Here is a 57671-nt window from a genome sequence, read left to right on the forward strand (position 1 = left end):
TTTAAGAATCTACTGAAACAAGCTTGACTATGAACCTATTTCTATACGGCGTTACCCATCCAATAGAGCGAAGAGCCAAATAAAATAAGCGCCATTCCGGTTATTTCGGGAATAGCGCCTCACTATAATTAAAATAGCTGTATATGATTATAAATGGAGTAAATATACGAATCAAGATGAGGGAAAAACCGGGCGAAACAATTCTCAGAAGAATTCATGTTCACCTGTGCCCCGAATGCCACCAAGTAACTGCTACAAATCCGAGGGAACGGCGCCCATACGAATGCTCCGCACATGGAGTGTGGGTATTCATTATATCAATGCGACTAACATCATCCCAACTTAAAATCTATCTGGAAATAAGTGTAGACGCACCATTGAAAATTTGCAGTCCAAAAAAACAAGCTATTCCACAAATAATTATTCAAAAAAGCATTGTTTTAATAGAGGCCTTCCCGTATACTGTAGTCAAACACTTGGTTTAATAAAAACATTTTATTATGAATTTATAATGAATTATTTATTAGTGTTTGCTTGCGGAACTTGCAGTTCTTGGCCTACTTTAATCAGGTTGTTAATTTTAAGCAGTTCTTCAACAGTTACACCGTATTTTTCAGCAATGGAAGTCAGCGTATCGCCATCTTGAACACTTACTGTGATTGTATTTACAGTAGCTGGGGTTCCTGTTGTATTAGTTGGCGCTGTAGTTGCTTGATTGTTGTTCTCAGTAGCTGGTTGAGCCGGTGTTGTAGTCGTAGCATTTTCAGTTGTTTCAATTCCAAAAACTTTAGCTTCAAATGCTTTTTGTGCTGCTTCTTGTTGTTCTCTTATCAATTGGTCTTCTGCTTGTTGTTTTTCATACTCAGAACCAGACTGTGCGGCGGATACTTGACCTGTAGCAAGTGGACTCAACAGAGATACTGCACCTAAACTTACTGCCAACATACTAGATACTGCTACTTTTTTCATTACGTTTTTCATGATTTTTTCTCTCCTCTTTTTTAAGTCAAATTTTAATTAACTGCTTTACTACTGAGCGAGACACTCCCAATGTCCGCTCTGTTGTCGTTAGCTAATCATTTATTACCAAACCATGTTAGCTATCAACAGATAGAAATTGTACTCCTATTTTCCAAATAAATCAACCTCTAAATTAAAATATTCTGTTTTCATCCCTCACTTCCTTACTTTTTGTTTGTGTCTATATTTTTATTATATACCTCTCTCTATCTCGTTGTCAAATCTTGCTTATCGTGCGGTTTAAAAGGCTTCTCTGCTCTAGCATTCGAGTTTTTCTCGGAACGTTATGAACTTTTTTTTCCTAGTTTCAAACCAAAACTCTCGTAAAGGGACATAAAATTCGGGCTTATGACCTTGCCAAAGTCAGGCAAAAAATGGTCATATGTATTCCCTCTTCGGATGCCTTTTTCCTTAAAACACGCGCACACGCTTGTAAAGTGCTGCCTGTCGTATAAATATCGTCCACCAGCCAAACAGTAACGCATTTCTGATTCTCCATTTTAGTTTGAGACTCAGCGTTTAAAATAAAATGCTTAATTAACTCCGTCATACCTGACACAACAGAGAACGCATTGTACATCGTGTCTGTGCGTTCTTTTTTTGTTTTGAAGCTTTGTTTGCCAGTATCTTGTGGACGAGCAAGTAAAGGTAAAAAGGGCAGTTTATTCCGCCTGGCAAGCTCCTCTGCCAAAATTTGAGCCTGATTGAAACCTCGCTCTGTCAATCGTGTTTCGCTTACTGGAACACATGTCACCAAATTCACGCTCCGCAGAGCCTGATTGAAACGAAAATATTCCCGACCAGCAAACTCATGCCTCATAGCCTGATAAGCCCGATGCATCATCTCGCCGAGCGGAGGACCGTACTTTTCATTTCCGCGATATTTAAACTGCCCAATCCATTCTCTCATAATAGGCGTATAGCTAGTCGCACTCCGATTACACACATAGTAGCGTGCTTCCCGGTCAGTCCTTACACAATCAGGACAAAATGTCGGGCGTCCACAATGAACACATCGAATGTTGTGAATCCAAGGAATTTGAGCCGAACAAGAAATACAAATCCCGGGGAACTTGGAAAAACCCCCAGTGTGAATTCCACAAGCGATACATGTTTCTGACTGACGCTGAAGTAGCCAATTCAAAAAAAGTTGGGCTCTGCGCATCATTATCATACAGAATACACCTTTCCTGGTAGTTTACGTGTCAATATTGCATCAGGTTTCACATTTCCAAAAAAACTTTTTTTTATTTTGTGCATTTAATGTTTCACCTTCTGTAGATAGCCCTTTTTTCGCGCTAGTGTATTCATGCGCTTAATTTGTCTAATCGCCCTCTTTTGGCCGCGTGTCCATTCGGGTGATGTGAAAACGACGCTTCCACATGGATCATCCTTCGACCTCCCTGCTCGACCAGCCATTTGTACCAGAGAGGCTTCATCAAAAAGGCTGCTATCCGCGTCCAGTACATACACATCACTCCGCGGAACCGTCACACCGCGCTCCAAAATAGTGGTTGTGACCAGTACACGTATTTCAGTTGCTCGAAAGGAACGTACCTTAGCGCTTCGTTCTTCATCCTGGGATGAAGTGCCCGCAATTGGGATATCAGGCAAGCGTCTGATCAACAATTCTACTAGAGATTGAATATGTGAGATTCGTGTCACAAACAGGAAGACCTGAGCGCCGCGATGTATGGATGCCAACAAGCGTTGAATTAGGCATGCGGGAAGTCGTCCCTTTTGCAGCCAATGCTTCACCGGAGCAGTCTCCAGACGGAATGGGACAGGCAGTGGATGGCGATGAAAACGAACGGGAACCTTGGCATGCGGCAACAGGCCGCGTGCAGCCTCTTTTTGCAACAGTAGTGGTGGAGTAGCAGACAAATAAATGAATTTCCCCTCCTGCTTACATACAGCCTGTGCGGCAAAGGCGAGCATTGGATCATTGTGATAAGGAAACGCGTCAATTTCGTCAATGACAACCAGATCAAAGGCCTGACGATAACGCAGAAGCTGATGAGTCGTTGCGAGTGTCAGCTGCCCCCTTTGCCAGCGTTCATCGCTGCCTCCATAAAGCGTCACCATGCTTACACGAGGAAAGGCGATTGCCAAACGGGGCGCCAACTCCAGTACCACATCCCGGCGCGGTGTCGCTACAAGCGCCGTTCCTCCATGCTCCAGCACATGTTGCAGGAGTGGAAACATCATTTCCGTCTTGCCTGCGCCAGTCACGGCCCAAAGCAAAAACCGCTCTGCCACGCCTTCGCCAGTTGTTGGTGAAGGATGCCCGCTGTTGCTGTCGCGGGCAAGGACACTCCCCTGCAACGCAGCAGCAGGGCTTGTCCCCCGGCGTATTGCCATGCCACGCCGCAATAGCTCGCCCGCCCGGAGCCAGAGGCTTTCCGGGCGAGAGCGCCCCCGCACCCCACTGGGCGGTGCGGCCAAAAAGCGCAGCGCCGTTTCGGCGGCGGCGCGTTGCGCAGGGCTCAGCCCCCAGCGGTCGAGCTCCGCGGCCGGGGCTGTGTCCGCCGTGCACGGCACGGCGGGTTTCGCTGCACCGCGCAGCAGCAGCGAGCACTCACGGCTGCGCCCCAGCGCGAGACACGTCTCGCAGTAGGCGCACGCCTCGCGCCCGCACGATGCACAGCTTGTGCGGTACATCGCCCCGCTGCCGCAACGATTGCAGCGGAGATCACTCGCAGCGGGCCGACGCGCATGTGGTGCAAGGCCAGCAGCAAAGCTGAGTCGACCTTGCAAGTACGCGAGCTGCGCAGCCAAGCGCCAAACGCGCTCCAATCCTGGTGCCACCTCAGCCAGGAGCGCTTCAGCTTCCAGAACGAGCAACTGGCGTCCTGACAGCAAATCAGCCAGCACATCCGCTTGTCGTGCCACACGCTCCATATCCAGTTTTTCAATTTCACTGTTGGAATGCCTTGTTTGCCCGAGGTACGATACTCCTGCTATTCCCCGTTCCTCACTCCCTCCCCCATACATCATGCTGCTGCTTGGATGAAACAGTTGCCCCTCCCACCTGCATTCACTTTCTAAGTCAGGAATCCAGCCCTCCGCTCCATCCCAAATGCATATAGCATTGATCCCTCCGGTTAAATGTTGCGCTACGTCACCAGACTCTGAATTCAGTTCATCCTTTAGCTGTGCGAGAACGTATTGCCACCATTGCCTCCTTGTCCATCGCTTCATGTCCGTTGATCCCTTGAACACTTCACACAGCTTTACGCCCCAAGGCAACGGAAGCTCTCGCCCCAGTACCACCCATTTTTCGACAGCATTCTCCTGTCCCTTGTTCCCTTTCAACCACCATGTCATATCTACTCGAATATCCACGGATAAGCGGATATCCCATTTCCCTCTATACCTGACCACATATACCGCAATTTTCATTTGGCACCCTTTCACTTCTCAAGTGTTTATTTTCCTCTTTCTAACAACAAAAAAGCAAAAAAGCACACTTCCATGGCCCATAGCCTGAAGTGTGCTCCACATCATTCGGATTTCAGCGAAATCCCTTTTATCTTGCATATGCAATTCCTTGTAAACATTTATATCCGGTTTCGACCGTAATGTCCACCATACTTTGTCATTAACGAACAAGTGGAGCATCCACCAACGGGTTGGCTGTTCTGAGGTCAATAACAACCCGCTTTTCACCGCCTAACTTCGGTAAAACCAGGTTTCCCGGTGAAAAACGATATGAAATGACCGAAACATCCATATGGCTGTAACGCACCATCCGTGTAAGGATCGGCAGTGTATCATCCACGGATTCATCATCCAGTACCGTCACATGCAGCGGCCCCCGACGTAACCAGGCAAGTATGCTCAATGAACGCATCACCCACTCCACACGTTCTCCGTCATTAGAAGTAATGACAATATAACGGGTCGGCCGTTGATCCGAAGATAACGCGCGCACATCGTCGCCATTGCGATAGGCTTGAACCGCCTGCCGTATATACATAAGATGCACAACTGCGGCTCCCAGACCATATATAAGCAATATCCAAACCAAATGAGCCATCACGAAGGTTCCACCTCCTCCTATAGCGACAATATATGCCGTATAACAGGAAGAGGTGTCACGGTTATGTACTGGGTTTCAAAGACTACACTTTACAGCGTAACCCATCCGTATTTGATGGAATTAATAACCGCTTGTGTCCGGTCATCAACCTCCATTTTTTGCAAAATACTGCTGACATGGTTTTTGACCGTTTTTTCACTAATGAATAAATATTCACCGATCATCTTGTTGCTCTTGCCTTCTGCCATTAAGCGCAACACTTCAGCCTCACGACGGGTCAGCGGGTTATTTTCGCCTGCGACGAACTTCACGCCAGCTTCCTTCGTATGACCTTCAGCCATAGCCCCGGTTTCATTCAGATACGTCATCCGGCGGAGCTGCTGAATGAGTTTACCCGTTACCTTCGGATGAATAAACGCATATCCTTCATGCACAGAGCGAATCGCATTAATGAGGGACTCGGCCTCCATATCTTTTAGCAGGTAGCCATTAGCCCCCTTGCGCAACGTCTCGAATACATAGCTTTCATCATCATGAATGGACAAAATGATAACTTTGACATCCGGGAACATCTCACGCAGCTTCTCCGTTGCCTCCACACCGTTTTCAATAGGCATATTAATGTCCATCAGAACGATATCCGGCTTCTCTACATTACAGAATTCCAACACCTGAATACCATCGCCACATTCTCCGATGACCTCAATGTCGTCCTCCATATTCAAAATACGTTTAAGCCCTTCACGGAACAACTGATGATCGTCCGCCAAGAGAACTTTAATGGGTGCGTTACTAATTTCCTGATTTTCCATGTTGTTACTCCTTTCCCTTTTCCACGTTGGTTGGGATATGAATCACTATCTTGGTGCCTTGATTCTCAGCTGATTCGATCTCCATTCTCCCCTCGAGCAGTTCAACCCTTTCCCGCATACCAATCAGACCAAAATGCCCATGATCTTTACTTTTCTGCTGAAAAAGCTCTGGCTTAAAGCCCAGACCATTATCCTGCACCACAATTTTTACAAGCTGCGCCTGATAGGTAATCTCAACAAGCACATAGGTAGGATAAGCATGCTTGGCAACGTTGGTCAAAGCTTCTTGGATCAGACGGTAAATGGCTGCTTCCATCGCGGAAGAGAGACGATGCTCCTTGCCCCTTGTTTCAAAAAGCGCTCTAATCTTCGTTTTCTCCTCAAAATCCTGCACATATTTCCGGAGCGTCGGAATAAGTCCCAAGTCATCCAGGGCCATAGGACGCAAATTAAAAATAACCTTTCGCATTTCCTCAAGACTGGAGCGAACCTGTTTCTTCAAGTCTACTATTTCGTCCTGAACCATCTTGAATTCCTGCTTGGCGATCATTCTTTCCACAATTTCCGTCCTAAGCACTAGATGCGCAAGAAGCTGTGCAGGTCCGTCATGAATTTCACGGGATATCCGCTTGCGCTCCTCTTCCTGGGCTAAAATAATTTTCAGACCAATAAACTGCCGGTTTTTGGCCGATTCAATGATCCGCGTCACTTGTCCCAACTCACCCGACAAGTATTCCAGTACGACGCCCATCTGCGAACCGATGGTTTCAGCCCGCTCGACAGAGGCCTCAACACTTTTAGCCCGCTTTTGAAGATCATCTCTTCTGGCCTTGAGGTACATTTCCTTCTCGCGAAAGATCATCACATCGAGCTGAAGCTGTGTTGCTTTCTCGTAAGCCTGCTTGATATCCTCTTCCGAATAGCGGACAAAGTCACGGCTGACCTCAGTCAGCCGAATACGGGACCGCCGATAGTTCATTTCCAGCTGGTCCACCTTTTCAATCGTTTCCGCCGTTTCCTTCAGGACGCTCTGGAGTTCCTGATTTAACGTGACCAGCTCGGTCCGGGCCGTGTCCAAAATTTCGAACATCTGATATTTGCTGTTCTCCATCACCTGGATGGCATTCTTAATGACTCGGTCTATGATATCGGCTTGAAAGTCCACAAATGTTCTACTCCAATCCTAGCATTTCAAGTATATATCATACCATATCATGACTGGAGGGTGATGGTCTTCGTTTCTTGTTCCCATTTTACAGTCATTCCTAACTGCTCAGACACGAGTCTTAATGGGACTAAAGTCCTACCACCTAACACAATGGGTGCTACATCCGTGCTCTGACGCTTGCCGTTCAGGACGACTTCTTTCTTGCCTACTGTTAAATCCATCAGCACACCGCCACGCATAATCGTAATCCGCTGATCGCCTGCGTTCCACTTGGCTTGCCCACCAAAAGCATCCAGCACGTACTTGATCGGCACATACGTTGAGCCGTCACGAGTCATCGGAGCAGCATCAATGGTCGTTGGCGTTCCGTTCACGGTCATTGACTTTTGTCCGATTGTCATTTGAGCCGTTCCTTTTTTGAGTCCTTCGGTTCCGACCGTTCCCGGTGTATTAAAAGAAATATTATCAAAAGCGACATTGCCCGTTTTAGCACGCTCATCCTGACCTTCGGCCACATTGACTACATACAGGCGCTTGAGCTTCGCCGGATATGAAATATTCAAACCGCTCATGTCTGCGTTAATGGTTTTCCAACCGTTCCAGTCGATCACTTTGGCAAGGTCAATATATGCCGTTTTGCCCTGGGCATCTTCCAGCTCGGCACGCAACCAGTTCAGACTCTTATCTCCTCTAACATCAATCGAGATGGATGTAGCCGCTTGTTCAAGCGTTTTGCCGGTTGTACCGTTCAGCTGGGCGTAGGCATACATTTTACCACTACCGTTCGTCATGTCGTAGTTCAGCTCAAGCACTTTGGAATTGGCATGGTCGCCATCTCCTTGTACAACAGCCGCTGTGCCGGTAACGCCTTCCACATTCGAAGTAAAATCAACCGGATACGAAACATTTTCGAAGTTCTCCCAGTTGTTTGTGCTAGCCCCGCCAGCAGACAGGAAGACGACCGCGCTGAAACCATCGTAGCGACCGATGGCATAGCCCGTTTTCACACCCGCATCCACCGTATTTATCGTAAGCTGATTGTCCTTAACACTTCCCTTAAAGCCGATGAACTCCCATTTGAGCGCATCTGACGAAATGCTGACGCTCTGGCCGTCTTTCGTCTTTGCAGTTACCGGTACCGCGTTTTTAGCTCCTGCCGTAAGCGATCCTGTCCCACTGCCTGCGGTAAGTGATGAAATTTCATCTGCTCCCAGCACAGTAACCTTGGTCGTAGCACTAGCTGAGCCACTGGACGCCGTCAACGTAGCTGTTCCTGGTTTCGACCCCTTCACAACCCCGCCACTCACCGACACCACGGACGGGTTGCTCGATTTCCATGTCACTTGTACATTTGAGGTATCGAACGGATTGTAGTAGGTGTCATAGCCTTTAAAAGAATAGCTTCCGGTCTGACCAATAAGCAGCGTTTTATTGCCTTTAATCGTAAAGCCTTTGAGCGTCCCTTTAGGTGCACTGGTGTACACACCCACACCGTTTACGACGCTACGTTGCTCCGTACCGTATTCCGTATTGAACGTAAGCCCCGCTGTCGTATCTCCTAAATCACGGGTCACCATTGTGGTGGAGCCACCGCCATCCAGGTTCATACCCTTCCAGACACCAATATCTTTCATCAGCGTTTGCAGCTCACTCAGGGATACGCCAACGCTGTTCCCGTTCTTCTCAACGGCAATGACATAAGCGTAACGCTTGTCACGGGAATATCCCAAAGCCGTGCGCGCCCGCGTCCCGCCTATGCTCGTTGTACTGCGGGAAAAGGAAGTTTTCTGACCGTCATTCACCAATATGGTGTGTCCGCCAATCATCATCTGGAGATTGGAAGGGTCCACCTCACTCCCTGTCGATTTGACACGAAGATGATAGCTGGTTTCTATCGTTTGTCCTACTGTCAGGTGGGCTTTGGCATAATCGGCCGCTTTGCCGTGAGTACGTAAAATATAACCGTCCTGCGGCACAGTCATATTCAACGTAGCATTGTTGGAAATTTGCGTAACCACACCATCTTGCACCAATACCTCGGTAGGCGTTGTTGAGCTGTTTTTCGGCCGCTCAATTGCTTTCCAGGCAGATGTATAAATATACATAGCGTTGGAGTGGCTGTAGCTGCTTCCACTCGTTTCAGGCGAATACGAAGCCTTATTCATCCCCGCTAAAGGGAAAGTTGATCCATCCCCGGCTTTTACTGTGCCTTCAAAAGTGAACTGCTCCACCATTGGGGAACCGTCCTTGGTTACAGCAAAGGCATACATACCTGTTAAATCAGACGGAGTAGACATTAATACACCCTTCGATACTTGTCCACCAATCGGAGCACCCTCGCTGGAGGTATTAAAATAATCTCCGTTCACACCAGCGACTGCTCCCGTTTCTTTTGCCATACCGCCTGTGCTTTGGCGGGTTGTGAACTGTCCATTTTTCCCGGTCATAACATCCAGCTTAACGTATGGATTTTGCAAGTCTACCCGGACGATATCCGCCAGCGCTGTCCCTTTGGAGCCTTTAAAACGATATTTCATCAATGTTGCACCGGAAGTAATAATTTCTTCCCCCAGCTTTACAGTCGAACCGGAAGCTGCACTCGCAATCGGTGCAGATATCCAGCCGTTTAACGGAATTAGAGCGCCTGTTCCGGCAACGGGTCCAACCCACAGTACTCCTGCCAGTGTCAAAACAGCCCATCTTTTAACGATCCCTCTGCCATCTACTTTCTCATTGCCTTGTTTCCTATTACCTAAAAACATATGGATGATAGCTCTCCCATCTTCATTGTATTCAAACGGACTTTTCCGATCATGTACTCTAAACTCTATCAAATAAACAAAAAAAGCCTCTTATGTTAATAGACTTATTATAAAGGCAAAAGTTACGAAAATCCCGTCAACTATTTCATAAAACACAAACTATAAATTGACGAATGCATAATCAGCACACTATAATACACATGAACTTATAAGTTCAAATAATACTAACTAGTTCAAACCTAATGTTATGCACCCATCAGGAGGATTGATAATCATGAATAAACAACGAACAATCATCATACTTACCCTATCCCTGAGCATCGCGATCGCTGGATGCTCTGCCGGGAAGGAGGATGCCGCTCTAAGCTCTGCTGCACAGCCAGTCGCTGTGCGTACCGCAATCGTCAAATCCTCTCCGCTCCATACTGCCTATAACTTGTCAGGCACGCTTCAGGCTTATGAGGAAAACACACTGGCTTTTCAAAATGGAGGCACCGTAGCCAGTGCCTCTCTCTCTGTCGGCACTGCTGTACAGAAGGGCGCCGTTATTGCTCGTTTGGATGACGCTGACTACAAGCTTCAGGTTGAGCAGGCAGCAGCCTCGATTCAAGAGGCTCAGGCAGGTATAGATAACGCCCAGGCTAACCTTCAAGCCGCTGCTTCCGCAATCCAATCCGCCGATGCAGGCATTGCGGGCGCGGGCGCGAATGTCAGCAAGGTCAATAAGGGGGCGCGTGCCCAAGAGAAACAGCAAGCCCAAGCCACTGTGGATAAGGCCCAAAGCGCTTATACTAAGGCCAAGACAGATAGCGAGCGCACACAAAAGCTATTTGAAGCAGGTGCAGCCACCGCGTCGGACAACGAAAGTGCCCGTCTGAACGCTACAGCAGCCCTGAAAGATCTGGAACAGGCCAAAGACTCCCTTTCCCTCCTGCTGGAAGGAGCAACGACAGAAGACCACCAATCCGCTCAGGCTTCCTTTCAGGATGCGCTTGCTGGAAGATCCAAAGCCATTGCAGCCAGTGAACAGGCTGCGGCTTCCAAAAAACAAGCCAGTGCCAATTACGAAAAGGCACTCGTCGCCAAGAGTCAGGCAGAACTTGCACTTTCACGCACCCGTCTAATCTCTCCTGTGAACGGCGTCATTTTAGATAAGATCGTGAATACAGGTGATTTAGTCTCTTCAGGCCAAGCAGTCTATCGCATAGGCTCCATTGATCGACTCAAGGTTCTGCTTCCGGTACCGGACAGTGAAATCAGAGATTGGAAGAAGGGACAACAGGTCAGTGTCATGTTGTACGAGGAAACCCGTCAAGGCACAGTATCCAACGTTTATCCGTCAACGAGTACCAATACAGGTAGGGTTAATGTAGAGATTGTCATTTCCAATCCGCAAAGAAACTGGTTACCCGGTCAGGTCATTAAAGCTGCTCATCAGGTGACAGACAAGAACGGCATTCTCATTCCGGCCGAAGCGGTCATTAACACGGGAAGCAAGCCTTTTATTTTCAAAGATGTCCAAGGAAAAGCTGTTAAAACTCCAGTGGAGCTTGGCAATCAGGTCGTAGAAAATCAGCTTCAAATTGTATCCGGCCTTCGTGAAGGCGAACGTATTGTCATTAAAGGGGCAGAAACCCTGTTTGATGGAAATGCGATTCAGTCGGAGGAAGGCGGACGCCCATGATTGAGTATATCGTAAAAAAACGAAAAATTACGTTGCTGTTTTTTGTCATGCTGATTTTAGTCGGAATCTTCGGTTTTTTCCAGTTACCGCAGCAGGAGATGCCGGATGTCACAATACAGAATGCTATGGTAACAACAGTCTATCCTGGTGCTTCACCACAAAAAGTAGAACAAACCGTAACCAAAGAGTTGGAGAAACGCATCAAGGAAGTGGAAGGCGTTAAAACGATTGATTCGACTTCTGGTAACGGATTCTCCTCTATTTTAATCGAATCCAAAGATGGAGTTGATCCCCAAACGGTTTGGGACAATATGCGTAAAAAGGTGCAGGATGCACAGGCTGATCTCCCTGATGGCGCTGAAACACCCATTGTGAATGATAAGCTAACAAGCTCGTTTATCGGCTCCTATGCCTTGATCGCTGACTCTGTCGCACCGCTGTATCAACTCAATGATATGACTACAAGCTGGAAAGATCAGCTCAATACCATATCTGGCGTATCCAGTGTCAAATTCAGAGGTCTTCCTGATCAAGAGGTACGAGTCCATATCGACAATCAGAAGCTTCAGCAATACCAACTGTCCTGGGGGCAAGTTGCGCAGGCGATCCAGTCTCAGATTGACCGGGTTCCTACCGGTGATATTGAATACAACGGGCGCACCTATCAGCTCATTGTCCGGGAAACAGAAAAAGCCAACGAGTTAGAGCAAGTCATTCTGACACGCACCAAGGAAGGGAACCCTGTTTACCTACGAGATGTGGGTACGACTGAGCTGGCACATTCCAAAGCAGGCTACTTTGCTTACATAGATGGTAAACCAGCCCTTACACTAAGCATTGGAGCAGAAACAGGCACCGATATCCCGTCGATGAGCGAGAAGGTTAATACCAAGCTGAAAGAGCTGGAAAAGACACTCCCCGCAGGCGTTCACTTTGAAACTCTTTTTGCACAAAAAGATCAGGTAACTCATATCTTCGACGATTTAAAACGTGAAACGATTCTCGCGATTGCGGCCGTTATTCTCGTTTGTATGCTGGGCTTGAATTTGCTAACCTCTGCTTTTGTCGCGCTGGCGATTCCTATTTCGGTTTCGATCGCCATTATCTTTTTGCCCATGTTCGGCATTACACTCAATCAAATTTCCGTTGTCGGCCTGATTATCGTACTTGGTATACTCGTCGATGACGCGGTAGTCGTAAATGACAATATCGAGCGCAGACTTACGGAATTAGGCGAATCTCCCTCCGTTGCGGCAGTAAAAGGCACCAAAGAGGTGATGCTTTCCATTTTAGTTGCCACACTGGCTACCATCTCAGCCTTCGCTCCACTATTATTTCTTCCAGGGAATGTAGGTGCATTTATTAAACCGATTCCAGCCATTGTTTCCCTGACTATGCTTGCCTCTATGATCATGTCGCTCACCATCATTCCTATTTTTCGAGAATGGTATGAGAAACGCAGACAGGCTCGTCACCCTCAGGGAAAACCTAAACCACCTGGCTTGTTAGGTCATCAGATTCAATCTTTAAATAAGCTCTATTCACAAAAGTTAATGCCCAAAGTAATTCAGCGTCCTTTGCTGACCGCAATGGTTGGACTCATGCTCGGGACGGCTGCATATGGACTGGTCGCTTTCACAAGGGTTGAATTGTTTCCAGAATCGGAAGATCCTCACGTCGCATTAAATGTAAAAATGCCTGTGGGCACTTCGATCGCAGAAACAGACCAGATAGTCAAAGACATTGCAGCTTGGGTAAGAAAACAACCCGAAACCTCTAACGTAACCTATAGCGCTGGAGGAACAGCTCCGCAATTGTTTAGTGACATTAACAGCGGCGGCGGTGATAGTAGCGACAACGAGATTGTCGGTCAGATCGCTGTTATCGGCAAAGAGGATGTATTTGATCTCAATACGACAGTCGATGCCTGGGAACAGCACATTAAAAAGTCCTACCCTGGAGTTACGGTTACGATGTATGTTCCCCGTCTGGGAATTCCTGTGGGTAAGCCCGTCTCTATCCGTATTTCAGGCCAGGACCTGAATGAGCTGCAAACCCTTGCCCAAAAAGCAAAGGAACAGATCGCCACAGTAAATGGAACAACGGGGATCGTGGATGATATAGGGATTGAGCGATATGCGCTGGAACTTGAGGTCAACAAGCAGGCCATGGATCAGTACCTCGTAAGCTACACTGATTTGACCCGTACACTTCTTCTATTAAAAGAAGGAGCCCAAGTTAGCCAATTTGATACAGGAAACGGTCTGGTAGATATCAAACTGTATTTGAATCATACTGACGAGGAGCCAAGCACGCTTTTCCAACAATTAAGTGTAATAAATACTGCTGGTGAGCAGATTCCATTAAACCAGCTCGTACAGATCAAGCCTACATTTGCTATTCAGCAAATCAAGCATTACAATATGGAACGGACGATTACGGTAGAAGCCGATCTGAATGGAAAAACGGCTAGCGAAGCGATGGTAGATGTTGAAAGTAAACTGGCACAAATGAAGTTCCCTGAGGGCTACAAATGGGAGGTGGGCGGAGAAACCTCCGATCAGTCTACCATATTCGGGGATTTAGGAAAGCTGGCAATTGTTGTGGTCTTGCTCATTTTACTCTTGATCACCATGCAATTTTATTCTCTTTCCATTCCTATTATTATTATGACGACAGTGTACCTGGCAGCAGCAGGTGGAATTATCGGTATTTTTCTGACAGGTATGCCTATCGGGTTTATGAGCATCATGGGAATTATCGCACTGGCGGGAATTGTAGTGCGAAACGGAATTGTGTTAATCGAGTTCATCGAGGATGCCCGGCATGAGGGAATGGAACTGAAGGAAGCTGTGATACAAGCAGCCACTGCCCGTTTCAGACCCATCTTATTGACTTCTCTGGCTGCAATTGTAGGTATGATTCCGTTAGCCCTACTGGGTAGCCTGCTCTTTAAGCCACTGGCGTTTACCGTCATTTTCGGATTGTTATTCTCGACGTTGTTAACCCTGTTTGTAGTGCCATCATTGTATATGATCATGGCCAAGTACAAAATGCGCCGTCAACTCCAAAAACAGCAGCACACGGTTATCACACACGATCAACCTTTGTAGTTGCATGCTGAGAAGTACACACTGTCGGATTGAACCCTAGGGGGAAGTATGCATGGAAAGCAAAAAAAATGATATTTTACAGGCAGCCATTCGGCTGTTCTCCAGAAAAGGCTACTATTCAACATCTGTTGAAGAGATCGCCAAAGAAGGCGGGATGGCGAAGGCATCCTTTTATAAATATTTTCAAGGAAAAGAAGAGCTTCCTTTGGAAATGTGTATCATTCTGGAGAATAACATTGAACAAGACATCCGGACACTTTACAGCAAGCCTGACCTTACTAAAGAAGCTAAGCTGCACGGTTTTGCCGTTCTTTATTTGAAAAACCTCGTTGAAAACAAAGTGTATCTCATGATGGATCTTCCTGAGCCGTCCATGCTTATTTTTCAAAATGAGCAACTCAATGGCGCCTTCGAGCAACATGAATACAAGCTGTACAAATGGGTACGTGACTGCATGATTGACGTTTTTGGACCGGAGATTGAAGATCACGCTTGGGATATAACCTTTGTGCTCAAGAGTGTTGTATTTGAATACATTCGCTTCTTTGCGGATCGGATGAATGATGAAACGGTTGAGCAGCTTGCGCAATTCATCATCTTCTTATCTCATTCCTTGGTAGCCAACCTGAATAGAGGTGAATCCGCCCCTCATTTGTTCTGGAGCAGGCAGGGCTGGTTACCTGAAAGTACTCTAAGCAATCCCTTTGATCAAGGCCGCCAGATTAACGGCCTTCTCCACTCTCTGGAAGACAGTATACTGCTGTCTTCATGGAGTTCAAAGGAAGAAAAGCAGGAGTATCTGCAAATTGCCGCCTTATTAAAAGAAGAAGCTTTGAAGGCGAATCCCCAAACGGGTCTTTTAAAAGCTCTGTTTTCATATTTGGAACAGCGTAAGGATCTGCAAAAGGTCTGTCATTTGCTCAAAAAGCTGTTGAATCTTGCACCCCCGACGGAGTAGTAGGCGCTTAGAAATTCATCACAGCTATTCACAACTTAGCTTGTAGAATACATCAAAAAAGACTGCTCATGTAAATCATGAGACAGTCTTTTTTTGGTTATTGCTTATATTTGATAGCATATGAGAAATTACAGACCGGCTTGCACTCTCAGAGCGTCAGCTTTCTCTACGCTCTCCCATGGCACATCCAGATCTGTACGGCCAAAGTGACCGTAAGCAGCCGTTTGCTTGTAGATTGGACGACGCAGGTTCAGCATTCGAATGATACCTGTTGGGCGAAGATCAAAATTGTTACGAATCAGTTCAACGATTTTCTCATCGCTTACTTTACCCGTACCGTATGTATCGACGCTAATCGAAACCGGCGTAGCTACACCAATAGCATAGGCAAGCTGAATTTCTACTTTATCTGCCAATCCGGCTGCAACAAGGTTTTTCGCTACATAACGGGCAGCGTAAGCAGCGGAACGGTCTACTTTGGTCGGATCCTTACCCGAGAATGCTCCCCCGCCATGACGTGCATAACCGCCATACGTATCAACAATAATTTTGCGGCCTGTCAGACCTGCATCCCCTTGAGGTCCGCCAATAACAAAGCGCCCTGTAGGATTAATGTAATACTTGGTTTGCTCGTCCAGCAATTCCGCAGGAACAACTGGCAAAATAACCTTTTCCTTGATGTCTGCCTGAATTTGCTCTAATGTAATATCTTCTGCATGCTGTGTAGAAACTACAATGGCATCAATACGAACTGGTTTGCCATTTTCATACTCTACCGTTACTTGCGTTTTACCATCCGGGCGAAGGTATTTTAGTGTTCCATCCTTGCGCACTTCAGCTAAACGACGTGCAATACGGTGAGACATCGCGATTGGCAGCGGCATCAGCTCAGGTGTCTCATTTGTGGCAAAACCAAACATCAGCCCTTGATCGCCTGCACCAATGTTTTCCGTTTCTTTATCTACTTCAGAAGGATCACGGCTTTCCAGGGCAGCGTTAACCCCTTGAGCGATGTCCGGCGATTGTTCATTCAAAGAAGTCAATACAGCGCAAGTATTATAATCAAAGCCGTATTTCGCACGTGTATAGCCAATTTCCTTAATCGTATTGCGTACAATGGATGGAATATCCACGTATTCCGATTTGGAGCTGATTTCACCAATGACGAGAACAAGACCAGTAGCTACCGATACTTCACACGCTACCCGTGCATTAGGGTCATTAGCCAAAAAGGCGTCCAATACGGCGTCAGAAATCTGATCACAGATTTTATCCGGATGACCTTCTGTTACGGACTCAGACGTAAACAAATGACGGCCTTTTACAGACATGAATTTCAACCTCCCACAATTAAAAATACATGAGGATTTATATATAAAATCCTGACATGGCAATGGCATTATTCAGACACTCTCACGTCAACATGTGACGGAAAATGACTTCTATACCTGATTAACAAAAAATGAACCTTTTCCGGTAGGAAAAGGTTGCGTACAAGCCTCAAATGCCATGATATCCTATTTAAAACGAGGTGTCAATTCATATCGCCCAATTACAAAAGGCGAAGCAAAGGCAAATGGATAAGAACTAATTTCTGTTCCAAATGAAAATAGCCTTTTTTTATAACAACTGCACCTCAAAATCAGTAAAATTATTGCAGTTTACAAGGTACCAAATTCAGACAAGCTGCGTTCGGCAGATTGTACCAATCGCTTGGTAATTTCGCCGCCCACAGAGCCATTCTGTCTTGAAGTCAAATCGCGCCACTCCACATTTGCGCTTCCTTTAAATTCGCCCAACTCAGCAGCAAACTCACTGTCTGCACCAGGAATTACATGTGCATATTGGGGATTATAAACAGGAAGCCCAAACTCAGCAGCAATTTCATACTTCAAATCATGTAATCTGGCACGGCTTTCGGGAATCAATCGTCTCTGACCTCTTGACGCCATCGTACACACCTCCATCAATTGTATTTTCTTACATGAAGTTAGTGTGCAGCGTTTGGAGCCAGATTAGCCAAGAACAATTTGCTATCCCAAGCAGTATTTACGAAAAAGAACATTCCACCATACAACCTATTGAAGAGTGTAACCGCCACGTACCATGACGACCAGGCCAAACTTCTGGCCTTCTTTTACCTGAATACCTCTTCCTTCTCTAGGAAAGGATAGTAAATGATTTTTCTCAACGGCTTGATTATGAACAATTTCCGTTCCGGAAGTGATATCAATAGCTCCACTGGCATCCATGCTATAAACAACAGCATACCCGTTACGTAAAATAAATTCCGATCCAGCTTTGGCAATCAGCTTTTGACCAGGCTTTACATCAACCACCTTCAATTCCTCGGTATGTTCTACAGCTGAGGAAGCTTTGCCTGAGCTAGAAGCTCCAGATGTCGTGGCGTTAGAAGTAGCGTTTGTGGTAGAAGAAGCTGCTGAACTAGTTGTCTTACTACTACTGGTATTGGTTGTCGTTCCACCTTTGAGAGCCTGAGCAATTTTTTGATCAACATAGCTTTTGGTTACAACTGGATCGTCAGCTGTTCCCGGTTGCCCAGAGCTGGAGGCTCCATTAACCGAGTTATTCATTAAGGAGCCTGCAACTATCCCTCCTCCAAGCAAAACTGCTGCCAGCGATACTTTGTAGCGTGATTTCATGTAAATCCTCCCTACAACAGGTTACTGCATTGTGAAAATAATTTTGTATTCGTAGTATTATTGGCTTGCTCCAGAAGAAGCGCCTTGCATAGCCCAAGGCTTATCATAAGCCAGCTTCAACGTATCAATACTTGTAACTAAATCTTCCGCTTGTTGTTCTGCGGTAGTCACTTTCAGATTGGCTTCATAAACCTGAAGCTCTGTAGCCAAACCTACATCAAATTGCTTTTTAGCTATATCAGCCGCACTTCTAGCGCTCACCAAACCAGCTTGAATTTGAGAATACTGACTTTCCAATCCTTTAATGTTGTTATAAATCGATCTTACAAGTCCTTCGAGCTGTTTCTTTGTCCCCTCTGTAGCATACTGAGCTTTTTCAACATTAAGCTGTTCAGCTTCGTAAGGCGTATTTCCTGAAGTATTAAAATTATAAAGCTTTAGGCTCAACTCAGCTAAATCCACTTGTTGCTCACTTAACCAAATGGCAGTGCTGCTGGTAAGTACCTGACTTACCTTAGTTTCCACATTATCTTTAAATTCAGAATAGACAGGCTTATCCTTTAACTCATAACGCTGCTCCGGTTTATAGCCAATCGCTTGATTCAAAGATATATACGCACTGTCCAGATCTTTTTTAGCCTTTTCTAAAGCAGCTTGATTTTGAGTCACCTGATTCGTTGCTTGTGTAACCTCATAGTCACTTGACATTTGATTATCTCTTTTAATTTGTGCGACTTTCAGCTTGCGATCGGCATCTTCAATATTCAAAGCAGCCAGTTTAACTGCATTTTGTTTTTGAAGAAGCTTGTTATAAAGATCCTTCACGTTGTATTGAATACCTTCCTTAGTCATGTCCAAATTCTTCTTTGCAGCCTCATAGTTAAGGTTGGTTTGAGCATAACCCTTAAAAGCTTTATCTTGTCCTTCATCACCGGCTTCTGCAGGAACAAAATCAATATTCTTTCCCGTCTCTTTCATAATTTTACCAGATTGATCAATATTAGTTTCCGCTGTTTTAACTGAAGTACTATCAGCTACAGCTAGTTTAACTGCATCATCATAGGTCAAAGAATCATTATAGTAGGTATCATAAGTAACTTTAGTCACAGGAGCTGTGAAAGGCTTACTGGACAAACTATTGGTTTCACCAGTAGTACTTCCATCTACTTGATTTGAAATGGTCACTGTTCGTGTAGTCTTATCCCAATTTACTTTGGCGCCTAATGATTGGCTCACAAAGCGTAAAGGAACGAGTACTTGACCCTTCTGGATTTGAGTAGCTGCATCCAGTTGTACAGGAGCACTATTTTTATATGCAAGCTTAGAACCCACATTCAAAGTCAATGTATCCTCATTTTTAGATGCCGTTACTTTTTTAGCTTTGCTATCCCAATCCACTTGCGCTCCCAAACTTTCGAAAACTCCACGAAGAGGTACCAAGGTTGTATTTTGACTAACAACAGGAGCTTGCGTATATTGCTGGGTTACACCGTTAATAATAACTTTTATATCACCTGCTTCAGCTCCCGCAAGATTGGCAAATGCAGAAGAAAGAACCAATGTAGAAAGTACCGCTACTCCAAAACGTTTCATAATTTCTCTCCTTTGTCAATATGACTAATAAAAGAAAAGGGCTCCAAAAGGAACCCTCTTCTCATCTAATTCAGTTAACTCAAAAGAGTTGCTCTTAAATTAGTTGTTGTTTTCAACAGTTACTGTTTTCGCAGTTGCATCATAGTTGATGGATGCATCCAGCGCTCTGCTCACCCAGAAGATAGGCAGTACAGTACGGTTTTTGTTAGTTACAGCTTTAACGTCCATACGAACCACAGAACCGTTAATAGTCAACAGGTTAGTGTTCAGTTTGATTTGAGCAACGCGGTCACCTTTAATCAAGGTAACTGTGGAAGTTGCTTTGTCAAACAGGATGTTTTGTGGGGATACACCCAGAGCTTCAGCTGCATAACGTACTGGCAAGTAAGTGCGTCCGTTTTCAGCATAAGCAGCTACATCAGCTGTTTTAGATTCGCCGTTCACTGTGTAAGCAGTGCTTCCCAGTGTGAATACAGCTTTGGATTTAGTAGCACCTGGAGCTGGAGTTCCAACAGTTGCGATTGCTACTTCAGCAGCTGCAGTGTTATTGTCTTTCCAGTTTTGAGTGTTGTCAGTTGCGCCTTTGTATGCAGTGTAAGAAACAGCGCTACCTTTCAGCTTAGCAACGATGTCGCCTTGAGCTACAGTACGGTCAACAGTCAGCTTAGGAGCCGAGATTGTGATTGTACTTGGTGTAGCACTTTCGCTATCGATGTAGAAGCTCAGACGGCCTTTGTTGCTTTCGCCGTAAGTATCAGTGGACACGCTCTTCACTTTAACGTCACCAGCTGTTACTTTAACTTCTGGAGTAGCAGCAAAACGTACGCCTGTTGGCAATTCCAAGATCACTTCACGGCTGCCATCTTTCTTAACGAAAGCTTCTTTAGCTGCTTCAGTAATTGTGATGTCGCCAACTTGTTGGTCGCCCAGACCGATTGTCAGGGTTGGTTTGGAAGCAGCAGCCAGAGTAACTGCTTGTTTCACAGTTGCAACCTTAACAGTACCGCTCAAACCTTGGCTACCAGCAACATCAACGTTCAGATCGCCGGAGAAACCTGGTTGCGTTGCAACTTCAACGTTTTTCAGTTTCAAAGTACCTGGATCTTTAGAGCTGTTAACGTTTTTGAAAGTCAATCTCAAAGTACGTTTGTCGGAGTCTGTGTAAGACACATCTGCTCCACCCAAGCCGTTAGTGTTTTCGAAAGATCCAGCAAAGTTGCTTCCTGGAGTGTTACTTTCGAAAGTAGACTGCCAACGAGCACCTTCAGGCAAACGCAATGTTACAGTACGGTTGTTAACGAAAGAACCAGCAACTTTTTCTTTAATTACAATGTCACCGATTTTTTGCTCGTCATGACCAGCAAGGATTGTCGTTGGAGTAGCTACAGAAACGCCCCCGCCGATTTGACCATAGTTACCAACTACGAGAGAGCTAACGTCAGTAGTTGTGTTACCGGAGATGTTAGCAGTAACATCGCCTTCTTTAGCGTTAGTTTCATCGTCAACGTAGAAGCTCAAAGGCAGGTTAAATGTTGTTTCTTTACTACTTTTTGTTTTCAAAGACAAAGTCAGAGTGTCACCATCGACTTTAGAAACTACATCACCAGATGCGATATCCCCAAAGAGGATGCTAGCACTTCCTGGAGCATTCCATTTAAAACCGCTAGGCAATTTCAATTTGATGTTATTATTGTTAGCCAAAGCACCTGCTGTTTGTTCTTTCACTTTCAACGTCGCAGTGAAGTTGTCTGTGTTAGAAACAGTATCCGCAGCAGACAAAGATACTTGACCGGAAGATACTACGTTTGCAATTGTAACTTCACCGCTAGTCAAACCACTTAGGGAAGAAGCATCAATTGTAGCTTTTACAGGCCCATTGCTAGGTCCACTTACATTGATGTTAGCAAAGTTCAGATATACATCAGCGGAATCTTTGGAGTTATCAAAGTTCAGTGTTACTTTTGCAGAGTTATCAGTCAATTTCTCAACTTTAATTGCAGTAGCATCATTATAGCCAGTAGCTGCAATGTTGTCCGCGTCATCGTTATCTTGTGCATCAAGATATACACCCAAGCCATAAGTAGCGTCAGTAGCAGAAGAAGCACGGCCAACCTGATAATCCTCAGATTTACCAGCAGGTATACCAAAATCAAAGCCTTTAGGCAAAGTAATAGTGAAAGAAGCACCGCTAGCAATAGAAGCTTGGCTAATACTTACTTTCGCTCTACCCAAAACAGCATTATTTTGTTGGTCTGAGTTGATACTTGGAGTACTCAGTGCAATATAGCTAGAAGATGCATGAACTGCAGTTGGTGCAGTCAGTGCTGCGATTGGAGCTGCAACACCAGCAACCAATGTTGCTGTTGCCAGCACGTTGATCATTTTTTTATTAAACTTTGTCATAACCTTTTTTTCTCCTCCTTGAATATAACCAGAAATATTATTTTTGTCTTTTTGTCGGATCTTGTCACTCATCAGTCGTTACACCTCCTTTCCGAGCTTTATGAGAACCCTTATAAAATGATATCTGTGACAATATCACAGAAGCTTGGAATCTAGTTGAAAGAAAGCGTCCATTTATGACGTACTCCAGTATTATACAATGTGATAACAATGCAGTAAAGAATTTTTTTAGCGAATTATGTCTTTACGCTTTTGTACCCCTTTGTTTCATACTCACCCAATTAGACGTAGCATGGGTTCAAAAAGTTGCGTCCGTTTCAAAAAAAATTTTATTTTTTTTGAATATGTATTCCGCTTTCCTACAGTCATAATTATACTATTGAACCTGTTCCTCCGTCATCCTACAACTTTTACCTTCTCAGCCTTAAATGTACAAGGATTATTTCCGTACATTTAAGCCAGTCTTTAATGGAGTATATTCGTTAAGAATTACCCATAGAATATATAAAGTACATAAAGACTATAGATTCCCTTGAAATCTAATACTCTAATACACTTTAAGTAGTAGGAATGACGGAGTAACAAGTGATTTACTGTAAATATAGCCGAGACAAATTACTTCACTACATTAATCTTCGCGCCATCCGTAAGCAGACTAACTCCCTTAACGACAACATTTTGTCCTTCAGCAAGCCCCTTGGTTACCTCAACCTGTTTGGCACTTTCCTGGCCTGTCTGCACTTCTACCCGCTTAGCCACAGTTCCTTCCACTACATAAGCATACTTTTTCCCTGCCTGCTCCGTAATGGCATCCTGCGATACCAAAATGTTTTTAGGAGCTTCTGATTTCATGTATACAGTCACAACCATCCCTGATTTTAATTCACCTGAACCATTAGGAACCGAAATCTCGACAGGATAGGCCTTGAGATCATTATCCATTACTGGATTGACGGCCGATACTCTGGCCTCAATTCGCTTATCTAAGGAGTCCACACCTACAGTCACAGATGAACCCACCTGCAACTTAAGAAGCTCAGATTCAGAAACGTTGACTTTAGTAATAATAGGATTGGTATTCGCTATTGTAGCAACCGCGGATTGTGCACTAACCATTTGCCCCTGGGTTCCTGTTACTACCGATATCGTGCCGGAAATTGGAGCTTTGACTACAGCATCCACCAGTTGACTACGTGCCGTGTCTAAACTGGACTTAGCTTGATTGACAGAAGCACGAGCTACGTCAATGCCCGTTTTCTGTTGTGCAAGACGTAATGATTTTTGAGCATTACTATATGTTGTTTGGGCACTTTCCTTGGACGTTTGTGCATTGTGAAGTGTGATCTGTGCATTCTCCACCGCAGTTAAAGCCCTTCTATGCGCTATTTGAGACTGCTCTAACTCGGATTGAGATAGAGCGCCCGCACTAAACAACTGTTGGTTGCGATTGAGCGTATTTTGAGCATCACGCACGGAACTCTGAGCATCGACCAGACTGGTCTGAGCTTGGGTGATGGTGTTGTCTTGCTGGACAAGCGCACTTTTGGCTTGATCCACGCTGGATTCTGCCTGCTGCACTGATTGCGCTGCGCCAGACTCAGCCTGCTTTAAATTGGCCAAGGCAACCTGGTACGATTCCTGAGATTGCTTAATCGCGTCCTGTAAATCCTTTTGATCTATAGTAAATAGTGTGTCGCCTTTGCTTACTTTTTGCCCCACTGTAAGATTAATACTTTGAATCTTACCACTAATTTTCGGAGACACCTGAGCCGTCTCCTTGGGAGCAAAGCTTCCAATAATACCTGTTGAATCGTTAATACTACCTTTGGTCACTTTTGCCACCTGGACCGGAGTGGCTTGCTGCGCCGTAGTTGGTGCGGCAGGGGCCTCCCCCCCACCGCAACCCGCTAATGCAACTGATAAAAGCAAAGTTGTAGCAATCAGAGCACTTTTTTTATTCATTATGTTTCTCCACCTCACCTTATATATGAACGCTTTTTTGTAGTTTCGCTTCTTTTTTCAATTCTCTCTTCGCTTGTCTTTTCACTTTCCGATTCTTACGTTTTTGTATCATATTATCCATCATGACGTAGACTACCGGAATAAGAATCAATGTAATAACAGCAGCGAAGGACAATCCGAACACAACGACAACTGCCATAGGTGCTTGTGTTTCATTGCCACTTCCTGTTGCGAATGCCATTGGAAGCAAAGCAAGTACAGTAGCCAGCGTGGTCATTAAAATTGGACGCAACCGCTCAGCCGCTCCATGAATAATAGCTTCATCCCGATCTTGGCCTTCTTTTCGGAGCTGAATTATAAAGTCAATCATAACAATGGCATTGTTGACGACCAAACCGACGAGCATGATATAACCCGTCAAAGCTGAAACGCTGAGACTCGCCCCGGTTACAGCTAAACCGATAAGCACACCAATTACCGTAGGTGGAACCGAAAACATAATAACAAACGGTGTAAGCAACGATTCGAACTGTCCTGCCATAACCATATAAATCAGCACGACAGATAGCAGAATAGCTACCGCCAAGTTCATAAAAGACTCCATCATTTGTTCATTTTGTCCGCCACCCGTATCTGCACTATAGCCTTCTGGGAAGTGAGTACTCTTCAAAAGAGCATCTATTTTTTGATTAATGGTAAGAATGTCCCCCGTCCCATCAATATCAGCAGTAATCTGCACTTGACGCGTTTGGTCTTCACGAGTAACAGTATCTGGTACAGTCCGTTTATCAATACTTACTACTGAAGACAAAGGTACATCAATACCTTGTGAAGTGGTAATCCGTAAGGCTTGTAGATATGACAAATCGTGGCGATTCTGCTCTGGCAACGATATCTTCACATCAATCTGATCTTCACCTGTACGATAGCTTGTGGCGACTGATCCATTAAAAGAAGTATTCACTGCAGACAAGATTTGGGTTGCTGATAAGCCATATCGACTAGCAAGCTCCCGATTAACTGTAATCTCATATTCTTCGCGAACCGCACTCAAGCTACTTTTGACATTAACGGTACCCGGTATCCTTTTCACGTCAGCAACGAGATTGTCTGAAAGTTCTCTCAGTACGTCAATATCGTCACCTTTTAAATTAATGTTAACAGCCGCACCGCTTGAAAGGCCTGTTGTAGACGCCATTGTAATCTCTGCATCCGGAATACTATCAAATTTCTTACGAAGGCCATCAACTACAACATCTGTTGCCTGATGCCCATCCTTCAGCGTTACGCTTAGATCTGCCGAGTTGGTTGGAGCTGCACCAGAAAAGGCAGAATTGCCACCAGAACCAACAGTCACTGTCATTTTATCCAGATCAGGAATTTTCAAAATTTCTTTTTCTATATCTTGAACAACCTTTTCCGTTTCTTCCAAGACCGTACCATTAGGAAGTTTCACATTAACTGTGAATTCCCCAGTATCGGATGCTGGGATAAATTCAGCCTTAACGAAAGGAACTAGAGCCCCAGCTGCCACGAACATTAATAAAGTAATAATTAACACAGATTTTCTATGATTAATTCCCCACTTCAGTATACGTCGATAGCCACCCTTAAACTTCTCGAAGCCAATATTAAACCACACAATAGGGTTTATACCTTTATAAGTACCTGAAGAGTATATTGATTCATCCGGTATGGTAGGTAACCAACGTGAGCCGAGCATTGGAACAATCAGAAGAGAAACCACCAAAGCTGCAATGTGAGAAAAAATAACAGTTAACGCCAACGGTTTAAATAGAACTCCCGCAATTCCGTCAACAAAAACAACTGGTAAAAATACTACGATCTGCGCAAGTGCAGATGCCATAACGGCATTACCCACCTGCTTGGAGCCATCAATAGCCCCTTGTAGCATGCTTTTCCCTTCATGTCGCTGCCTAAATATATTCTCAATAATAACAACGGCAAAGTCGACAAAGGATCCTAACCCCAGAAGCAAACCGCTCAGTGAAATAACATTAATAGTTTGTCCGGTGAAATACATCATCATAAACGTTGCTACGAAAGAAATTGGAATAACGATAGAAGCAATAATAGTAGAACGTATACTATTCAAAAATAACAGCAATACTATGGCTGCGATAATAAGCCCCAATATAGCATGCTCTATTAATGAGTGTACGGAGTCGCTAATGGGTTTGGAAGCATCTGTTACCATCTCCAGTTGAGTTCCCGGAGGTAATTCCTTCCGTATTGAATCTAAACTATCCTTCACAGAATTGGCGATTGAAAGGGTATTCCCCCCTGTAGCTTTAGTAACAGAAATATTGATACTTGGCTTTCCATTATAGGTAGAAATGGTTGTAACTTCATCCAAGGAATCTTCAACTGTCGCAATGTCCTTTAGCTTAACGCTTCCCTTCCCTACTGGAATTGGCGTTTCACCCATTTCTGAAACAGCTTTGTATTCACCTTGAACCCGAAGTTGGATTTCTGTATTACCTCGGTACACCGAACCAGCAGAACCAGCTACGTTATTAGACGATAGCGCTTGGCTGATTTGATCCAGCGTAATGCCATAGCTTTGAAGCTTGGCCTGATCTACGGTAATCTTCACAAGCCGTTCTTGCCCACCTGACATGCTGACTGAAGCTACTCCCGAAATTCTTTCAAGACGCGGCTCAATGATATCTTCCGCAATAGGCTTCAGCTTGTTAATATCCTGGTCCCCTGTAAGAGAGAGCGTAATAACCGGCGTTGCGTTGAGATCCAATTTAAGTACGCGCGGTGAATTTGCGGCCTTTGGAAGAGAGCCTCGAACCCCATCAATTTTATCTCGCATGTCGAGGGTTGCCTGATTTATATCTACTCCCCAATTAAATTGAATTATGACCATAGATGTTCCTTCTGAAGATTCGGACTGGATCGTATCCACATTCTCAATAGAAGCCAGACTCTTTTCAATAGGTTTGGTCACCAATTCCTCAACTTCTGTCGGTGTCGAGTTCGGAATACTGGTCGCTACCACAGCGATAGGCAGCTTCATATCCGGCATCTGCTCGACAGGAAGCCTTAACGCAAAAATACCGCCCCCGATTAACAAAGCAATAATTAACATAAATACTGTTACAGGACGGCGTATCGAAAACTGAGACATCTCATCACTCCCCACTCATTTCTCTATGTAATATTTAAGCACACTAATCCTCTACTACGATGAAATAGGCGTAAAGTTTCAGATAAATGCGCAAAAAAAACATATAAAAAAATAATAAACACATTTTGAGATAAACACTTAAAAAAAAAGCAGTTAATTACGGGTGCTCATTAGGATTACAGAACAAAAAACGGCGTGATCCTCACCTGTAATTTTCTGCTCATTGATATTATGGCATAGGCCCTTAATCCCAGTCAAATAGCTGATTTCTAAAAAACATCCCTCTCATGTATATGAAAGGGAATTTCCATTTCACATGGAGGGATGTTCGATAAATTGAGTTTTTTAAGGACCTAGATCTTAGGAAGTAGCTTTTTATCAGCCATAACTTTAGCTACAATAATGGCTGCATCACCACGCAAGGTCAGGGATGTAGGATTAAACATATATCCTTTTTTGGGATCGCTGGCATCAACAGGTGAACCTGTGATAAAGCCCTTCTTGGCAATAGCCAACACAGATGCTTGCGCATAGTAATCAATTTTGTCCGCATCTTTAAAGGTTTTAGACAGATTCTTCATGATCTTGTCATGATCTGTTTCCAGCTTCAAATTCAATGCTTTGGCAATGATGACCGCAGCATCTTGACGTGTGATGACATCTTCCGGCATAAAGATTCTCGGTTGCGAACCTTTTACAATACCGGCGCGTGCAGCCGTTTCGATATAGCGATAATCATAAAGGGCATCTGCTGACATTGCATTTGAAACTGACACATCGTCAAAATGCTTCGCACCACTGTAGTTAAGTGGAATTTGCAAGCCTTTGACCATCATCGTAGTAAATTCGCCTCTTTTAATGTAGCTGTCAGGTCCAAAGCTGTTAATTGGATCAATCGGATTCATGACACCCTTAGCCAAAATGGCCTCGATATAGTCTCTCGCGTATTTGTGTTTAATAACATCACTATACGTTTCTCCAACCTTGGCAACTACATAGTAGCCGAAACGATCAAACGGTACTTTAATGGTATGTTTCTTCGGATCTACAACACCGCCAATGTTCTGCCAGTCTTTGAGATCAGAATCAAAATAGAACACCGTCATTTGTTTCCCTGCATCCTGAGCGATACTGCTATCATACGTCAGCGTTAATGTAGCACGCTTGGAAGGTACCAGTTCATTGGCTGGGTCACGCCAGTAGAAGTTTTTGATCTTGCTACTGTCGTTTTGTGACTTATTGGCCAGTTGGTATGGATCAGCACCGTAAGTTACAGGATCATACGCATCTGTTTTGATATCATCTGCTACACCTGGGTCAATCCAGAATACAGGACTTGATTTGGTATAACGATCTGGAAAATCTCTATTAAAATATTTACTTCCATCTGCGATCAAGCTCTGCATGTCCGATAATGCCTTTTCAGTTTCAAACTCATGTCGGTCCACGACACCATCTTCGCTGTTCGCTATCGCAAAATACAAAGTGTGTCCGGAGAAGACCTGGTTTTTGAATTGCTGAGGCTGATCATAATCTCGACGAATCAGGCTCGTCCCCTTGGCAAAAGCAAGTGTAAGATTACCATCAAACACTTTGTGTGATGTCTTCATGGCTTCCATAAACTGCTCGCCAGGAATATTAGTAGGCACATATTTTACGGTAATGGTTTGTTTTTGTTTGTCCTTACCTACCGTAACCACTACATCAATTTTATTGTCTTTATTAGGTTTCAGCCCTGTAACGATGGCTTTGTATGTTAAAGGATAATCAATGGTGCCATCATAGTCAGAGTCAAATCCCTCTTGAACCGCTGTTTCCTTACCTACCATAACACTATCTGCATTACCTGCGTTCACTACAACTTGCACAAAGTTTTGATTCACGATTCTCTTTTCTGGGAGTGGACGCAAAATATCAAAAGATGTGGATTGGCCGGATACTTGCAATCGGAACGTTGCAAATGGTCCGCTTTTACCACTGTTATACAAGGTAATATTGTAGGCTACTGCTGTTCCATCTTGTGGAATCGTTTGGTTTTTCAGTACAAAGCTGAAATACTTCTTATCTGGATGATAATAAACCAGCAGATCCTTTAAATCTTTGCTGTTGAATTTATCCGTAGTAGAACCGGAATTGTACACTGTCTTGGCATCTTCGGCTGAGTAGAACTGATTATTCAGAGTCCAGTTGACCTCACTGCCGTCAGATCCTTTAATCTCCAGAATATATTGGTCTTTATTGGTGATATCGCTTAACGCACTCGGTACCTGGTTTGCAGTTCCCAAATCAGCAATGCTAAAGGTACCAAAAACATTGATGTTTTTCAGGGATGTAGTGTAATTCGTGTCATCCACTTTTTTGAAATTAGCATCTTTGGATTTTGGTGCAATTTCGCTGTATTTCGGCGCACTGCTTAGTCCGCTAACTGGAGTAAACGGAATAATACCTTGCGTGTTTGCAACAGGAATTACCGGTATATTCGTTTGTGTAAAGTTTACTTTTACTGTATTGGCGTACTCAATACCCGGTTTGTATACAAACTTGATTTCATTATTCCCATTCGCCAGTGCATTAGCTGCCGCATCCTCGGAGGATGAAGCGAGTTTAAAGTCCACTCCTGTGCCATTCAGATCAACCAATACATTATTTACATACAGGAATACATTTCGGTTACTGCCTGTGTAATGAATATCTGATGCATTACTTACGTCGAGCAATTTACCTTTAAAGTAGCCCAATTGGGTCAATTTATAGGTATTCAAGTTTGCGCTAGATGTATTCAACGGAATTTGTTGTCCGTCATAAATTGTATCGTATTTCATGAACGGACCCTGCAACAGATTCACTGTCGCTTTGATCAATTTGGTCGAGTCTCCATTCAGGTAAAAATTCAGTACGTTTGCGCCCTCTTTAGGCAGGGAGTCAATGTAAGCAACAATTTTCTTCACCTGTGTTGACTTACCATTAATCGTCCTAACCACATCTTGAGGTGAACCTACCGTGTGTACAGTTACGCCGGAAAGCTCACTAATCGAAGTTGGAGCCCCGTTAACCACGATAAATTCCAAACCTACAGGAACAGACGGCGCATCTGTGGTTTTATTTTTCATAGAATTACCGGACAACTTTTGGGCTTCTGCTATAGCTGTCGTTTGATCTGATCCAGACCCATTGATTCTGTTCAACAATTGAACATTAAAATCGGAAAGGTAATTAACATCATCAATATAAGGTTGTGTGCTGCTGCGCAATGTAAATTGCACAGGATATGCCGCTGGAGGTGTACTACTATCATCAAAAGTTAACCCCAGAAACGCTCCAGTTACATGATCAATGACAGCATCAGTAGGTACATTCACCTGAAATGGATACACTCTATAGCCATTTGAAGTTGTCACATTAGCCGTATCAATCGTAGCATCTACACCGCTGGTACTACCAACAGCGCTACCGTTGTTGCTTACATCAATAAACCGTGCATTAATGGTAGCCACCTTCGGATCGGAAGCTCCCCCTGGGACTAACACTTTACCTTTTAAAACAATTCCGCTGGTGTCTGCCACCGTAAAGTCTGGTGAAGTGGTCAGATCCGTAGACACATTGCCATCCTTATTCAAATTCAAATCAGAAAATTCAGGTTTTCCTGTATAAATTGTAATTTCGCGTGTAACCGTAAGGGCCTGAGTGCCATTACCTACTTTGATAGTCACTACGTTTTTACCAGGGCTGAGTACGACACTACCTGTTAATTTATAGCCTGTGTAGCTATTAACAGTATATGTGTTACTACTTTTTGCAGACGTCAGCGTTACATTGTCAGCGTTGGGCGCTGTACCTTGAATAACTACTTTGACGTCATCCGTACCACTATTCTTTGCATCAGTCAAAACAGTTGTTTGGTTCTCAATCAATTGCTCTGTTTCGCCATTTAACGTTGCAGACAAATCATAGAGCTTGGGTCCGTCCTGATACTCAATATAAATAGAATCCTTCATATCAGCCGAATTTTGGCTGCTTTGGAACGTAATTCGGTTCAAACCAGGAAAGAGTTTAATGTCTGTAATTTTAAGCGTGGAGCCGGTGACCGTAATTCCGCCCTTTTGGCTCTCATTTTTATTAACCTCGGTGTAGGTCGTTCCATTTTTAGAGAGCTGGAATACACTATAGGAAATGGTGCTTCCGTTCACTCCATTAATCGTACCATTAACTGTAACTCGGTCGGTGTTCACCACTCTGGCTGAATCCGCGTCGTATTTCTCATTTGGAAAAATAAAATAAGTTCCCGTCGCAGCATGAGCCGTACCTACCAGGGCCGCCGGCACCAAGCCAATGATGAGACCAACCGTCAGCAACATGGATAGCAATCGTTTCAAATCATTGTCCTCCTTTGATTCTGTCGCACCTTGGGGCACGTAATCATTCAATACTTTTTTTATCGGTAGCGAACATACAAAAAATTAGTAAATACGCAAAAAAGGAGGGAGTTTTTTTCATAACGAAGAACAAAAAAGCCCTCAAACCCGCGGTATACCGCCAAGCTTGAAGACTTACTTTTAAAATAAAAAATTATAATTTCGACCGAGTCTGGGAATCTGGCTTAGCCAGCAACCGAATCAGGGTGTTAATCACCGGACGTTTGGTTTTGCCGACAAGACCAATAACCTCGGCGCCGATCTGTAAGAAGAACATCATTATACATATCACGACAAAGATAACCCAGTTCGCTTCATTAAGCGCAGCATATGATTGAATCACGGCTAATACACCGAAAAATGCAGCAATAGCGTAAATAATCAATACGGTCTGTCTGTGGCTAAAGCCCAATTCACGCAGACAGTGATGTAAATGACCTTTGTCTGGTGAGAAAATCGGTTTTTTCTGCAACTTGCGACGAATGATTGCAAAGAATGTATCTGACAAAGGTACGCCGATAATGATCAATGGCGTAATAAACGATACAATAGCGATCTGTTTGAATCCAAGCATCGACAGCATCGCCAGGCAGAAGCCCAAAAATAGAGATCCTGTATCACCCATAAATATTTTTGCAGGATGAAAGTTAAAAAACAGAAATCCGATAATGCTACCCAGCAGCACCAGGCAAAGCATAGCAACCATATAGTTGCCCATCAGAAGAGACATTACAAAAATCGTTCCGATTGCAATTCCTGAAACACCAGCAGCCAGTCCATCCAGACCGTCAATCAAATTGATGGCATTCGTTACACCTACAATCCAGAAAATTGTAAGCGGGATGGAGATCCAGCTTTCCAAAGAAGAGTATGCATCCTGAAAAGGCACGTTCACAAAATCAACACGAATATCAAAAGCAAATACAACCATACACGCAACGGCAATTTGAGCCAAAAATTTCAATTTTGCATTAAGATCAAAACGATCATCGAGGGCACCAATCAATGTAATCAACGTTCCGCCAATTAGAAAGGCTGCGATAAAGTTAATATCCCTTGAGGACAGCAATCCTTCAGGCACAAAAGGTAAAATCGCCAATAAGGACAAAAGAAATGCCAGGAAAATCCCCAGACCGCCAAGACGCGGCATAATTCGGGTATGTACCTTTCGGGCATTCGGCACATCGACGGCTCCAACCTTCACAGCAAATTTTTTGACAAGCGGTGTCAATAACAACGCAAGTCCCAGTGCCATGATGAAACCAATAATATAGATCAATAGCATTTGATCATTCGACCCCCAATTTTAAAGCAATCCCTTTTCAGATGTAACCGCATTGAATTATACTCTGATCGAAAATAAATACCAAGCTTCATATTCTGGCAAATTAGCGGGTTTTGAAGGCAGATTCAAGCTATTTATCACACTTTTGTGACGTTTTCTTTTTCACGCATCACTTTCACGGCGAATTTCGGCAACGCAAGCATTCTTTTGTACCGACTTGGCTCTTTCAATAGCCTATACAACCACTCAGCTCTGAGCTTCTGGAACAATTTAGGCGCACGTTTGGCTTTACCGGATATAACATCGAAGCTACCGCCCACCCCCATCATTACGGGAACACCCAATTGTTCTTTATATTTACCAATCCAGGGCTCCTGCGTGTCTGCTCCACGTGCTACAAACAGCAAATCGGGATTTGCTTCACGAATAGCTGCAATCACTGCTTCATCCTCTTCCGGTCCAAAAAATCCGTCACGCTTGCCGCAAACCGTAATTCCAGGATAAAGCTCATGTACCCGTTGTGCAGTCGCTTGAATCACCTCGGATGTCGATCCGAGCAAATAAACTTTCCAATGATAGTTTTCTCCAGCTCCAAGTAATTCATGTAACAAGTCAAAACCCGCCACTCGTTCAGGTACTGGATGCCCTACATAATTTGCGGCCCAGACCACGCCGGTCCCATCCGGGACGACGAGCTCCGCCTGCTTCATCACGGACATGTACACTGGATTATCCAATGCAGCCATAACCATAATCGGATTAGCAGTAATCACCTGATGCGGACGGCGAGACTCTATCGCCTGGATCAATACATTTAATGTATCTTCCATATTAAGCCTTGATACCGGAACACCGAAAATCGGGACGGTAGGCACATTCGTAACCTTATCGACTGTCACTGTATCCATCATCCTTTGCGACACAAGTAATTAATGATATGCTGTGCCGGCAAACGGGCCTCGCTCTTCAACAAAGCAATTGCCGCTCCCTGGCTCTCGATCCATTGGCTCCGCTGATCCAGCAATCGTATAGCCTCATCAGCCAGCTTTTGACCATTCAGCGCTTCTGTGGTGCCTACAGGCTGGCTACCGACGCGGCCGAGGAAATGGTCAATTTTCGGATCATAGGATATCCCCAACGGGGGCACCTGATGGGATGCTGCATAAATCAGACTGTGCAATCTCATCCCGATCATCAAACTACAACGACTGACTTCCAGCAACATCTGCTGAGGATCGGTAACCTGCTCACATATACTAACACGGCTGCCCGTTTCCCTAATATCCCCTAACAAATCCATGACCATCCTTGAAGCCTGCTCGTCGTCTGGCAGATGGAAAGGAAAAAAGCGCAAATGTACACGGCGCCCAGCAGCTAATTTCTTCAAACCATCCGCAATCGCCGTTAATTCACGACGTTCCTTGTCCCAGTAACGTACGGACACACCAACGATTGGAAGTTCATCTTCTCCTTCGACAGCCGCTCCTTGCAAACCTTCGGAATTGGAGGGCAATGGAAGCCCCATTACTGGATCGGGAACGACCTCAACAACAGGACGTTTTAATTTCATGGTGCCCAGTAGCGCCGCAGACTGTTCATCTCTTACAGATACATATTCGCAGCGCTGAAACACCGACCGAATCATAGGATAAAATATCTTCCGTTGCACCGGACCGATACCTTGAGCATACACAAACGTCGGCTTTCCGGCCCATTGGGCCAGTTTGAGAATCGCTAGGTAATAAGGAATGCTTTTGGGACTGGTTGCATCCTGAAGCAAACTTCCGCCACCGCTGATTAACCCGTCACTGTTTTTAATCGCTCTCTGAACTTCTCCCAGACTCATACGCGGTACAGCTTCTACTCCGTACATCTTCTGTGTCCAAACGGGGTCCGAAGACAGTACAACAGGTTTAACCGTAATCCCCGTCTGACGGCTTTCCTCCTCTAATGCTGTCAAAATAGACTTGAGCACCGCCTCATCTCCACTATTGCGAAAGCCGTAATAACCCGAGATGATTATCGTTTGAGCTGTGGTGACCATTTCTTCCAACACCCTTCCAGCACTTGCCACACGACAATTGCGATGATTCCCAGCACCAGACCCAAGCCCAATCCTAACAGCCCGCGACTAAGCGACAGTGCCGCTGGAGAATGAATATGAGCAAAGGTATCGACCATAGAGGCCTGACCAATAGCAGCGATAATCAGCAAATAGATCGCTTTGCGATATTTCAACGCCAGGAACGCACCAGCAATAAATAGTGGATGTGCCATCAAGAATTCCTTATTGCGCGGACGTACACCAAACACATTTTCAAGGAAGTTCCGGAAAACCAGCTCCGTGTTCGACACCGTACCCGCATTTCCGGTTCGAGTCAAATAGTAATAACCTGCGGCTGCGATAACAGCCAGTGCGATAACCCACAGTACGGTAATCGGCGTACGTAGCAGCTTGGAAATTTCCTCTCGTATAGAAACGCCACGATAAAAGAAAATATATATCGCCGCCAAAAAAATCGGCAAAATGTGAAGCAAGCTTACACCTCTAAATTGGTTCAGCACAAGGCTGTAAGCAATACTGTTCAACAGAGCAATAACAAAAGGCACCGCAGCCAGCGACAAAATCGCTGTCTGTACGTACAGTATAAGCGTTTGAATCAAACGCTGACCTGCAGAAAGTTCAGACCCCTGTTCACGTTTAATTCTAATCGTACGCACGGTGATGATCATTGCAACCGTAGGTCCGCTAATCGCCGCGAGTAGGGCCAAGCCTTGCTCCATCAAGCTGGAGTTCAGAACATAAAGTCCTGCTGAACCTACTAAACCGAGTGCAAATGCCAGCAAAGTCAATGCCGGGACGAAATAGGACACCATAATGGAGAAGAATGCCAGTGCACCCAGTACGACGATCATTTTCAGATAGCGCTGAATGGAAGAATCGACGACTTGGAACGGTTCAGCCTGTCCGAGTTCAAACCCTTTTTTCTCCATCCGTTGTACAGCGTTACCCGGCTTGTCCAAGCTGTGGATCAGGTTATCTACCGAATCCTTCACCTTGGCTTCAGCAATACTACGGCTAGGCGCGGTATTCAGATACAACATGCGAATATTACGGTCCTTGGTGGCCAGTGCAAAACGATCGGCCAACGTTTCCACATCAAGCGTTGAATCTTTATCGCTCAATGAGTATAAACGCACAACGTTATAGTGGATATCGTAAGCGAGCTTATTGAAGCCTGCTTGCGGTTTTTTTAAGTTTTCGATAGCAGCTAGGCCAATATCGTATTTGTTCAACAATTTAGCAAATGCCGCTAAGCTATGCTCTTTCTCGTTATCGGTGAAGCCTTTGACTGAATCACCTTCAAACAAAATGCGTTTTACACCATTCTGCTGAAAGGAAGCAAGCATCTCTTCCGTCAACTCCTGGTTGTAAGGAAGACTATCACTCATCCGTGGAACAATAAAAAATCCTTTGCTCCGAAGCTGCTTCATCGCAATCGGGTCAGGCTGCATGGGCTTGAGATACGCATCCTCTGGAGATGTTTCCACAACTAACCCTTCCTGCCCCTGATAAGTCCAAGGTTTTACATTGATGTCCAGACTTGTAAACGTACGTAAAATCAACGGCTTTAATGCGTTGGCATTTTCTTTGTCAGCGAAAACAATATACGTAAAATTCTCATTTGCAGGTGAAAGCCGTTTTTCCATATCGGCAACGTTTTGAGTCGTATAGGTTACGACTCGACCCGCTTTACGGAAATCATCCAACGTACTTTCATACATCGCCATGCTGTTCACACCCGCTTGCTGTAAGCGGTCAAGTTGCTCATTCAGATAGTCCTGCGGGTGAGCCTGATACGAGGCTGCCTCCGTCAAATCCCGATAATCGAATACAATCTCTACTTTTTTACTCGAGGATTCTGTCTTCACACGATCGGCGATGACTGGAATGGAAGCCAGCAAGCCGACAGCCACCAAAATCCATAACCATTTTCGAGAAGCCGTATTCCAATACTGCCATTTCTGATACACCAAAGAACCTCCTTAATATTCGGGATTTTGCAAAATTCAATGCTGCCCACCTTGTCGTACTCAGCCCTTTGGTAGGTCACTCATTGAATTTTGCAAAATCCTCCGTTGCCGGAATAAGCCTATTTTCCCAAAGCCTCTTCCAGGTTATTCTGCAATACAGAAATGACCTCCACGGCGTACTGCCCTTTGCCGTGAGAGGTCACCGATTACTATATCTTATCCAATTACCTTAACCTATTCTATTATAAAGGGATTTTTCTCAAGCGTCTACGCGAGCCATAACAGCATCGACCAGGTGGCTGATTCTTTGCTCCGCGTCTGACAGCGAGGAACCGCGTACCGCAAAATATACTTTGATTTTGGGCTCTGTGCCCGAAGGACGCAGGCAAAACCACGAACCGTCCTCCAGTAAGAATTTGAGTACATTTTCCTGTGGAAGTCCGTCCAGACCTTGTGAGTAGTCCAGTACCTTATCTACCTTCACGCCTGCAATCTCTTGAGGCGCGTTGCTACGCCAATCGGTCATTTTGCCCTGAATTTGTGCCACTCCATCCTTACCCTTAAGGGTACGAGACTCCAGCTTCTCAAGGAAGTAGCCAAACTGCTCGTACAGCTCTTGTAAAACATCATAGAGCGTCTTACCTTGTGTGCTGTAATAAGCAGCCGCTTCAGCGATCAGCATAGCCGCCAAGACCGCATCCTTGTCACGGGCATAATTGCCTGCCAAATAGCCGTAGCTCTCCTCATAGCCAAACAGGTAGGTATAATCACCCGTTTGGTCGAACTGATTCATTTTCTCACCAATGTACTTGAAGCCCGTAAGCGTGTTGAATACCGTTGCTCCAAAATGCTCAGCAATCACTGCGCCCATTTCACTCGTTACGATGGTTTTAATTACAGCTCCGTTATTTGGGAGCTTACCCGTTTCTTTTAGCTGGTTCAATAAGTAGTAGACCATGATCGAGCCAGACTGATTACCGGACAATACTACATACTCGCTGTCACGGTTTTTCACAACTGCTCCCATGCGATCCGCATCGGGGTCTGTACCGATCAACAGGTCCGCACCAATCTTTTCACCCAGTGCAATCGCCAGCTTGAAGGCATCGCGTTCTTCCGGGTTGGGTGATTTGACAGTAGAAAATTCAGCATCCGGCTGTTCTTGCTCAGGCACAATATGTACCTGCTCAAAACCGATTTTCTCCAACACGCGACGAACCGGTACATTGCCTGAGCCATGAAGAGGTGTAAACACAACCTTGAAGTTTTTGCCTGGACCGGCTGCAATCAGCTCACGGTTTACACTCACACTGGCTACCGTATCTGCAAACGCTTCATCTTCCTCTTCTCCAAGCCAAACCAACAATCCCTGTGCCTCTGCTTCTTCACGTGTCAGACTGCGAATGTCGGCAAAAGAAGGAACCTCACGGATATAACCAATTACCTGTTCAGCCTGATCTGGAACAAGCTGACCCCCTTCATCGTTGTATACCTTGTATCCATTATACTCAGGAGGATTGTGACTCGCTGTCACAACAATCCCTCCACTGGCTCCCAAATGACGTACACTAAACGAAAGCTGTGGCGTTGGACGCAAGGAAGGGAACAACTTAGCCACGACACCATTGCCCGCCAGCACCAAAGCTGCATCCAGAGCAAACTCTGGTGAAAAATGACGAGAATCATGTGCAATGACAACCGAAGGTTTGCCTTCTTTACCAGCATGCTGTTCTAAAATATAGCGAGCCAGCCCTTGAGTCGCACGTCCAATGACGTAACGGTTCATCCGATTACTTCCTGCCCCGATCACTCCACGCAGACCGCCTGTACCAAATTCCAGCTCTTTGTAAAAGCGATCTTCCAGTTCCTGCTCGTTGCCTTCCAACGCGCGCAACTCCTGTTTGGTTTCTTCATCAATATAAGGGTCTTGCAGCCAGCTCTCAATGCCTTCTAATGCTTTTTTACTCAACCGCGTCATACGGAATTTCCCCTCTCCATTTTTGGGTTGTCAAAACAGGATTTCTATGTACACATGCACTCGATTCAGACGCCGTGCTTATGTCGGCAGAGCTTTATTTATTGGGGAGGGTCAGATAAAGCAAACATAATTTCGCCCTCAGCTACTACCGTATCGCCTACTTTAGCCGTAGCTTTCCCTTTGCCAAATGCGCCTTTGGAACGAGTGATTTCCACTTCAAGCGTCAGCGTATCCCCAGGAACCACCTGTCCACGGAAACGGAAACCATCCAACCCTGCCAAGAACCCGATTTTGCCACGATTGCTCTCTAGGTGCAGTAATGCGACAGCCCCAACTTGAGCCAGTGCTTCGGTGATCAACACACCAGGCATAACGGGATACCCCGGAAAATGTCCAATGAAATGAGGCTCATTCATCGTTACATTTTTAATGCCTACTGCTCTTTTCCCTTCCTCCAGCTCAATAATACGATCCACCAATAAAAATGGCGCTCGATGTGGGATAATCTCCTGAATTTGATTAACATCCAATTGTAATTTGTCCATTTACCTTAATAACTCCTCCCGCTTGCAAGTTTGACTCTGTATCAGTCATGAGTTACTGCAAGCATAATATTACCCCGCTTGCGCTGCATAAAAACAGCTCATAACGGCAACAATGTTAGATATCCTTCACCTACTGCAGAAGTGGAGGTTGAGATAAGGGGCTTTTTCCGCCGGTTATGCAACCTGAGGCGCGAAGAAGCCCTTTTGCCCGTGCTTGGTTTTACCCCGCAGTGTTTAAACTTCCCCATCATTATACAGTTATCAGGTGTAAAAAGAAAATTACGCGGAAGTACCATATTGGGTGCTCCTATTATGGGGTGAAGCGGAGCTTCAATTTGAGTCAAGGGGGACGGGCTGCGCGATTTATTTGATCTTCCAATCGCTGTTGTCCCTTAATTTTTTCATTATATAAAACCCGATAAGGTTAAAATTCAGGGGCAAAGGCGAACGCTGCCGCTTCTCCAGATTCAAATAAACCTCTCCGCCAAGTTACTTTTGGCTCAAAAAGAAAGCCTGCTTCAATAATGCTCGCTTGGCGTGAAGGGCGGAACAACACCGAAGGCCTCTGCGACGGCCTTCATTGGCTGCAATCCATACGCGCTACGCTGGAGGCTCCTGCCGTTAAAGGCACAACAAAACCCTGCGCCACTGGCACAGGGTTTTGTTGTTTTATTACTACCCACACAAATTGCGGGTGGTTTATTTTAATAAAAGTGGCCCTAATGGCGGGTAGCAGCGGAGCGGGCAGAATTGTTCTGAAGAAGCGCAGCGTTTGCCTTTATCCCCGGATTCAAACCTCGAATGTTTTAAAATCAAAAGGAATCTGGGGATAACAGCAATCGGAAGAACAATCTGCACGCGGAGCGGTCTTCTCCCGCCTCCCACTCATTTAAAGTAAACTAAGGCGCAAAAATAAGATCAATGACGTGCTGCCAGGTTTTCCATTCAAACACGCCTGCCAGCCCTTGCTTGCCTACGATCACATATCCTGCAATCAAACCACCCAACAGCGAGAATAGGAGCAGCAACGGGATTACGAAATAACGGGCAGTACGCCAGCGAGACTTCGCCTTTTCAGGCACCGGACGGGAATTGGGTTGTTCTTCTTTCATCACCAAATCCCTATGCCCTCAGATTGTTGGCCAGGTTCATCATCGTGTCGCTAGAAGTCAGCGCCCGTGCCGCCAATTGATACATTCGCTGAACTTGCATCATGTCCGTCATTTCACCCGCTAAATCTACATTGGACTCTTCCAGATAACCGGAACGTACAGATACGTCAGCTGGAACAGCGCCCGCTACACCTGCTGCACCAAATACATTCGCTTCTGTCACACCATATGCTAACACGAACAGGTTATCGTCCCGCTGTTCCAATCCTTCTGGACGTTGCACATCCATCAGCTTGATCCGTTGACCAACTATTGGATTTCCCGTTCCGTCTGGGCGAATAAGCAATTCACCGTCCGGGTTAATCGCTACCTTGGAGCCAGACGGAGCAGTTACAGGAACATCATTGTTATCCAGCACTTGATAGCCTTCAGAAGTTGTCAGCAACATCGTTTTGCCGTCATTCGGATCTGGAACAAACTGAAAGCTGCCGTCACGCGTCCAAGCCTTCTGTCCATTTCCCTGAACTTCGAACATGGCATTGCCCTGGATCGCAAGATCGGTAGGAAGGCCCGTCTCTTTAAGCGGTCCCTGCTCCATATTTTTCATAGCCGAGGCTACTTTCACACCGTAGCCCAAATTATAGCCAAGCGGCATAGCCCGTCCATTTTGGAGATACGTTGAAGGCTGCTGCTGCACATTGGCCAGCACATCTTCAAAAGAACCCTGTTTACTCTTATAACCAACCGTATTGACATTGGCGATATTATCGGCAATCAAATCCAAGCGCTGCTGCACACTGGCCATAGACACCATTGCGCCGATCATGGAGTTGTTCATCACTTACCCCCTGTTATACACGGCCTACTTCATTAACGGCCTTGTCCAAGCTTTTATCATAAAATTGAATGATCTTCTGATTCGCTTCATACGCTCTTAACGCAGCCATCATATCCACCATCGACTGCGAAGCGTCCACATTGGATACTTCCAGATAGCCTTGACGAACAGATACCACATCATTCGCAGTCATCGTTCTGGCCGTAGCACCGTCCGTATCATTCAGACGGAAATTCCCGTTACCTTCACGGACGAGCTGGTATGGACGGTCAATGACACTGATTCCAAGCGTCGTTCCCAACGTCTGATTAGAGGCTTTGTCCACCAATTCGCCCCGCTCATTTACTTTAAGCGCTGAAACAGCACCCGTCAATTGAATCGGCTTGCCATTCGTATCCAGCACTGCTGAACCAGTCGACGAGAGCAACGCACCCGTTCCATTTACCTGAAAATGCCCATCACGTGTATAGCGTACATTACCGTTGCTGTCTTGAACCGTAAAAAACGCTTCCGGACGATAGGTGACTTCACCGTTAGCATTGATGAATTTCCCCGCCCGATCAAAAGCCATAGGCTGACCGGTTGCCGGGTCGTTCACGTTAATATTGGACTGTATTGCGAAATCCGTAGCTTGTCCGCTATCCTTCAATGCCCCCTGAATGTAAGGGGAGAGGCTTTCCTCAGCAAAAACGCCAGTATTGAGCTTGCCGACCGTACGGTCCGGGTTATTCGGATTGCCCCCGGTCATCGAAATAAGCATTTCGGGAAAAGAACGCTGAACACTATTTTCCTGCTTGTATCCCGGTGTGTTCATATTGGCAATATTTTGCGTCACGGTGTCATGGCGTCGTTGTTGCGTTGTCATTCCGGCGGCCGCAGTATATAAACCTCTCAACATGTATCGTGCACCCCAATTCTGTACTCTCCTGGTCAAACATCTGCTCGTACGGAGGCATGGAAGCCAAAACCTAGATAGCCTGCCTGACCGTACACGAGTCTCTTATAATCACTATCGGCAGATTAGAACTTTTTCTTAACGACATGATCCAAATTATCCAGCATAATTCCTGTGCCCTTGACGACACAATGCATCGGATCTTCAGCAACCAGTACCGGAACACGCAGTTCCTCGGCAAGCAGCTCGTCCAAACCGCTTAGCAACGCGCCGCCGCCAGTCAAAATAACACCACGATCAATGATGTCTGCTGACAGTTCCGGTGGAGTCTGCTCCAATACAAACTTGGCCGCAGCCACAATCGCTGATACAGGATCTCTGAGCGCATCCTGCACTTCAGCCGCAGAAATACTTAACGTTTTAGGCAATCCGGATACCATATCCCGCCCCCGGATGTCCATTTCTGCCTGTCGTCCGCTCGGATGCACGGTACCGATGGCGATTTTAATATCTTCCGCCGTACGTTCCCCGATCAAAAGCTTGTACTTTGTTTTCACATATTTCATGATGGCGGAATCAAACTTGTCTCCTGCCATTTTAATGGAAGAAGCCGTTACTACATCCCCCATAGAGAGGACCGCAACGTCTGTTGTTCCACCACCAATATCCACAACCATATTGCCACTAGGCTCAAAAATATCCATTCCTGCCCCGATGGCAGCTGCTTTTGGCTCTTCCTCCAAAAATACTTCTTTGGCCCCGCTACGCTCCGCCGCTTCACGAATCGCTTTTTGTTCCACTGAGGTAATGTTCGTCGGCGCACAAATCAGAATACGAGGGTGGCTATACCAGCTTTTTCCTCCTACCCGATTGATAAAATATTTTAGCATCGCTTCGGTCACTTCAAAATCGGCGATGACACCGTCGCGTAGTGGACGGATAGCTATGATATTACCGGGAGTACGTCCAACCATACGGCGCGCTTCCTCTCCGACAGCCAGAACTCTTTTTGTATCGCTTTCTATTGCAACAACGGAAGGTTCGTCAAGAACAACCCCCTTCCCTTTGACGTGGATAAGCACGTTGGCCGTACCGAGGTCGATACCGATATCATTACTGAACATATTAAAAAGGCCCCCAAAGTGATATTTTAAAAAGCTGAGATTCGACAAGAAGCGGCAAATATATGTATAAACCTACGGTTACATGTCATTTTTCGATCTTGTACCATCTTTTAACATATCATACTTCAGGGGGTTGATTCAATGGCTTTGCCAGCCAATTCACTATATATTTTTAGGACTTGCCTGAAACGAGGATCTCCCTTCTTTTGCCGCTCGTTTTTTTGTACTTGATTTTCGTCGCTTCCCCTCCCCTCAGATGGCGGATGGATTTATGGTATTCGAGAATGTGCTTCACCTGATCTGCAAGGTCCGGGTTGATTTCAGGCAGCCGTTCGGTCAGATCTTTATGCACCGTGCTCTTGGAGACACCAAATTCCTTGGCAATCGTACGGACCGTATTCCTTGTTTCCACGATACAGCGACCGATTTTGATGGTCCGTTCCTTGATGTAATCGTGCACGCTCCCGCCTCCCTACTGTGGATAGTTTGGTACATTATATGAGGAGTGTGCCTATATATTCGCGGTTTGGCGGGAAGACATGCTTCGGAAGGCCTATTTATTTGGCAAAAGCAACTGATGTTGACCCCATGAACTACAAAAGCACAAGAAAAAAGCGAGGGATGATGATCCCCCGCTTTACATGAAAAGCTATGGCTAATTTATTTTTTAGGAAGCAGACCGGTTGGATTCACTGGCTTGGCATCCTGATACACTTCAAAATGCAGATGTGTTTTCAAATCCTTTTCAAGTTCATTACGACCCGCCGAAGCGATGACATCGTTCTGTTTTACTTGATCGCCTTCTTTTACTTTCAGATCGTTCAAGCTTTGGTACACGGTTCTGAGATTATTATCATGTGTAATTTCCACCACATTGCCTACCAGCGGGTGTTGTTCCACACGAGTCACTTTACCACTGAGGGCAGCTCTCACTTCGAACGTTTGATCATCGGCGCGGGAAAGATCAATCCCGGTGTTGGCGGTAAAGGTTTTATCGTACTCTACCATCGCAGCCGCCTGTTCGTCAGCAGTCGCGTTTTCGTCAAAGAATGGCTTTACGACCTGTACTGCGGCAGCATCTGCTACCGGCCATGCGAGATTTTCCGACTGGGCAACGACTTCCATACTTTCAGGCTGTTGTCCGGTAACATCGGTATTGATCATTGTTGTATTCTGTACCGATGAATTAGTTGGGTCAGGTTTGAAAGACTTCTGGCTGGCATCCTGATAGACCCACACTAAAGTTAGTATAATGGCTGCTGCGGCAATGTAGGCTGCCGGGTATGCCCACCTTTTGGACAACAGCTTTTTCCACGAAGACGGCCGTGAAGCCCTTCCACCCTGAAAGGTTTTGGGTGTTTCTTCATGATTTTGGTTCTGGTTTTTATTTTGTTCACTCATTTGCTCATCACCTCAGTAACCAGTGTTACCGGGTGCAACTCTTTTATACTTCAAAGTTTTGAAAAATTTACTAACTTAGAATACGAGAGGCTTGGGCAAAGGAAACGCCCGTATAATAGTGAAGGAGAATTTGAGTGGCGGTATGTCCTTCCTTGGCCATTCCGTTAGCTCCCCATTGGCTCATACCGACACCATGTCCGTATCCGTAGGTTGTAATGGCGATCCGATCCCCTTCCGCCTTCCACGTAAATTCAGCAGAACGCAATCCCAACTTATTTCGGATTTCCGGCCCTGTAAAAATAGTGCCTCCTACTTCGATCTGCTTGATCCGATGTCCCTTTGTCTTGGAAAGTATCCGAATTTCCGGTATACTCCCTCCTCCGGCAGAAGCGGCCATCGCCGTACGGCTCAAACCCAATCTATTAAACACAGTCTGACGGCTCAGTGTGACGGTTTCTGCATAACCAGGCGCAAGCTGCTTGTCCCATGGACTTGACACACTCCGTAAATAAGGCACAGCCTTGGCCCATACATCCTCTGAATTTTCAGTATAACCGTTACTGGTAGAAAAAAAGGAAGCGGTAATCGGCTTGCCCTCATATACCATGATCGTATCCTTGGTGTCGCGTACAGCCTGCCGGATTTTGGCCAGTTCTGCGGATTTGCCAGCATGCCCCCACTCTCTATTAAGTTTGGCTTTGGAAATGTAGGCTTGGTGCTTAACCGTATCGGTCACATCCGCCCCCGCCGGAGCGCCGCTGGTGTCATCAGCCAGCAAACGGCGGGCAATGAAGGTACGCGCGGCAATGGCCTGCGCCTTCAACGCCTCGCCCTCAAAGCTGGGCGGCATTTCGGCGGCTACTACGCCGACAATGTATTGCTCCAGCGGCAGCGTCTCCGTGCGACCAGTGGACGTGACGTATACCCGCACGTCCGGCTCTGCCGCCGCTGGTACGCTGCGCGCTGGCGCGGCGGGCACCGCAGGCATGGGTGGGACGCCCGGCAGGCGTGTAACAGGCGCCTCGCCCTTCGCAACCGCTGGCGTAGCCGTGCGGTTGCCAGGCGGCAACGGCTGCGCCGTGTGGCGTGGCCACGCCATTAGTGCGGGCACCACCAGCGCTAGCGCAAGCAGGCCCGCCATAGCCGCGGCGGGCAGCCACGGGCGGTGGCTGCCCCAGCGCGGTACATGCCCGGTGGCAGGCCGCAGATACGGCAGCGGCACGGACGGCTGGCTGCCGCGTGCGTCGCGGGTCGTGGCTGCCCCGGGGACGAGCGACGACGCCGGGATAGGGCGCTGCGCGGGAGTGACCGCCGCCGCACGTCGGGCGGTGAGGGTCACTCTGTCAGGAGCTGACGCGCCCGGCGGAACGGTCTGCTGTTGCACAGGACGCCCTGCCTGTGCAACAGCTATAGAGCCGCGGCTGTCTCCCACAGGTGAAACCCGGCGATGTTCCTTGGCATGATGAATGGGTATACGAATACGAACCTGTGAATCTTTCATAAGCTGAAACCTCCATCAAAGGGCTAGAGTCCGGCTGGAAGCAACGATATGCTCCAGCAGATATTTTCAATCATATGAGGTCATCCACTTTGATAGAACCCTTTTAAGAGAACTGAAAGAATGAAAAAGACAGGCTGAAAACATAAAAAACCAAGTCCATAATGGACTTGGTTTCTCACTTGTTCGTAAATATTACAACATGTATTAGCCGCATGAGGCTATATACGCTAAAGCTTAGGCCAGGGAAGGCTGAATCTTGAACAGATTCCCTGATGCCGGTTCTGGTATGACGCGCTCAGCACTGGAAGCACCCAGCTTGGGCTCTTCAACCGTTACTCTGTAAATATCCGCGCCTAACCCGGTCAGCTTCTCAGCCAGATGAACATAACCACGGTCGATATGATGTACGCCGGAAACCTCCGTTGTACCTTCCGCAATCAGTCCAGTCAGAATCAAGGCAGCACCTGCACGCAGATCTGTTGAGGTCACTTTTGCACCTGTCAATTTAGCATTGCCGGTTACAATAGCGGAACGGCCTTCAACTTTAATCTCCGCATTCATCAGATGAAATTCATCCACATGCATAAAACGATTTTCAAATACGGTTTCCGTGATAATACTGGTTCCTTCAGCGGCAAGTTGAAGTGCCATCATCTGAGACTGCATATCCGTAGGGAAACCAGGATAAGGCAACGTTTTAACGTCAACGGCCTTTAACGGTTTATCCGAAATTACGCGAATTCCATTTTCATCCGGTTGAATGGTTACACCCATTTCTTCCATCTTGGAGATAACCGGTCCCAAATGGTCCGATATCGCGCCTTCTACATATACGTTCCCGCCTGTGATCGCAGCAGCAACCATGTAAGTACCTGCTTCTACCCGGTCGGGAATGACCGTATGCTTCACACCGTGCAGCTTTTCAACACCTTCAATGCGAATAACGCCTGTACCTGCACCGCGCACCTTGGCACCCATACCGTTCAGGAAATTCGCAAGATCAACGATCTCAGGTTCCTTGGCAGCATTTTCAATGGTGGTAATGCCCTCCGCTAGAGTAGCGGCCATCATAATATTTTCGGTCGCACCTACGCTGGCTACATCCAAATAAACTTTGGCTCCGCGTAGACGTCCGTTACTTTTAGCTTCAATAAATCCTTGGCCCAGACTAATCTCGGCGCCCAATGCCTCAAAACCCTTCAAATGCTGATCAATCGGTCGCGTACCAATTGCACATCCGCCTGGAAGCGAAATTCTTGTGTGTCCCAAACGTGTAAGCAACGGCCCCATAACCAAAAACGATGCGCGCATTTTCCTAACCCACTCGTAAGGGGCTTCACAGGAAATTATCTTCCGCGCGTCAACACGAATGACCTCGTCTTGGTATGTAACGCCTGCTCCTAAGGACTCCAGCACTTTGTTAATGGTCATCACATCGTCTAAAGGAGGTGCATCAATGATAACACTTTCTCCTTCTTCTCCTAAAAGAGAAGCGGCGATGATCGGCAGAACTGAGTTTTTGGCTCCGCTGACTTTGACACTCCCGGTCAATCTGTTGCCACCGCGGACGATAAATTTGCTCATCTATGGTTCCCTCCGCGCGTCATTTCCCTTTTCCATCATGGAAAAAAAGAACATTTTCCGCTATTTTCATGCCTTGCTTTTTCATTACATAAAAAAACAAGAATTTACTAATACCCTAACTGCCATCATAACACTGATTAAATCAAGTATACAAGCGTTTTTTACACATGACGACTATTGTGCTTCTAGCCTGCTCGACCAGCTATACACGTATAGTTCTTTTGTTTACCATTGTTGACAATATGGCACGATGTTATTCGACAATTCCCGCAGATACACAGCCATAAAGTCATATAACCCGCCCTCTTCATGTTAAAACACATTCTAAAGCATCTGGCTCCATGAGATATAGCTTAACAGAAACCCGGACACCAGTTGTCCCAAAATAATGGCAAGAAACAAGTGCAGCAATCTGCCCTGTGGTCCCTTTGGATGCCTGATGAACAAATCCAGCTTTAAGCTCTGTAAGGCCCACCAAGCTAACGCTATACAAATGAGCGACACGATCATGGAGACTAGCGCGGTCATACTCGCCGATTGACTTAACTGTTCAGCCAATTGCTGCTTCCCGTTCATCCGTAATCCCTCCCACCTGCGTCACAGACTTCTTTATAATACTCGGCGAACGCCTAATATGCCAGTGCTAATTCTATTTTCAGGACAATTATTTCGACAAAATACGAACATTTTCTTCTGTTTCGTGAATTTAAAAGGTACTATGTACCTAGCTCCTAGGCAAGAAATAGGACTGTACTTTTGGAAATCATATCTAAAAAAAGGGCTCGATCACAGTGATCGAAGGAAGGAAAAGGCTACCTCCTCTTCTTCTGCCGGAACATCATTTGGCAGAAACTATGAAGCGGTCTCCCTGTCATTCCATCCGTATACCATGCCGAACCCTTTTACAATCCAGTTAAACCCAATATTAATTCTTATTGGTTCTGATGCTTGTTGCATTCAGACGGTTAAGTGCCCGTTGCAGGGCTACCTCCGCCCGATGATGGTCTACTTTCTCCTGCTTGCTCTGGAGCCGCAGCTCTGCCCGCTCCCTTGCCGCACGGGCACGCTCCACATCAATATCCTCGGAACGCTCCGCACTTTCAGCCAAAATGACCACTTTATCCTTGCGGACTTCAACAAAGCCCCCATTGACTGCAATCACTTCTGTCTGACCGCCAGTTTTAATACGTACCGGCGCAATCTTCAAGGGAGTGACCAAGGGAAGGTGTCCGGGTAAAATCCCGAGATCGCCTTCCGAGCCGCGAACACTGATGCTGTTTACCTGTTCTGCAAAGACCAGGCGCTCCGGCGTCACAATCTCCAACAAATATGTGCTCACTTGAATCCCTCCTGAAAGCTGCCCGCAGACAACTCACTTCGTAAGGCTCGGCTATTCTTCGCCTGTATGCTACAGCGTTTTGGCTTTTTCTACCGCTTCCTCGATGGCCCCTACAAAAAGGAAGGCCGCTTCTGGAAGATGATCATACTTGCCTTCCAGAATTTCTTTGAAGCTTCGTACAGTTTCTTTAACCGGTACATATTTACCTGGAAAGCCGTTGAACGCTTCGGCAACGTGGAAAGGTTGGGACAAGAAACGCTGGATTTTGCGCGCACGGGCTACCAGCATTTTATCTTCTTCACTCAGCTCGTCCATACCCAGGATAGCAATGATATCCTGAAGCTCGTTATAACGGGCCAAAATTTGTTTTACACCTTGTGCTACATTATAATGCTCTTCACCCACAACTTCCGGAGACAAAATCCGGGAGCTCGACGCGAGTGGATCAACCGCTGGGTAGATACCCATTTCGGAAATTTTACGCTCCAGATTTGTCGTTGCATCCAAATGGGCAAACGTTGTAGCAGGAGCCGGGTCAGTGTAGTCATCCGCAGGTACATAGATCGCCTGAATGGAAGTAACAGAACCCTTTTTAGTAGAAGTAATCCGTTCTTGCAATTGACCCATCTCAGTTGCCAGCGTAGGCTGGTAACCTACTGCCGAAGGCATACGTCCCAAGAGGGCGGAAACCTCGGAACCAGCTTGGGTAAAGCGGAAGATGTTATCAATAAAGAGCAACACGTCACGGCCTTCCTGATCACGGAAATACTCCGCCATCGTCAGACCCGTAAGGGCAACACGCAAGCGCGCGCCTGGAGGCTCGTTCATTTGTCCGAACACCATCGCTGTTTTGTTGATAACGCCGGAATCTCTCATTTCATGGTACAAGTCATTTCCTTCACGTGTGCGTTCACCAACGCCTGCAAATACGGAAATACCACCATGTTCCTGAGCGATATTGTTAATCAATTCCTGGATGGTTACAGTCTTACCTACACCAGCACCACCAAACAATCCGACTTTACCGCCTTTGGCGTAAGGAGCCAGCAGGTCGATAACTTTAATGCCGGTTTCGAGCATTTCTGCTTGAGTTGTCAATTCATCGAAGGCAGGAGCCTGACGGTGAATCGGATTTCTAGCTGTTTCACTCAAATCAGTACCATTATCAATTGGCGTTCCAAGTACGTTAAATACGCGTCCCAGAGTTGCTTCACCGACAGGTACCGAAATAGGTGCTCCCTGATCGATTGCTTCAACTCCACGAACCAGACCATCTGTGGAAGACATGGCAATACAACGCACACGGTTGTCACCAAGGTGTTTCGATGCTTCGAGCGTCAGGTCAACTTTGACTCCGTTCTCCAGCACAGTCCCAATATGAATGGCATTCAGGATTTCCGGAAGCTGTCCGCGTTCAAACTCAACGTCGACAACCGGACCCATGATGCTCACTACGCGTCCTTTGTTCATCTTTTGGTTTCCCTCCTACAAGCTTGCACAGCCGCAAATCCGAACTACACGATTTGTTTTGCGCCCGCAAATTATCATATTAGTATAGGACCAGCTATACAGCAGTCCGCAAAAAAAGCCCATTAAGACTGGGCACTTGCCCCTGCCACGATTTCCGTAATTTCCTGGGTAATAGCCGCTTGACGAGCACGGTTATAGGTCAGCGACAGCTCACCAATCAGCTTCGTAGCATTTTTAGTGGCAGATCCCATTGCTGTCATTTTTGCTCCCAGCTCACTCGCCTTACCGTTCAGCAAAGCACCATAGATGAGTGTTTCCGCGTATCGCGGCAACAGCACTTCCAGCACTCCTTCCGGTGACGGCTCATACTCATAGTTAATCGAGGATGCAGCAGCAGCGGAATCCGGCGTCGCCATAGGCAACAGACGGTCAACGGTTGGAATCTGAGTCAATGCATTAACAAAGCGGTTATAGCATAAATACAGCTCATCAAATTCTTTGAACTCAAAACCCTGCACAGCTTTGTTGGCAATCATCTTGATATCTGCAAAAGCAGGTGTATCCGACAGATCTGTTACCGACTCGGCAATAGGAAACTCGCGGCGTCTGAAATAGTCCCGTCCTTTTCGTCCAATAATGAAAATTGTAAATTCATCCTGTGAACGGTGACGTTCCGCAATTGTCTGTGTAACCTGCCGCAAAATGTTGGCATTATAACCACCAGCCAGACCACGATCAGATGTAATGATGAGATATGCCGTCTTTTTGACCGGACGCGATTCCAGCATCGGGTGCTTAACGTTGTTTGACCCCGAAGCAATACTGGTCACAACTTCCCTAAGCTTTTCCGAATAAGGACGAGCCGCCTCAGCCTTCTCCTGAGCTTTTCTAAGCTTGGATGCAGCTACCATCTCCATCGCTTTCGTAATCTGCTTCGTACTCTGCACACTTTTGATCTGACGTTTAATCTCGCGCATACCTTTTGCCATGATTTCACCACCTTCAAGCTTTGGCAAAGCCAAAGCTACTTCGTAAGCATTCACTTAGCTTTGAAAACCGGTTCTGGATATCCGGCTGTCCATGATGAAGGACAATCCAGCCGGACTAATCATAAAGGGCCTGTTACTGAGGATAAAACATGCCAAGGAAGCCACAGCCCGGAGGGCACGCTTCCTTAGGACACTTCTCGTCATAAACTGGCAAATTCCAATGTATTAAACCGACGTGGCAAATGATTTTTTGAATTTCTCGATAGCTGCTTTGAGAGCCGCATCGTTATCAGGTACCAAGTCTTTTGTATCACGAATAGATTGAAGAATATCTTGATGATCAGACTCCATATAAGAAAGGAAGTCTTTCTCAAAACGTTTCACGTCTGCTACAGGAATATCATCCAGGAAGCCTTTTACCGCAGTGTACAAGCTCACAACCTGTTGCTCTACAGCCAGCGGCTGGTTAACACCCTGTTTCAAAATCTCCATCATACGCGCACCGCGATCCAGACGAGCTTTGGTGGACTTGTCCAAATCGGAACCGAATTGGGAGAACGCTTGAAGCTCACGATATTGGGCGAGATCCAGACGCAGGGAACCTGCAACCTTTTTCATCGCTTTGATCTGAGCCGAACCACCTACACGGGATACAGAAATACCTACGTTAATCGCCGGACGTTGTCCTGCATAGAACAAGTCAGCTTCGAGGAAGATTTGTCCGTCTGTGATGGAAATAACGTTCGTTGGAATATAGGCAGATACGTCGGAAGCCTGTGTTTCGATGAATGGCAACGCAGTTAGCGATCCGCCGCCTAACTCGTCATTCAGCTTTGCCGCACGTTCCAGCAAGCGGGAATGCAGATAGAAAACGTCACCTGGGTATGCCTCACGGCCCGGTGGACGACGCAGCAACAGGGAAAGTTCCCGGTAAGCTGACGCTTGTTTGGTCAAGTCATCGTATACAACCAACACGTGCTCGCCTTTGTACATAAAGTACTCACCCATAGCGCAGCCAGAGTAAGGTGCGATATAGAGCAATGGTGATGGGTCGGAAGCTGCCGCTGTAACGACAATCGTATATTCCAAAGCACCATGACGACGCAAGGTTTCAACGACTTGAGCTACCGTAGATTGCTTTTGGCCGATGGCAACATAAATACATTTCATGCCGCTGCCTTTTTGATTCAAAATCGCGTCAATCGCAATAGAGGTTTTACCTGTTTGACGGTCACCGATGATCAGTTCGCGTTGACCGCGACCAATCGGAACCATCGCATCAATAGCTTTAATCCCCGTCTGCATTGGCTCATGTACCGATTTACGGGCCATAACGCCTGGAGCCTGGCTTTCTACCGGACGGAATTCCGTTGTAGCAATCGGGCCTTTACCGTCTACTGGTTGTCCCAGCGGATTAACAACACGTCCGATCAATGCTTCCCCTACAGGAACCTGCATGATCTGACCTGTACGTTTCACTTGGCCGCCTTCACGGATATCGGAGAATTGACCCAGAATAACAACACCGACATTGCTTTCTTCCACGTTGAGCGCCAAGCCCAAAACGCCGTTTTCGAATTCAACCAATTCACCGGACATGACTTTTTCCAGTCCGTAGACGCGGGCAATACCGTCGCCGACTTCAACAACAGTGCCGACTTCAACGACCTCGATATCATTTTTATATTGTTCAATCTGACTTTTAATCAATGAACTGATTTCTTCAGGTTTGATACTCAAGTGTGTTCACCCCTATCTTCTATACTCGTCTGTTAAAGGATTTCTCGAGACGATCCAGCTTGCCGGCCAGACTGCCGTCGTACAGTGTATCGCCGATAACCACTTTCAATCCGCCCAGCAGACTCGGGTCCACTATGTTTTCCACACGGATTGTTTTATGTTCACGGGCTCCGAATTGCTCGGCTACCGCTGTTTTTTCCTGCTCACTGAGCGCATAAGTGGAATACACCTTTGCATGGGCAAGTCCCAGCTTGTACTCCTGAATATCGAGGTATCCAGCGAGAAGAGATTCGAACAAATCTGCTCTGCTGCGCTGGATCAACAGCTTAATCGTGTTGATCAGTGGGGCAGACAGCTTGCTCTCAAAACTGTTAGCCAGAACCTGAAGCTTGACCGCTTCCGTAATGTTAGGAGAGTTGATGAACTTACGGATTTCAGCATCCCCGGAGACAGCTTCTACAAAAGCACGCAGCTCTTGCTCGGTCTCCATAATGGTTTGCTCTTGCTCCGCCACTTCAAACAAAGCTTTCGCATACCGTTTGGCAACTACCGTATCCCGGCTCATGCTTTGCCTCCTACCTCTTTAAGGTACTGGTCGACAAGCTCTCCCTGGACTTGGTCTTCCTTGATTTCTTTTTGAATCAGCTTGGAAGCGATTTGTACTGAAGCCCGGCCCACTTCGCTGCGCAGCTCGGCAACTGCCTTATTGCGCTCGCTTGTGATCTCACGAACAGCTTCGTCTTTCAGGCGGACAGCTTCGTCCTTGGCCTGAACAATAATTTGCTCCGCTTGCTTGCTACCTGTTTGTTTCGACTGCTCAATAATATCGTAGGCTTCTTTACGTGCCTGTTGGAGAGCCTGCTTTTGCTCCTCAACATAGGCAGTAGCCTGTTCACGCGTCTGTGCCGCTTCATTCATTTGCTTCAAAACAAGCTCACGCCGCTTCTCCATGATTGAAAAGAGGGGGCCGAATGCATAACGGGTCAGCAACCAGTACAAGATCAAAAATGCAATTATAGTAAAAACGATACTTGTCCAATTAAAATGCAATTGAAGTCACTCCTTTCCGGTGAACGTCAGTCCTAGATCTTTCATTCTTCAAACGAACAAAGAAGGCGCGGATGGCTGTGCCTTCCCCGCCAAACCTTGCTTCCATTCAATTAAGCTGCTGCGTAGAAAATGAATGCCAGAACGACACCGATGATTGGCAGTGCTTCGACCAGACCTACACCGATAAACATGACAGTTTGCAATGAAGCTTTTGCTTCTGGCTGACGAGCGATACCTTCAACTGTTTTACTTACGATCAGACCGTTACCAATACCTGCGCCGAGCGCACCCAAACCTACTGCGATAGCTGCTGCTATTAATGCCCAAGCTCCCATTTTAAAAATCCTCCTTAGAGATGTGTATTTGTGTTGTACATGTATTTGCAGTTAAGAGCGAAGCGCACTCCTGAACTTAACTAAAAACCGGAAACTGAAATGACCTAATGCTCTTCTTCATGCGTATCGATTGCCTGTGAAATATACACGAACGTCAAAATGGTAAAGACGAACGCCTGAATACTGCCGACAAAGATACTGAATCCTTGCCATACAACCAGCCCCAATACGGAGGCAATCCACCCTCCAACACCAATTGCCGTCAATTTCAGCAGTACACTAATCAAAACCTCGCCGGCAAAAATATTACCGAATAGACGCATACCATGTGTCAAAAGTTTCGAGAACTGCTCAATCAGGTTAATTGGCAAAAAGAAAGGGAATGGCTGAATGTAATGCTTGAAGTATGCTTTGGTGTTACGGAAGATTCCCAGGAAATGAACCAGGACAAAGATCATCAATGCCAGACCAATGGACACCCCTGCATCTGCGGTAGGTGACTTCCACCAGTTGACACCCACGTGGGCAGATTCGCCCGGATGAGACGCTTGTGCCTGTTCTAATGCTTCCTTGACTGGAATGATTTCATGTCCAAATACTTGGGCACTTTGCGCATTATCGAATTCGGTCACAATCCCGAACGGTAAGCCCAGCATATTTCCGACAAAAATGAACATGATCAGCGTCATCCCCAAGGAGAGGAATGGCTTCCCTTTTTTCAAATCCATCGTGCTGGTAATCAGTCCTTGAACGAATTCCACGACCCATTCCATAAAGTTTTGCAGCTTGCTTGGATTGTCTACAGACAAATTGCGTGTTGCAGCAAAAGCCAGTCCAAACACAATCGCGCAAGTTACAAAAAGCATAATAATGACGGACAAGTCAATGTTAAACCCGCCCAATTCGATAATCGGTGATTCATGCAACATGTTTTCTCACCCCTTTCTCAGTTGAGCCATCATTTTTCCTGTAGCGCGAATATGATGCCTATAATTAAAAGAAGAAACTGTCCAGTTACCAGGCTTGCCATTACAGCGATCTCATGGAAATAGGCCGGAAATTCTATCGCCAGCACTACCGCCAAAATAGAGGTCGCTACACGAACTCCAAAGCCGATGCCCACCCTTTTCTTCTTGCCTTCACCGGCGGCCGCACTCGCAACCTGTCGAATTTTGTAGGCCATATACAGCACATTAAGACAGCTTACTCCCGTTCCCAGAATGATTCCGTGAGCAATGTCACGATGTTGGGGCATGAAGGCGGAGACCAGGAAACACAGAGCCATAATACAAAGCGCTACGATCCATAACATTTTTTGCATTCGGGTCATCTCACTCATGGTTATCCCTCAATACCTTTCCGATCACAAGGGCAATACTCAATGCGCCTACAACCAAGCCTGCGAGAACGCTTACGCCAATCCAAATTCCGGAACCACCAAGTTTGGCGTCTAGCCACTTTCCGGCATAAAAACCACCCAGTGTGCACACGGCTAAATCAATGCCGATAGCGCTCACCAGTCCAATTGCCTTGAAGGCATTTCCGGTGTTATTTCGGTTGTTGTTTTGCTTGGAAGGTTTGACCACTTTTCCATGCCACCCCTGCAATTCCAGTCCATTTTACTTAAATATAAGATGCTTTGTCAATTGAGATATTTTAGCGCCCTAAAGTATAGAATCAGTCAACAAAGCATCTTAAAATGCCGTATCCCTTGGTAACCGTACAGTTTAACTGTATGCTTGCCTTGTAAAGAATAATTATATCGGACGAACATCTTTTGTGAACATTGTGTGAAATTCTTCAGGACGTTCGGATTGAACACCATAATGGTGCAAAATCGCATTGACAATTCTTACTGATGCCTGTCCATCGCCGTAAGGGTTCGCTGCCTGGCTCATAGACTCGTACAACGCGGAATCTGTCAAAAGTGCCTTGGTCCGATTGTACACGTTCTCTTCGCTCGTACCCACCAGTTCCAAGGTACCCGCTTCAATGCCTTCCGGTCTTTCAGTCGTATCACGCAGCACCAGAACAGGTACTCCGAACGAAGGCGCTTCTTCCTGAAGACCACCGGAATCGGTAAGAATGAGATGAGTGTGCGGATAAAAATTGTGTAAATCCACCACATCCAGCGGATCAATCAGTTTAATACTCGGATGGTTGCCTAAAATCTCAAATGCAGGCTCCTTCACAGCCGGACTTGGATGAACGGGATACACAATAGCAATATCCTCAAACTCGTCCGCGATCCGTTTGACCGCACTAAAAATTTGGCGATGTGGTTCCCCCTGGGACTCCCGACGGTGTGCCGTCATCAGAATCAAACGCTTGCCTTTAGCCCATTCCAGCACCGGATGCTCGTAATCCTGGCGAACCGTATACTGAAATACGTCAGTCACGGTATTGCCTGTTACATATATTCGCGATTCAGGTTTATTTTCCTTCCGCAAATTCCCAGCCGATAAAGATGTAGGAGAAAAATGAAGATCAGACAGCACTCCTGTCAGTTGACGGTTCATTTCCTCAGGATATGGAGATAGTTTGTTCCACGTCCGCAAGCCCGCTTCCACATGCCCCACTTCGATCTGTTGCATAAAGGCCGCATAGCTGGCCAGGAAAGTCGTCAGCGTATCGCCGTGAACGAGTACAATATCCGGCTTTGCCTCACGTAATACAGGCTCTAAACCTTGAAGCACACGAA

Annotated in this window: 44 protein-coding genes (1 of these 44 running past the window's edge); 3 read left to right on the forward strand and 41 right to left on the reverse strand. The window is 46.0% G+C overall.

Annotation, left to right across the window (positions count from 1 at the left end; genetic code table 11):
• Nucleotides 1-516: 516 nt before the first annotated feature.
• The 7 genes from E0698_RS13635 to E0698_RS13665 all read right to left on the reverse strand — a co-directional run bounded on the left by E0698_RS13635 (nucleotide 517) and on the right by E0698_RS13665 (nucleotide 9804).
• Nucleotides 517-981, reverse strand: a complete 465-nt coding sequence (locus E0698_RS13635) for a LysM peptidoglycan-binding domain-containing protein (protein WP_149095578.1) — start codon at nucleotides 979-981, stop codon at nucleotides 517-519.
• A 385-nt stretch (nucleotides 982-1366) separates the two neighbouring features.
• The gene (locus E0698_RS13640; protein ID WP_202894896.1) at nucleotides 1367-1930 is read right to left on the reverse strand and encodes a ComF family protein; all 564 of its coding nucleotides are present in this window, start codon (nucleotides 1928-1930) and stop codon (nucleotides 1367-1369) included.
• 350 nt (nucleotides 1931-2280) lie between these two features.
• Nucleotides 2281-4422, reverse strand: a complete 2142-nt coding sequence (locus tag E0698_RS13645; protein WP_192511910.1) for a DEAD/DEAH box helicase — start codon at nucleotides 4420-4422, stop codon at nucleotides 2281-2283.
• 199 nt (nucleotides 4423-4621) lie between these two features.
• Nucleotides 4622-5059 (reverse strand): hypothetical protein, encoded by a 438-nt coding sequence (locus E0698_RS13650; RefSeq protein ID WP_202894897.1) that lies wholly within the window; start codon nucleotides 5057-5059, stop codon nucleotides 4622-4624.
• Nucleotides 5060-5151: 92 nt separating this feature from the next.
• Nucleotides 5152-5874, reverse strand: coding sequence for a response regulator (locus tag E0698_RS13655; protein ID WP_007432713.1), 723 nt, complete (start codon nucleotides 5872-5874; stop codon nucleotides 5152-5154).
• Nucleotides 5875-5878: 4 nt separating this feature from the next.
• Complete coding sequence (locus E0698_RS13660) at nucleotides 5879-7039, reverse strand: sensor histidine kinase (RefSeq protein ID WP_090888724.1); 1161 nt, start codon at nucleotides 7037-7039, stop codon at nucleotides 5879-5881.
• Between the two features lie 47 nt (nucleotides 7040-7086).
• A complete protein-coding gene (locus E0698_RS13665; protein WP_192511912.1) occupies nucleotides 7087-9804 on the reverse strand; it encodes a stalk domain-containing protein in 2718 nt (905 codons plus the stop codon).
• Between the two features lie 274 nt (nucleotides 9805-10078).
• Between E0698_RS13665 and E0698_RS13670 the strand changes: the two genes are divergently transcribed.
• The 3 genes from E0698_RS13670 to E0698_RS13680 are packed head-to-tail and all read left to right on the forward strand — an operon-like array spanning nucleotide 10079 to nucleotide 15559.
• Nucleotides 10079-11488: an efflux RND transporter periplasmic adaptor subunit gene (locus tag E0698_RS13670; RefSeq protein ID WP_192511913.1), complete on the forward strand. Its 1410-nt coding sequence runs from the start codon at nucleotides 10079-10081 to the stop codon at nucleotides 11486-11488.
• A complete protein-coding gene (locus E0698_RS13675) occupies nucleotides 11485-14601 on the forward strand; it encodes an efflux RND transporter permease subunit (RefSeq protein WP_192511914.1) in 3117 nt (1038 codons plus the stop codon). The genes E0698_RS13670 and E0698_RS13675 overlap by 4 nt, the downstream gene beginning before the upstream one ends.
• A 52-nt stretch (nucleotides 14602-14653) precedes the next feature.
• Nucleotides 14654-15559 carry a TetR/AcrR family transcriptional regulator gene (locus E0698_RS13680; protein ID WP_192511915.1) on the forward strand — a complete coding sequence of 302 codons (906 nt, stop codon included), beginning with the start codon at nucleotides 14654-14656 and terminating at the stop codon, nucleotides 15557-15559.
• Between the two features lie 128 nt (nucleotides 15560-15687).
• On the opposite strand, the gene metK is transcribed toward E0698_RS13680, so the two are convergent.
• The 34 genes from metK to wecB form a co-directional block, all read right to left on the reverse strand.
• Entirely contained in the window at nucleotides 15688-16890 is a 1203-nt protein-coding gene (metK, locus tag E0698_RS13685; protein ID WP_192511916.1) for a methionine adenosyltransferase, read from the reverse strand.
• Between the two features lie 330 nt (nucleotides 16891-17220).
• A complete protein-coding gene (locus tag E0698_RS13690; protein ID WP_192511917.1) occupies nucleotides 17221-17511 on the reverse strand; it encodes an alpha/beta-type small acid-soluble spore protein in 291 nt (96 codons plus the stop codon).
• A gap of 126 nt (nucleotides 17512-17637) precedes the next feature.
• Nucleotides 17638-18222 carry a hypothetical protein gene (locus E0698_RS13695; protein ID WP_192511918.1) on the reverse strand — a complete coding sequence of 195 codons (585 nt, stop codon included), beginning with the start codon at nucleotides 18220-18222 and terminating at the stop codon, nucleotides 17638-17640.
• A 57-nt stretch (nucleotides 18223-18279) separates the two neighbouring features.
• The gene (locus E0698_RS13700) at nucleotides 18280-19815 is read right to left on the reverse strand and encodes a stalk domain-containing protein (RefSeq protein WP_192511919.1); all 1536 of its coding nucleotides are present in this window, start codon (nucleotides 19813-19815) and stop codon (nucleotides 18280-18282) included.
• A gap of 99 nt (nucleotides 19816-19914) precedes the next feature.
• Nucleotides 19915-22290: a copper amine oxidase N-terminal domain-containing protein gene (locus tag E0698_RS13705; RefSeq protein ID WP_192511920.1), complete on the reverse strand. Its 2376-nt coding sequence runs from the start codon at nucleotides 22288-22290 to the stop codon at nucleotides 19915-19917.
• 543 nt (nucleotides 22291-22833) lie between these two features.
• Complete coding sequence (locus E0698_RS13710) at nucleotides 22834-24180, reverse strand: efflux RND transporter periplasmic adaptor subunit (protein ID WP_149095567.1); 1347 nt, start codon at nucleotides 24178-24180, stop codon at nucleotides 22834-22836.
• A 19-nt stretch (nucleotides 24181-24199) separates the two neighbouring features.
• A complete protein-coding gene (locus tag E0698_RS13715) occupies nucleotides 24200-27337 on the reverse strand; it encodes an efflux RND transporter permease subunit (RefSeq protein WP_192511983.1) in 3138 nt (1045 codons plus the stop codon).
• A 353-nt stretch (nucleotides 27338-27690) separates the two neighbouring features.
• Entirely contained in the window at nucleotides 27691-31710 is a 4020-nt protein-coding gene (locus E0698_RS13720) for an S-layer homology domain-containing protein (RefSeq protein WP_192511921.1), read from the reverse strand.
• 193 nt (nucleotides 31711-31903) lie between these two features.
• The gene (locus tag E0698_RS13725) at nucleotides 31904-33034 is read right to left on the reverse strand and encodes a glycosyltransferase family 4 protein (protein WP_134912176.1); all 1131 of its coding nucleotides are present in this window, start codon (nucleotides 33032-33034) and stop codon (nucleotides 31904-31906) included.
• Nucleotides 33035-33171: 137 nt separating this feature from the next.
• Nucleotides 33172-33933 carry a WecB/TagA/CpsF family glycosyltransferase gene (locus E0698_RS13730; RefSeq protein ID WP_134912175.1) on the reverse strand — a complete coding sequence of 254 codons (762 nt, stop codon included), beginning with the start codon at nucleotides 33931-33933 and terminating at the stop codon, nucleotides 33172-33174.
• Between the two features lie 8 nt (nucleotides 33934-33941).
• Nucleotides 33942-35078 carry a polysaccharide pyruvyl transferase CsaB gene (gene csaB, locus E0698_RS13735; RefSeq protein ID WP_192511922.1) on the reverse strand — a complete coding sequence of 379 codons (1137 nt, stop codon included), beginning with the start codon at nucleotides 35076-35078 and terminating at the stop codon, nucleotides 33942-33944.
• Nucleotides 35054-37069: a DUF5693 family protein gene (locus E0698_RS13740; protein WP_192511923.1), complete on the reverse strand. Its 2016-nt coding sequence runs from the start codon at nucleotides 37067-37069 to the stop codon at nucleotides 35054-35056. Before E0698_RS13740 ends, csaB begins: the two co-directional genes overlap by 25 nt.
• 259 nt (nucleotides 37070-37328) lie before the next feature.
• A complete protein-coding gene (locus tag E0698_RS13745; RefSeq protein ID WP_192511924.1) occupies nucleotides 37329-39047 on the reverse strand; it encodes a phospho-sugar mutase in 1719 nt (572 codons plus the stop codon).
• 98 nt (nucleotides 39048-39145) lie between these two features.
• A complete protein-coding gene (gene fabZ, locus E0698_RS13750) occupies nucleotides 39146-39592 on the reverse strand; it encodes a 3-hydroxyacyl-ACP dehydratase FabZ (protein WP_013312312.1) in 447 nt (148 codons plus the stop codon).
• 899 nt (nucleotides 39593-40491) lie between these two features.
• Nucleotides 40492-40704, reverse strand: a complete 213-nt coding sequence (locus E0698_RS13755) for a DNA-directed RNA polymerase subunit beta (protein ID WP_134912171.1) — start codon at nucleotides 40702-40704, stop codon at nucleotides 40492-40494.
• 10 nt (nucleotides 40705-40714) lie between these two features.
• Complete coding sequence (locus E0698_RS13760; protein WP_134912170.1) at nucleotides 40715-41542, reverse strand: flagellar hook-basal body protein; 828 nt, start codon at nucleotides 41540-41542, stop codon at nucleotides 40715-40717.
• A 13-nt stretch (nucleotides 41543-41555) separates the two neighbouring features.
• The gene (locus E0698_RS13765) at nucleotides 41556-42440 is read right to left on the reverse strand and encodes a flagellar hook-basal body protein (protein ID WP_134912169.1); all 885 of its coding nucleotides are present in this window, start codon (nucleotides 42438-42440) and stop codon (nucleotides 41556-41558) included.
• Between the two features lie 122 nt (nucleotides 42441-42562).
• A complete protein-coding gene (locus E0698_RS13770; protein WP_044646231.1) occupies nucleotides 42563-43561 on the reverse strand; it encodes a rod shape-determining protein in 999 nt (332 codons plus the stop codon).
• A gap of 172 nt (nucleotides 43562-43733) precedes the next feature.
• Entirely contained in the window at nucleotides 43734-44021 is a 288-nt protein-coding gene (gene spoIIID, locus E0698_RS13775) for a sporulation transcriptional regulator SpoIIID (RefSeq protein ID WP_007432737.1), read from the reverse strand.
• Nucleotides 44022-44221: 200 nt separating this feature from the next.
• Nucleotides 44222-44962: a M23 family metallopeptidase gene (locus E0698_RS13780; protein ID WP_192511925.1), complete on the reverse strand. Its 741-nt coding sequence runs from the start codon at nucleotides 44960-44962 to the stop codon at nucleotides 44222-44224.
• A gap of 70 nt (nucleotides 44963-45032) precedes the next feature.
• Entirely contained in the window at nucleotides 45033-46463 is a 1431-nt protein-coding gene (spoIID, locus tag E0698_RS13785) for a stage II sporulation protein D (RefSeq protein ID WP_192511926.1), read from the reverse strand.
• Nucleotides 46464-46697: 234 nt separating this feature from the next.
• Nucleotides 46698-48047, reverse strand: a complete 1350-nt coding sequence (gene murA, locus E0698_RS13790) for a UDP-N-acetylglucosamine 1-carboxyvinyltransferase (protein ID WP_134912166.1) — start codon at nucleotides 48045-48047, stop codon at nucleotides 46698-46700.
• Between the two features lie 324 nt (nucleotides 48048-48371).
• Complete coding sequence (locus E0698_RS13795) at nucleotides 48372-48623, reverse strand: DUF1146 family protein (RefSeq protein WP_025683770.1); 252 nt, start codon at nucleotides 48621-48623, stop codon at nucleotides 48372-48374.
• A 349-nt stretch (nucleotides 48624-48972) separates the two neighbouring features.
• The gene (locus E0698_RS13800) at nucleotides 48973-49386 is read right to left on the reverse strand and encodes a F0F1 ATP synthase subunit epsilon (RefSeq protein ID WP_025683771.1); all 414 of its coding nucleotides are present in this window, start codon (nucleotides 49384-49386) and stop codon (nucleotides 48973-48975) included.
• A 69-nt stretch (nucleotides 49387-49455) separates the two neighbouring features.
• Nucleotides 49456-50856, reverse strand: a complete 1401-nt coding sequence (gene atpD / locus E0698_RS13805; protein ID WP_025683772.1) for a F0F1 ATP synthase subunit beta — start codon at nucleotides 50854-50856, stop codon at nucleotides 49456-49458.
• A gap of 122 nt (nucleotides 50857-50978) precedes the next feature.
• Complete coding sequence (atpG, locus tag E0698_RS13810) at nucleotides 50979-51845, reverse strand: ATP synthase F1 subunit gamma (protein ID WP_192511927.1); 867 nt, start codon at nucleotides 51843-51845, stop codon at nucleotides 50979-50981.
• 225 nt (nucleotides 51846-52070) lie between these two features.
• Entirely contained in the window at nucleotides 52071-53585 is a 1515-nt protein-coding gene (atpA, locus tag E0698_RS13815; RefSeq protein ID WP_025683774.1) for a F0F1 ATP synthase subunit alpha, read from the reverse strand.
• Nucleotides 53586-53604: 19 nt separating this feature from the next.
• Nucleotides 53605-54150 (reverse strand): F0F1 ATP synthase subunit delta, encoded by a 546-nt coding sequence (locus E0698_RS13820; protein WP_044646223.1) that lies wholly within the window; start codon nucleotides 54148-54150, stop codon nucleotides 53605-53607.
• Complete coding sequence (gene atpF, locus E0698_RS13825; RefSeq protein WP_192511928.1) at nucleotides 54147-54635, reverse strand: F0F1 ATP synthase subunit B; 489 nt, start codon at nucleotides 54633-54635, stop codon at nucleotides 54147-54149. Before atpF ends, E0698_RS13820 begins: the two co-directional genes overlap by 4 nt.
• 110 nt (nucleotides 54636-54745) lie before the next feature.
• Nucleotides 54746-54970: a F0F1 ATP synthase subunit C gene (gene atpE / locus E0698_RS13830; protein ID WP_014278475.1), complete on the reverse strand. Its 225-nt coding sequence runs from the start codon at nucleotides 54968-54970 to the stop codon at nucleotides 54746-54748.
• Between the two features lie 104 nt (nucleotides 54971-55074).
• Nucleotides 55075-55899 carry a F0F1 ATP synthase subunit A gene (gene atpB, locus E0698_RS13835; RefSeq protein ID WP_192511929.1) on the reverse strand — a complete coding sequence of 275 codons (825 nt, stop codon included), beginning with the start codon at nucleotides 55897-55899 and terminating at the stop codon, nucleotides 55075-55077.
• A 29-nt stretch (nucleotides 55900-55928) separates the two neighbouring features.
• Nucleotides 55929-56309, reverse strand: coding sequence for an ATP synthase subunit I (locus tag E0698_RS13840; RefSeq protein WP_044646220.1), 381 nt, complete (start codon nucleotides 56307-56309; stop codon nucleotides 55929-55931).
• Nucleotides 56302-56556 carry an AtpZ/AtpI family protein gene (locus E0698_RS13845; RefSeq protein ID WP_025683780.1) on the reverse strand — a complete coding sequence of 85 codons (255 nt, stop codon included), beginning with the start codon at nucleotides 56554-56556 and terminating at the stop codon, nucleotides 56302-56304. The genes E0698_RS13840 and E0698_RS13845 overlap by 8 nt, the downstream gene beginning before the upstream one ends.
• A 171-nt stretch (nucleotides 56557-56727) precedes the next feature.
• Nucleotides 56728-57671, reverse strand: partial view of a non-hydrolyzing UDP-N-acetylglucosamine 2-epimerase gene (gene wecB, locus E0698_RS13850; protein ID WP_192511930.1) — the 3' portion only. The gene runs 226 nt beyond the window's last position; 944 of the gene's 1170 nt are visible here — the last part of the coding sequence; its start codon lies off the right edge, out of view; the stop codon is at nucleotides 56728-56730.

Source organism: Paenibacillus sp. 23TSA30-6 (assembly GCF_014858585.1).
GTDB lineage: Bacteria > Bacillota > Bacilli > Paenibacillales > Paenibacillaceae > Paenibacillus.

Coding starts and splice junctions, on each gene's coding strand:
- atpE (WP_014278475.1), bottom strand. CDS start 54,970: ATGGGAGCTTGGGCATTAATAGCAGCAGCTATCGCAGTAGGTTTGGGT.
- E0698_RS13675 (WP_192511914.1), top strand. CDS start 11,485: ATGATTGAGTATATCGTAAAAAAACGAAAAATTACGTTGCTGTTTTTT.
- E0698_RS13645 (WP_192511910.1), bottom strand. CDS start 4,422: ATGAAAATTGCGGTATATGTGGTCAGGTATAGAGGGAAATGGGATATC.
- E0698_RS13635 (WP_149095578.1), bottom strand. CDS start 981: ATGAAAAACGTAATGAAAAAAGTAGCAGTATCTAGTATGTTGGCAGTA.
- E0698_RS13650 (WP_202894897.1), bottom strand. CDS start 5,059: ATGGCTCATTTGGTTTGGATATTGCTTATATATGGTCTGGGAGCCGCA.
- E0698_RS13690 (WP_192511917.1), bottom strand. CDS start 17,511: ATGGCGTCAAGAGGTCAGAGACGATTGATTCCCGAAAGCCGTGCCAGA.
- metK (WP_192511916.1), bottom strand. CDS start 16,890: ATGTCTGTAAAAGGCCGTCATTTGTTTACGTCTGAGTCCGTAACAGAA.
- atpD (WP_025683772.1), bottom strand. CDS start 50,856: ATGAACAAAGGACGCGTAGTGAGCATCATGGGTCCGGTTGTCGACGTT.
- atpB (WP_192511929.1), bottom strand. CDS start 55,899: ATGTTGCATGAATCACCGATTATCGAATTGGGCGGGTTTAACATTGAC.
- E0698_RS13665 (WP_192511912.1), bottom strand. CDS start 9,804: ATGTTTTTAGGTAATAGGAAACAAGGCAATGAGAAAGTAGATGGCAGA.
- E0698_RS13710 (WP_149095567.1), bottom strand. CDS start 24,180: ATGAATAAAAAAAGTGCTCTGATTGCTACAACTTTGCTTTTATCAGTT.
- spoIID (WP_192511926.1), bottom strand. CDS start 46,463: ATGAAAGATTCACAGGTTCGTATTCGTATACCCATTCATCATGCCAAG.
- E0698_RS13695 (WP_192511918.1), bottom strand. CDS start 18,222: ATGAAATCACGCTACAAAGTATCGCTGGCAGCAGTTTTGCTTGGAGGA.
- E0698_RS13705 (WP_192511920.1), bottom strand. CDS start 22,290: ATGAGTGACAAGATCCGACAAAAAGACAAAAATAATATTTCTGGTTAT.
- csaB (WP_192511922.1), bottom strand. CDS start 35,078: ATGGTCACCACAGCTCAAACGATAATCATCTCGGGTTATTACGGCTTT.
- E0698_RS13765 (WP_134912169.1), bottom strand. CDS start 42,440: ATGTTGAGAGGTTTATATACTGCGGCCGCCGGAATGACAACGCAACAA.
- E0698_RS13795 (WP_025683770.1), bottom strand. CDS start 48,623: ATGAACGGGAAGCAGCAATTGGCTGAACAGTTAAGTCAATCGGCGAGT.
- murA (WP_134912166.1), bottom strand. CDS start 48,047: ATGAGCAAATTTATCGTCCGCGGTGGCAACAGATTGACCGGGAGTGTC.
- E0698_RS13840 (WP_044646220.1), bottom strand. CDS start 56,309: ATGAGTGAGATGACCCGAATGCAAAAAATGTTATGGATCGTAGCGCTT.
- E0698_RS13715 (WP_192511983.1), bottom strand. CDS start 27,337: ATGTCTCAGTTTTCGATACGCCGTCCTGTAACAGTATTTATGTTAATT.
- E0698_RS13760 (WP_134912170.1), bottom strand. CDS start 41,542: ATGAACAACTCCATGATCGGCGCAATGGTGTCTATGGCCAGTGTGCAG.
- E0698_RS13725 (WP_134912176.1), bottom strand. CDS start 33,034: ATGCTATTGATCTATATTATTGGTTTCATCATGGCACTGGGACTTGCG.
- E0698_RS13670 (WP_192511913.1), top strand. CDS start 10,079: ATGAATAAACAACGAACAATCATCATACTTACCCTATCCCTGAGCATC.
- E0698_RS13655 (WP_007432713.1), bottom strand. CDS start 5,874: ATGGAAAATCAGGAAATTAGTAACGCACCCATTAAAGTTCTCTTGGCG.
- E0698_RS13745 (WP_192511924.1), bottom strand. CDS start 39,047: ATGACGCGGTTGAGTAAAAAAGCATTAGAAGGCATTGAGAGCTGGCTG.
- E0698_RS13680 (WP_192511915.1), top strand. CDS start 14,654: ATGGAAAGCAAAAAAAATGATATTTTACAGGCAGCCATTCGGCTGTTC.
- E0698_RS13770 (WP_044646231.1), bottom strand. CDS start 43,561: ATGTTCAGTAATGATATCGGTATCGACCTCGGTACGGCCAACGTGCTT.
- E0698_RS13700 (WP_192511919.1), bottom strand. CDS start 19,815: ATGAAACGTTTTGGAGTAGCGGTACTTTCTACATTGGTTCTTTCTTCT.
- E0698_RS13755 (WP_134912171.1), bottom strand. CDS start 40,704: ATGAAAGAAGAACAACCCAATTCCCGTCCGGTGCCTGAAAAGGCGAAG.
- fabZ (WP_013312312.1), bottom strand. CDS start 39,592: ATGGACAAATTACAATTGGATGTTAATCAAATTCAGGAGATTATCCCA.
- E0698_RS13640 (WP_202894896.1), bottom strand. CDS start 1,930: ATGAGAGAATGGATTGGGCAGTTTAAATATCGCGGAAATGAAAAGTAC.
- atpG (WP_192511927.1), bottom strand. CDS start 51,845: ATGGCAAAAGGTATGCGCGAGATTAAACGTCAGATCAAAAGTGTGCAG.
- E0698_RS13780 (WP_192511925.1), bottom strand. CDS start 44,962: ATGAGTGAACAAAATAAAAACCAGAACCAAAATCATGAAGAAACACCC.
- E0698_RS13820 (WP_044646223.1), bottom strand. CDS start 54,150: ATGAGCCGGGATACGGTAGTTGCCAAACGGTATGCGAAAGCTTTGTTT.